We start from the raw sequence: 48,921 nt of genomic DNA, 5'->3' as shown, positions 1-48,921 counted from the left end.
CCGCTTCCGGTGCCGATGAGCGACTGAGCGCGAAGCGATCAGGCTGGGGCGCAGGGCGGGGGCGGGGGAGAGGGATGTGTCAGGCAGGTGCGCAGGTCTGAAAGGTCCGTGCTAGACGCTTCTATTCGGTTCTGCAACAGCTAACGCAGACATAGCCAATTCACTCGCCAAGCAGACCGCAGGTCTGCCCTGCGATGCTTCCATGGGGGCCGCTGCGCGGCCCTCAGCGACTGAAGTCGCCCCCACAGTCATCGCATCCGGTCACGCGTTGGCGTGGGTATCGACCACCAGCGTCAGCCGCGCGATGAAACCCTCGCCGTCCTCTATCAGCTCGGCCACCGACTGCTCGCCCTCCTGGCGGCGATAGAGGTAGTCCTGCTCCAGGGATGTCCATTCCTGGCCGGGATGCGAATAGGGCGGTCGGGCCATGGCAGGGCGGATGACGGCCTCGGGGAAGTACAGCTGGCCGGTGTGGATATCCTTCTCGCCCAGATGCACCTTGAGGTGCACGTGGTTGGTGCGGCCGGGGTAGCAACCCGGGAGGATGCTGCGGAATTCCGCGCGGCCCGCCGCATCGGTGATCTGCACGCCGCGCAGGAAGCGGCTCGCCTGGTTGGCGCCGACGCCTGAGTAGGCGCCCAGGGCGTCGCAGTGCCAGACCTCGAGGGCGGCATCATCCAGGGGCTGGCAGCCGTCCAGTTGCAACACCTGGAACTGCAGCCGGAGCGGGATGCCCGGCTTGCCATCGGTGATGTCCTGTCGCAGCAGTGCGTCCTCCAGGTAGAAGGGGCCGGCGGTCTGTTCCGGACTGAGGCGGCAGGTGCTGGCGGCGGCCTGGCCGAATCGCGGCCAGTGCAGCGCAACCAGGCTACCCACACAGAGCTGAATCATCTGGCGGCGGGTGGGATGCATGAAGGCGCTCCTCTGCTGAAAAGCCGTGAGGGCTTTCCATCCTACGCCTGGTGCGAGAGGACGGCTGCGCCCATCGGTCGCGGCCAATGCAGATGCTTTCACTTATCTTTCACAGTCCCCGGGTGTATCTTGTGCGCCCCGTAAGCCGGCCCGACAGAGGCCGGTTCGATTAGCCGATGGGACAGCCCGTTCTTCCCCAGAGGAGCCTGACCCCATGTCCTTCACTCGCAGACAGATTCTTGGCGGCCTGGTCGGCCTCGGTGTAGTCGGCCTCGGTGCCGGTGGCGCCCGCTATTGGCTGGCGCGTACCCGGGATGCCAGGACCCACGACTACGAACTGATCGCCGCGCCGCTCGACCTCGAACTGGTCGCCGGCCACACCACTCCGGCCTGGGCCTATGGCGGCCAGGCGCCGGGCGTGGAGCTGCGCTCGCGCCAGGGCGACTGGCTGCGGGTGCGCTTCATCAACAAGCTCGACGAGCCCACTACCATCCACTGGCACGGCATCCGCCTGCCCCTGGAAATGGACGGCGTGCCCTACGTGTCGCAGTTGCCGGTGCTGCCCGGCGAGTACTTCGACTACCGCTTCAAGACCGAGGATGCCGGCAGTTTCTGGTACCACCCGCACCTGTCCAGCGCCCACCAACTGGGACGCGGCTTGGTCGGCCCGCTGATAGTCGAGGAGCGCGAGCCCAGCGGCTTCGCCCATGAAAAGGTGCTCAGCCTGAAGACCTGGCACGTGGACCAGGACGGCGCCTTCACCGCCTTCAGCGTGCCCCGCGAGGCCGCCCGCGAAGGCACCCGCGGGCGTCTGACCACCATCAACGGCAAGCCCCTGCCGACCCTGGACCTGCCCGCCGGCCAGGTGGTTCGCCTGCGCCTGCTGAACCTGGACAACACTGTTACCTACCGGCTCAATCTGCCGGGGGCCGAGGTGCGCATCTACGCCCTCGACGGCCATCCCATCGAACCTCGCGAGCTGGGCAAGGAATACTGGCTCGGCCCGGGCATGCGCATAGAACTGGCCCTCAAGGTGCCGGCGGCCGGCGTCGAGCTGCCGCTGCGCAACGGCCCGCTGCGCCTTGCCACCCTGAAAAGCGTGGCAAGCCAGGAGCCGGCCGGCGACTGGCCTGCGCCCCTGCCGGCCAATCCGGTGCCCGAGCCGGATCTGGCCAAGGCCCAGGTGATGCGCTTCAACTTCGAGTGGGCGGCGACCCTGGCCAGTGCCGCCGGACGGCCGAGCAACTACTGGCAGATCAACGGCAAGGCCTGGGACATCAACGACAAGACCTGCGCCGACCGCCCGATCGCCAAGTTGAAGAAGGACGGCCATTACATCTTCGAGCTGCGCAACATGGCCCAGTACCTGCACCCCATCCACCTGCACGGCATGGCCTTCAAGGTGCTGGACTCGGACCGCAAGAACATTGTTCCCTACTTCACCGACACCTATCTGCTGGGCAAGAACGAGACCGCGCGCATCGCGCTGGTGGCGGATAACCCGGGGGTATGGATGTTCCACTGTCATGTCATCGACCATATGGAAACCGGCCTGATGGCCGCCATCGAAGTCGCCTGAGCCCGACCATGCGCCAACCCCAGATCATCGACCGCAGCCGCGACGAACATTTCATGCGTGAAGCCCTGGCCCTGGCCCAGCAGGGCGCGCTGCTGGGCGAGGTGCCGGTGGGTGCGGTGCTGGTGCAGGACGGCGAGATAGTCGGACGTGGCTTCAATTGCCCCATCTCCGGCCATGACCCCAGCGCCCATGCCGAGATGGTGGCGGTACGCGATGCCGCCAGCCGCCTGGAAAACTACCGCCTGGTAGGCAGCACCCTCTACGTCACCCTGGAGCCCTGCAGCATGTGCGCCGGGCTCATCGTCCACTCGCGGATCACCCGCGTCGTCTATGGCGCCACCGAGCCCAAGGCCGGCGTGGTGGTCAGCCGCGGCCAGTTCTTCAACCAGGACTTCCTCAACCACCGGGTGCTGGTCGAGGGCGGGGTGCTGGCGCAGGCGTGCAGCGAGCTGCTATCGGGCTTCTTCCAGGCCCGTCGTGCGGCCCGCAAGGACGCCTGAGGCGCTCGACATCCAACTGCCATGCGACCAAGGTCGCATGCCCTTCGCCTGGACCTTTGAGCTTGCTGTGTTAAGGTGCGCGGCCGCCCGAGAAGGGCGTTCCAGAGCGGTTCTTTTGAGGGGCGCCTGGGCCGGTCCCGAATCCGGGATCAATGCCAGGAGGCGCCCGTAGTCCCGTAGTCCCGCAGTGCCCGTTTCATCGTTTGACGGAAAGGCCATGGCAGCTCAGGTCCGGGCCTCTCCTGAAACATGAATGCGTTGTCGAGGGTGCTGTTATGAGTGAAACCGGGGTCCAGTCGTACCAGGATCAGGTTGGGGCGGAGTCCGTCGATTCGTCGGGGTTGGCAGTCCATCGGCTGAGCTTCCTCGAAGCCGTGGCCATGATCGTGGGCACCAATATCGGCGCCGGCGTGCTGTCCATGGCCTACGCCAGCCGCAAGGCCGGTTTCCTGCCATTGCTGATGTGGCTGGCGGTGGCGGGGGTATTCACCACCATCTCCATGCTCTACGTGTCGGAAACCGCGCTGCGCACCCGCACCCACAGCCAACTGAGTGGTCTCGCCCAACGCTACGTGGGTTCATTCGGCGCCTGGGCCATCTTCCTGTCGGTGGCGGTGAACAGCATCGGCGCGCTGATCGCCTACATGAGCGGCAGCGGCAAGATCCTCAGCGCCTTCCTCGGCATCAGCCCGGCGCTGGGCAGCCTGCTGTTCTTCCTTCCGGCCGCGCTGGTGCTCTACCTTGGCCTCGGCGCCATCGGCAAGGGCGAGAAGTTCATCAGCATCGGCATGGTGAGCATGATCGTCCTCCTGGTGATCGCCACCCTGGTGAACGAGAACACCGATGTCGCGCGGCTGCTGGAAGGCGACTGGATCTACATGGTGCCGGTGTTCAACATCGCGGTGTTCTGCTTCTCCGCGCAGTACATAGTCCCGGAAATGGCCCGTGGTTTCAGCCATGCTCCGGAGCAGCTGCCCAAGGCGGTGATCACCGGCATGCTGGTGACCTTCTGCTTGCTGGCCATAGTGCCGATGTCGGTGATCTCCCTCACCGGCCTGGAGAACCAGACGGAAGTTGCCACCCTGGCCTGGGGCCAGGCGCTGGGTCAGTGGGCCTTCTACACTGCCAACACCTTCGCTCTCTGCGCCATGCTGACCTCCTACTGGGGCCTCGGCGGCAGTTTCCTGACCAACATCTTCGACAAGTTCCACACGCTCGGCCCGGAAAGCCAGCCGAAGACCCGCCTGCTGGTGCTCGGCATCGTTTGCGTGCCGCCCTTCGTGCTGGCCTACAGCGGCATGGTCGGCTTCGTCAACGCGCTGTACTTCGCCGGCGCCTTCAGCGGCGTGATCCTGTCCATTATGCCGATCCTCATGCTGCGCTCCGCCCGTCGCCACGGCGACCTGCAGCCTGCCTGGCAGTGCGGCTGGATCGCCCATCCGGCCATTCAGGCGGTCATCGTGGTGATCTACCTGGCCAGTGCCGTCTACGCCATCTGCAGCGCGCTGAGCCTGCTGCCGTCAGGGTGGTGATGGCCTGAAGAAGAGGAAGCCCGCTTGATGCGGGCTTTTTTCTGGATTGCTGGGGGCAAATGGATGCGGGTCTTACCGGGTCGGATGAGTTGCCGGCGCGAGCCACGCCTTGATCTCTGGGGGAGGGGAAAGGGGCTGGGGCCTTCAGAGCTTCTCGTCCGGCTGCTCGGTCGGCCGGGTCTTGTTCACCCCGGGCAGGTGGGTGGCGTTCTCCGCCAGTTGGCTGCCCTCCATCTGCGGCTGGGTCACCCAGGTGAGGATGTCGTAGTAGCGGCGGATGTTCTGCACGAAGTGCACCGTCTCGCCGCCGCGGGCGTAGCCGTAGCGGGTCTTGCGGTACCACTGCTTCTGCGACAGGCGCGGCAGCATTTTTTTCACGTCCAGCCACTTGTTCGGGTTCAGGCCCTCGGCTTCGGCCAGTTTGCGCGCGTCGCCCAGGTGGGCGATGCCGATGTTGTAGGCGGCCAGGGCGAACCAGGTGCGGTCCGGCTCCTTGAGGTCCTGGGAGAGGCCGTCCTTGATCATGGTGAAGTATTTGGCGCCGCCGTGGATGCTCTGCTTGGCGTTCAGGCGGTTGGAAACGCCCATGGCCTTGGCGGTGCCCTCGGTGAGCATCATCAGGCCGCGCACGCCGGTCTTGGAAGTCGCGGTGGGTTGCCAGAGGGATTCCTGGTAGCCGATGGCGGCCAGCAGGCGCCAGTCCACCTCGTTCTTCTGCGAGGTCTGGCGGAAGTGCTGTTCGTACTTGGGCAGGCGTTGCTGCAAGTGCTTGGCGAAGGTGTAGGCGCCTACATAGCCGAGTACGTCGACATGGCCGTAGTAGCGGTCCTTCAGGCGTTGCAGGGTGCCGTCCTTGCGCGCCTTGTCGAGGAAGGCGTTGACCTCGTCGTACAGGCTGTCGTCCTCGCCCGGCGCCATGGCCCAGGCCAGGCTGGTGGCGTCGCCCAGGTCGAAGGCCACGCGCACGTTGGGGAAGTAGACCTGGTTCATCGCCAGTTCGTTGGAGTCCACCAGGGTCAGGTCGATCTGTCCTTCGTCGACCATGCGCAACAGGTCGACCACCTCCACTTCGTCGGATTCTTCGTATTTCAGGCCGGGCAGGGTGGCCTTCATGGCCGCCAACTGCTCGGCGTGACTGCTGCCTTTGAGCACCATGATGCGGCGGCCGACCAGGTCGTCGGGACGGGTGGGGCGGCGCTCGCCATTGCGGTAGATGACCTGGGGGGTGACGTCCAGGTAGGAATGGGAGAAGCGCACGTCGTTCTTGCGCGCTTCGCTGGCAACCAGGCCGGCGGCGGCCAGCACCGGGCCGTTGGCCTGGCCCAGACGGAAGTAGAGGTCATCGAGCTTGTCGGCGGTTTCGATCTTGAGCTCCACGCCCAGGTCGTCGGCGAAACGCTTGACCAGCTCGTACTCGAAGCCGGTTTCGCCGTTGCGGTCCTCGAAGTAGGTCGCCGGGCTGTTGCGGGTGATCACGCGTAGGACGCCCTCCTCCTGAACGCGCTCGAGCGTGGTGGGCTGCTTGCAGCCGCTGAGCATCAGGAGGATTCCGGTCGCCAGCAGCCAGAAGGTGCGGCGCTTGCGGAACGTAGGTTGTTTGAGCATTTCTGCAGTATACGCAAAGCCTGGCGGGTGCCATATCTCGACAGGTGGCATCATCTCTGCTAGCTGTCGGGCGACGCGAGGCACCTTCAGAGGTGCCGGAAAGCGGCGCTTTGCGTTAGAATGCACGGCCTCCCAGCACACCCCTTCCCCAGAGGCTGTCCCGAAGATGTTGATCCTGCGCGGTGCTCCCGCCCTTTCCGCTTTTCGCCACGGCAAACTGCTCGAGCAACTGACCCAGAAGGTCCCCGCTGTCAGCGGACTCTATGCCGAGTTCACCCACTTTGCCGAAGTGACTGGCGTGCTCGGAGGCGAGGAGGAGCAAGTCCTGGCCCGTCTGCTCAAGTACGGCCCCAGTGTGCCGGTGCAGGAGCCCAGCGGCCGGATGTTCCTGGTGGTGCCGCGCTTCGGCACCATCTCGCCCTGGTCGAGCAAGGCCACCGACATCGCCCGCAACTGCGGCCTGGCCAAGGTCGAGCGCCTCGAGCGCGGCATTGCCTACTACGTGGCCGGCGAGATCAGCGAGGCCGACGCCCAGCTGATCGCCAGCAGCCTGCACGACCGCATGACCCAGCTGGTGCTGGCCGGCATGGAAGAGGCCGCCGGCCTGTTCAGCCATGCCCAGCCCAAACCGCTGACCGTGGTCGACATCCTCGGCGGCGGCCGTGCCGCGCTGGAGAAGGCCAACGTCGAGCTGGGCCTGGCGCTGGCCGAAGACGAGATCGACTACCTGGTGAAGAGCTTCGTCGAGATGGGGCGCAATCCCCATGACGTCGAGCTGATGATGTTCGCCCAGGCAAACTCCGAACACTGCCGCCACAAGATCTTCAACGCCAGCTGGGACATCGACGGCCAGGCGCAGGAGAAGAGCCTGTTCGGCATGATCAAGAACACCTACGAGATGCACCGCGAAGGCGTGCTGTCGGCCTACAAGGACAACGCCTCGGTGATCGAGGGCTTCACCGCCGGCCGCTTCTTCCCGGACCCGGTGACCCGCCAGTACGGCGCCACCCAGGAGCCGGTGCACATCCTGATGAAGGTGGAGACCCACAACCACCCGACCGCCATCGCTCCCTTCCCCGGCGCCTCGACCGGTTCCGGCGGCGAGATCCGCGATGAAGGCGCTACCGGCCGCGGCGCCAAGCCCAAGGCCGGCCTGACCGGCTTCACCGTCTCCAACCTGCAGATCCCCGGTTTCGAGCAGCCCTGGGAGAAGCCCTACGGCAAGCCCGAGCGTATCGTCACCCCGCTGGACATCATGATCGAAGGCCCGCTGGGCGGCGCCGCGTTCAACAACGAGTTCGGCCGTCCGGCCCTGACCGGTTACTTCCGTACCTTCGAGCAGGCTATCGACACCCCACATGGTGAGGAAGTGCGCGGCTACCACAAGCCGATCATGCTTGCCGGCGGGATGGGCAACATCCGCGCCGAACACGTGCAGAAGGGTGAAATCTCCATCGGCGCCAAGCTGATCGTCCTCGGCGGCCCGGCCATGCTCATCGGCCTGGGCGGCGGCGCGGCCTCCTCCATGGCCACCGGCGCCAGCTCCGCCGACCTGGACTTCGCCTCGGTGCAGCGCGACAACCCGGAAATGGAACGCCGTTGCCAGGAAGTGATCGACCGCTGCTGGCAGCTGGGCGCGGAAAACCCCATCAAGTTCATCCACGACGTCGGTGCCGGCGGCATCTCCAACGCCCTGCCGGAACTGATCAACGACGGTGGCCGCGGCGGTCGCTTCGAGCTGCGCGCCGTGCCCAACGACGAGCCGGGCATGAGCCCGCTGGAAATCTGGTGCAACGAATCCCAGGAGCGCTACGTGCTCTCCGTGGACGCCGCCGACTTCGAGCGCTTCAAGGCCATCTGCGAACGCGAGCGCTGCCCCTTCGCCGTGGTCGGCGAGGCCATCGAAGAACGTCACTTGACCGTGGCCGACAGCCACTTCGGCAACAAGCCGGTGGACATGCCGCTCGAAGTGCTGCTCGGCAAGCCGCCGCGCATGCACCGTTCGGTCAGCCGCGAGGCCGAGCTGGGCGATGACTTCGCCGCCGCCGCGCTGGACATCGACGAAGCCGTCAGCCGCGTGCTGCGCCACCCGGCCGTGGCCAGCAAGAACTTCCTGATCACCATCGGCGACCGCACCATCACCGGCCTGGTGGCCCGCGACCAGATGGTCGGCCCCTGGCAGGTGCCGGTGGCCGACTGCGCCGTGACCGCCACCAGCTTCGACGTCTACACCGGCGAAGCCATGGCCATGGGCGAGCGCACTCCGCTGGCCCTGCTGAATGCTGCCGCCTCCGGGCGCATGGCCATCGGCGAGACCGTCACCAACCTGGCCGCGTCGAAGATCGAGAAGCTCTCCGACATCAAGCTCTCCGCCAACTGGATGGCCGCTGCCGGCCACCCGGGCGAGGACGCCCGCCTGTACGACACCGTCCGGGCCGTGGGCATGGAGCTGTGCCCGGCGCTGGGCATCACCATCCCGGTGGGCAAGGACTCCATGTCCATGAAGACCCGCTGGCAGGATGAGGGTGTGGACAAGTCCGTCACCTCGCCGCTGTCGCTGATCGTCACCGGCTTCGCGCCGGTCAGCGACATCCGCAAGACCCTGACCCCGCAGCTGCGCCTGGACAAGGGCGAGACCGACCTGATCCTGATCGACCTCGGACGTGGCCAGAACCGCCTGGGCGGCTCGATCCTCGCCCAGGTCTACAGCAAGCTCGGCCAGCAGGTGCCTGACGTCGACGACGCCGAAGACCTCAAGGCCTACTTCGCCGTGATCCAGGGCCTGAACGCCGATGGCCACCTGCTGGCCTACCACGACCGTTCCGACGGTGGCCTGCTGGCCAGCGTCCTGGAAATGGCCTTCGCCGGCCACTGTGGCGTGGACCTCTACCTCGACGCCCTGGCCGACAGCCGCGACGGCGTGGCCGCCGTGCTCTTCAACGAAGAACTGGGTGCGGTCATCCAGGTTCGCCAGGACGCCACCCCGGAAGTGCTGGCACAATTCAGCGCTGCCGGCCTCGGCGAGTGCGTGGCGGTGATCGGCCAGCCGGTCAACGGCGCCAATGTCGCCATCAGCTTCAATGGCGAGGCCGTGTTCGGCGGCGAGCGCCGCATGCTGCAGCGCCAGTGGTCGGAAACCAGCTACCAGATCCAGCGCCTGCGCGACAACGCCGACTGCGCCGATCAGGAATTCGATGGCCTGCTGGAAGAAGACAACCCCGGCCTGTCCGCCAAGCTGGCCTTCGACGTCGACCAGGATATCGCCGCGCCCTACATCAAGAAGGGTGTGCGTCCGCAGGTGGCGATCCTCCGCGAGCAGGGCGTCAACGGCCAGGTGGAAATGGCCGCCGCCTTCGACCGCGCCGGCTTCTCCGCCATCGACGTGCACATGAGCGACATCCTCGCCGGCCGCGTCAGCCTGGACGACTTCAAGGGCCTGGTGGCCTGCGGTGGCTTCTCCTATGGCGACGTGCTCGGCGCCGGTGAGGGCTGGGCCAAGTCGATCCTCTTCAACACCCGTGCCCGCGACGGCTTCCAGGCCTTCTTCGAGCGCAAGGACAGCTTCGCCCTCGGCGTGTGCAACGGTTGCCAGATGATGTCCAACCTGCACGAGCTGATCCCCGGCACCGAGTTCTGGCCGCACTTCGTACGTAACCGCTCGGAGCAATTCGAAGCCCGCGTCGCCATGGTCCAGGTGCAGGAGTCGGCCTCGATCTTCCTGCGCGGCATGGCCGGATCGCGCATGCCCATCGCCATCGCCCATGGTGAAGGCCATGCCGAGTTCGAAAGCGAGGAAGCCTTGCTCGAAGCCGACCTGTCCGGTTGCGTGGCCATGCGCTTCGTCGACACCCACGGCAAGGTCACCGAGCGCTACCCGGCCAACCCCAACGGTTCGCCCCGTGGCATCACCGGCCTCACCAGCCGCGATGGCCGCGTGACCATCATGATGCCGCACCCGGAGCGGGTATTCCGCGCCGTGCAGAACTCCTGGCGCCCGGACGAGTGGCAGGAAGACGGCGGCTGGATGCGCATGTTCCGCAACGCCCGCGTCTGGGTGAATTAAAAGCGGCCGAAGGCCATCTGATGACCCTCTCCCGCTTGCGGGGCTCATCGGCACGTTTTGGAAGCACTGCTTCCTGTGCCGATGAGCGCCTGAGCGCGAAGCGATCAGGCCGGGGCGCGGAGCGGGTTGCCCGAAGGGCGGGAGAGGGCGGTTTGAAACCGCTCGGAGCCTGACCAGATGGGCGGGAAAGGGCCATTTTTGGCCCGCTCAGATATCGACAGCAAAAGGCGGGAGAAGGCACTCTTCTCCCGCCTTTTCGTTTCCGAGCCCTGCCCATGCCGGACCCGATACTCCCCGAAGTCCGCCTGCTCCAGCCCGGCGACCGCTGCCTGCTCTGCCGCTGCGGCCGTTCCGCGCAATTGCCCGATTGCCCCGTCGGCTGCGCCGAAGGCGTGCACCTGACTGCCCGACGCGAGCAGCGCCTGTTGCTCTGCCGCTGTGGCCAGTCCGCTCGGCTGCCCTGGTGCGATGGCAGCCACAGCCCGCCTGCCAATGGCCTGGGCCAGCGCTGGCGGCGTTTCTGGAAAGGTGAGTAGGGCGTCGCACTTATCGCCACGTGCACTAGGGGAGCGCAGAACGCTTTTTCTCCGCGTGGGTCCAACTCGCGGTATGTGACCGGCGCCTCGGCAATGGCTGAAGTCAAAGTGCCACTATTCGTGGCATCGTTGCCGGGCATGATCCAGCCATCCGACTCATGCGGAGAACCTGATGTACAAGTTGTGTTTTTACGTTCCGGAAAGCCACCTGGAACCTGTGAAGAAGGCCATTTTCGGCGCGGGCGGCGGGCGCATCGGCGCCTATGACAGCTGCTGCTGGCAGGCCCTGGGCCAGGGCCAGTTCCGCCCGTTGGAGGGCAGCAAGCCCTACCTCGGCCAGGCCGGAGCGGTCGAGCAGGTGGCCGAGTGGAAGGTGGAGATGGTGGTGGCCGACGAGCTTATCCACGAAGCGGTCAAGGCCCTGAAAAAGGCCCATCCGTACGAAACGCCCGCCTTCGAAGTCTGGCGCCTGTCCGACTTGGTGTTCTGATCAGCGAAACGCCGCCCTGTAGGTGCCAGGCGTGCCACCCACGGCAGCGCGGAAGCGGTTGCTGAAGTGGCTGGCGCTGGCGAAGCCGCAGGCCAGGGCGATCTCCCCCAGCGGCAGCTCGGTATCGCGCAACAGCTTGCGTGCCCGAGCGAGGCGGCGCGCCAGCAAGTACTGATGTGGCGGCATGCCGAAGCTCTCGCGGAACATCCGCGCGAAGTGGTACTCCGACAGCGCCGCGAAGGTGGCCAGTTCACCCAGGCTGATGGGCTCGGCCAGGCGGTTCTCGATGTAATCCACCAGGCGCCTGCGCAAGGCCGGTGCCAAACCACCCTTCAGACGTAATCCCTCACGCAGCCCAACCTGGGTCAGCAGGCTGTGGTGGATCATGTCGAAGGCCAGGCTGGTGGCCTGCAGGCGCTCGCCGGGTTCGTCCCAGTCCAGGCGGACCAACTGGTGGAAGTTCTGTGCCTGCTGCGGATCATCGAGGAAGGTCCGCTCATGCAACTGCAACTCGCGGGGCTCGCGGTCCAGCAGGGTCACCGCGGCCTGGGCGAAGTGCTCGGCGCTGAAGTAGAGGTGGGCCAGGCGAATCTCACCGTTGATCACCCAGGAAGACTCATGCTCGGCCGGCAGGACGCAGAGTTTGTCCGGCGCGCCCTTGGTATCCGGGCGCTCGCGGCGGAAGGTGCCGGTGCCGCCCGCCAGGTAGCAGGACAGGGTGTGGATCTTCGGCCCCTGGTAGTCCCGCGCATCGTGGTGGTTGCTCCAGAGCGCCGCGCCCAGGCCGTCGCCCAGCTCGGCACTGTGCTCCAGGCGAGCGTTGGGCGAGCTGCTGAGGGACTGGAAGACCTGGTTCTGTTCGAGTAACGACATGGGCGTTGCCGGGCCGGGGTGTGAATGGGGTCCATGCTAGCGCGCGTGGGCGCAGGGGGGCAGCCGTCTGACGAGATAAGCGCAAGTTTGTGCAAGCGCTCGGGCAGGGGCGGGCGGAGACTGGCGCCATCGAAATCGGAGTCGCGGCAATGAACCTGTCCCTCTATCTGCTCACCGTCCTGATCTGGGGTACCACCTGGATCGCCATCAAGCTGCAGATGGGCAGCGTCGCGATTCCCGCTTCCATCGCCTACCGTTTCGCCCTGGCGGCTGCCGTGCTCTTCGCCGTGCTGCTGCTCAGCCGCCGCCTGCAGAAGCTCGACGGCCGCGCCCAGTTGCTCTGCCTGGCCCAGGGCCTATGCCTGTTCTGCGTCAACTTCATGTGCTTCTACACCGCCAGCCAGTGGATCCCCAGCGGCCTGATAGCCGTGGTCTTCTCCACCGCGACCTTGTGGAACGCCCTGAATGCGCGGATTTTTTTCGGCCAGCGCATCGCGCCCAACGTCCTCGCCGGTGGCGGCCTCGGCTTGCTGGGCCTGGCGCTGCTGTTCTGGCCGGAGCTGGCGGGCCATGCCGCCAGCCGCGAGACCTTGGTCGGCCTGGGCCTGGCCCTGGTGGGCACCCTCTGCTTCTCGGCCGGCAACATGCTCTCCAGCCTGCAGCAGAAGGCCGGCCTGAAACCACTCACCACCAACGCCTGGGGCATGCTCTACGGCGCCCTGTTGCTATCGGCCTGGTGCCTGGCCAGCGGCACGCCCTTCGGCATGGAGTGGAATACCCGCTACATCGGTTCCCTGCTGTACCTGGCCATCCCCGGCTCGGTGATCGGCTTCACCGCCTACCTGACCCTGGTAGGACGCATGGGCCCCGAACGCGCCGCCTACTGCACCGTGCTCTTCCCGGTGGTGGCGCTGAACATCTCGGCCTTCGTCGAGGGCTACCAGTGGACCCTGCCGGCCTTGTTCGGCCTGGCCCTGGTGATGGCTGGCAACGTCCTGGTGTTTCGCAAACCCAAGCCTGCCGCTCCGGTCGCTGCCGCGGCGGGCCGCGCATGAGCGCCGGTCGCGTGGTGCGCAGCCGCGACTTCACCGCAGACCGGGCCTGGGGCGCGCTGGACATCGCCAACCTCGACGGCACCACGGTACGCCTGCACTGGACCGACCAGCCCTATGTCTGGCACGTCAACGACGGCCGCGAGGTCTTCGTGGTGCTGGATGGCGACGTGGAGATGCGTTACCGCGAACAGGGTGAGGAGTTGCGGGTGCTCCTCGGCGCCGGCGACCTCTTCTACGCCGAGGTCGGCTGCGAGCACGTTGCCCATCCACGCGGTGCGGCGCGCATCCTGGTGGTGGAGCAGGAAGGCAGCGTCTAGCGCGCTGGCTCTCAGCGGAATCTCGCGAACACAGACTCGGACAGCAGTAGAGCGGCCAGTACCGGGTAGCACAGGTAATGAACCAGGAACAGCAGCACGCCCATGGGGCTGGGGGTGTCCTGCAGCGTCATCATCGCCAGCAGTCCGAGGTACATCACCCCGAGCAGGCCGCCATAGGCGAGGACGATGCGCCAGCGCTCGCCCGGCTGCGGCGCGCGGCGCTGGATCACGCGGAAGGCGAGGGCGAGCAGGGCGGCTGTGGCCGCGGCGATCAGCAGGGTGGCGAAGATCCCGCCGACCTTCACGAAGCTGCGCAGCAGGAGATTCAGGACAACGGCCAGGGCCACGCCGCCGACGGCGTAGCGCAAGGGAAGCGACATGGTCATTTCTCGTGGCTGAGGTGGAGAAACTGTAGCCCGGATGCAAGCCGGGAGCGGTGACCCGCGCAGTTTCCCGGATTTCACCCGGGCTACGGAAAAATTCTGCGTCCGGCTGTAACGCCAACAGGCGAGCGTTCTCTACCTCTATGTCCGGCCTGCAAGACCGGCTCACAACCACCTTCGAGGACGCACGAAAATGACCATCAAAACCTCCGCCACCATGACCGGCTTTGCCCTGGCACTGACCGCCGCCAGCCTGTTCGCCAGCCTGCCCACCCAGGTCATGGCCGAAGAGGGCATGGTGCACTGTTACGGCATCAACGCCTGCAAAGGCCAGAACGACTGCAAGACCGCCAATAACGCCTGCAAGGGCCAGGGCGCCTGCAAGGGCCAGGGCTTCAAGAGCACCACGCTGGCCGAGTGCAAGTCCTCTGGCGGCAAGGTCGGCGCCTGATGGGGCTGGGGGTGGCCCTCGGGCCACCCCGGTCCAGGGAGACCTGTCATGCATGAGCAACCCGCCAGCCTGGGTTTCGGCCTGGGGCTGAGAAGCCAGTACCACCAGGAGGTACTCGATCAGCTGCCTGCGGTGGACTGGTTCGAGGTGATCTCCGAGAACTACCTGGTAAGCGGCGGCAAGCCGCTCTACTACCTGGACGCCATCGCCGAACGCTACCCGCTGGTAATGCACGGCGTGTCCCTGTCCATCGGCGGTCCGCACCCACTGGATCGCGATCATCTGCGCCAGCTCAGGACCCTGGCCGAGCGCATCGGCCCGCGCTGGATCTCCGACCACCTCTGCTGGAGCCGCGGCAACGCCCACCAATTGCACGACCTGCTGCCGCTGCCCTTCACCGAGGAATGCCTGGCCCATGTGGCCGAACGGGTGCGGCAGGTGCAGGATGCCCTCGGCCGCCCGCTGGTGCTGGAGAATGTGTCCAGCTATCTGCGCTGCGCCGATAGCGAGATGAGCGAATGGGAGTTCCTCGCCGCCCTGGTGGAGCGCAGCGGCTGTGAGCTGCTGCTGGATGTGAACAACGTCTATGTCAACGCGCGCAACCAGGGTTTCGACCCTTGGGAGTTCATTCGCGCACTGCCGGCCGGGGCCATCCGCCAGCTGCACCTGGCTGGCCACAGCGACTACGGCCACTACCTGATCGACACTCACGACGCGCCGGTGTCGGACCCGGTCTGGCGGCTCTACCAGCGCACCCTGGAGCACCTGGGACCGGTCGCCACATTGCTGGAGCGCGACGACCATCTGCCGCCCCTGGATGAGTTGCTGGCCGAGCTGGACAAGGCGCGGGAGCTGGCTGCCGCCACCTTGGCGAAGGAGGTCGCATGGGCCTGAAAGAGTTCCAGCAGCGCTTCGAAACCTACCTACTGGACGACAGCGGCGCGCCGGCTGCGGAGCTGCTCGACGTCATCCGTGGCGGCCCAGCGCTGGGGGCGCTGGAGGGCCTGGGGATCTACCATCACGCCTACCGGGCGCGGCTGGTGGAGGCCCTGCGGGGAGACTATCCGACCGTGCACCACTGGCTGGGCGACGATGAGTTCGAGGCCCTGGCCCATGCCTACCTGCGCGCCCATCCTTCCGCTCATTTCAGCCTGCGCTGGCTTGGCGCGCGCCTGGCCGATTTCATCGAGTCCTGGCTGGTGCCTGAACAGGCCGCACCCCTGGCCGAGCTGGCGCGGCTGGAGTGGGCCTTCACCCTGGCCTTCGACGCTGCCGACGGCGAATCGCTGACCCTGGAGCGGATGGCGCGGTTGTCGGCCGGGGAGTGGCCGGAGCTGCGTCTGGCGCTGTTGCCCAGCGTGCAGCAGGTGCCGTGCCGGCATAACAGCCTGTCGCTGTGGCGCGCGGTGAAGGAGGGGCGTGAGTTCCCCGGCAGCCGGCAGCTGGAGGGGCCCGAACTCTGCCTGGTCTGGCGCCAGGGTCTGGTCGGGCAATACCGCAGCCTGGCCGAGGAAGAGGGCAGGGCGCTGCTGGGCATGGTGGAGCAGGGATGGAGTTTTGCCCGACTCTGCGAGGCGCTGGGCAAGCCGATGCAGGCGGCGCAGTGGTTGAAGCTGTGGATAAGTGAAGGGCTGGTGGGGCGGGGCTGATGGGTATCGCTACGCTCGCGGAACGCCGCCCGCCCCATCCTACAGCTCCACGCCGAGGCCGAAGCGTTTCTTCAGCACCCTGTCCAGCAGACTTCTCGGCACCCAGCGCGCCAGCATCGGCAAGGCCCGGCTGCCATTGCCGATGCGCACCAGTGCCGGGCGGGGCTTGCGTCGCACGGCGGCCAGCAAGGAGCGCGCGAACGCTTCGGCCGAGGTGGGGTTGTCCTGGGAAGCACGGGCGCGGGCGCGGATGCCCTCGCGCAGGGGCCACCAGGGCGAGCCTTCGGCGATCACGGCCTCGGCTTCGCGGCTGGCGTTCGCGCCGAAGCTGGAGGCGATGGCGCCGGGCTGCACTTCCATCAGCTCGATGCCGAAGGGCGCCAGTTCCAGGCGCAGGGCATCGCTCAGGGCGTGCACGGCGGCCTTGGAGGCGCAATAGGCGCCGGCGAAGGGGGTGACAAGCACGCCGGACACGCTGCCGATGTTCACCACCAGGCCACGGCGCTTGCGCAGCAGCGGGAAGCAGGCGCGGGTCAGGTCCACCAGGGCGAAGACATTGGTCTCGAACTGCCGGCGCAGCGCCTCGGCGCCACCGTCCAGCAGCGGACCCATGGCGCCGAAGCCGGCGTTGTTCACCAGCACGTCGAGGCCGCCGGCTTCGGCTTCCAGGCGATCGGCCAGCGCGGCGACGGCGGCCTGGTCATTGACGTCCAGGGCGACCGCGGTGAAGCCGGCGGCTTGCAGTTCGGCCAGGTCCTCAGGCTTGCGGGCGCTGGCCCAGACGCTGTAGCCGCTGGCCTTGAAGGCGTCGGCGAGGGCGCGGCCGATGCCGCTGGAGCAGCCGGTGATCAGGGCGGTGGGAGTGGGCATTTAGAGTCCTTTGCTGGGTTGGCGTCTGGCGGCCCTCTCCCCCGGCCCCTCTCCCTGAAGAGGAGAGGGGAGACAAGCGGCCCGTGCCGGATTCGATCACCGCGCGGACCGCTCCCTCTCCCTTCAGGGAGAGGGCTGGGGAGAGGGTGCTGTCAGTTCAGTCGACGAATTTGCCACGCAAACCGGCGGCGCGAAACTCCAGGGATTGCGGGCGATAACCCTGGCGAATGGGCGGCAGGGCCAGGCAATCCTGCCATTGGGCCCCGGGCTGGATTTCGGCGGGTCCCAGGTAACGCGGGCGATCGTAGCTGGCCTGGGCAAGGTTGATGGTGTCGCCGGGGCGGAAGGCCTGCACTTGCCAGGCGAAGTCGCGCAGGGTGGCGTCGCCGCCATTGCGTATCTGGATGGCCAGCGGGCGGTCGGCGGGGCAGCTTTGCGGGCTGTAGCTGAGCTGGATTGTCAGGCGGGCGAAGCGGCGTTCTTCGCTTTGCTCTTCCCAGAGCACCCAGAGTGCGATCAGGACTACGCCGAGCACGGCCGAGAGGGACAGCGACAGGGCCTTGGCCGGGTAGCGCACCAGTAGGACCAGCCAGGTCAGGAAGAGAATGGCGCCGATAAGCATTGGGAAACCTCCTTGAGGCTTCCCATGCTAGCAGAGCGTTCAGGGCCGCTGAGGGCAGTGCAGGAGCCAGCTTGCTGGCGAACGGGGCAACCTTTCGCGAGCAAGCTCGCTCCTACAGGAGCGTGCCAGCCCTAGCGGGCGATGCTGTGCACGGTCGCGCTCTGCGGGGCGCGGCCGTAGACGTCATCCAGACGCTCGATGTCGTCTTCGCCGAGGTAGCTCCCGGACTGCACTTCGATGATCTCCAGCGGGATCTTGCCGGGGTTGGCCAGGCGGTGCACCGAGGCGATCGGGATGTAGGTGGACTGGTTCTCGGTGAGCAGGAACACCTTGTCGTCGCAGGTCACCTGGGCGGTGCCGGAGACCACGATCCAGTGCTCGGCACGGTGGTGGTGCATCTGCAGCGAGAGCTGCGCGCCGGGCTTGACGGTGATGTGCTTGACCTGGAAGCGGCCGCCCATGTCCACGGAGTCGTAGGAGCCCCAGGGACGGTACACGGCGCAGTGGTTCTGGGTTTCGCTGCGGCCGTCGGCGTCCAGCGTGTTGACCAGTTTCTTCACGTCCTGCACGCGGTCCTTGTGGGCGATCATCATGGCGTCCTTGGTCTCGACGACCACTATGTCGTCCAGGCCGATCACCGACACCAGCTTGCCGTTGCCGTGCACCAGGCAGTTGTGGCTGTCCTGCACCACCACGTCGCCCTTGGTGACGTTGCCGTTCTTGTCCTTGTCGTGCACTTCCCAGATCGAGCTCCAGCTGCCCACGTCGTTCCAGCCGGCGGACAGCGGCACCACGCAGGCGCGTTCGGTCTTCTCCATCACCGCGTAGTCGATGGAGTTGTCCGGGCAGCAGGCGAAGGTGGCCGAGTCGATGGTCACCGCGATGCCGTCGCGCTTGCTGCGCTCCAGGGCCAGCAGGCAGGTGTCGTAGATATCCACTTCGTGCTGCTTGAGCTCTTCCAGGAAGCGGCTGGCGCGGAACAGGAACATGCCGCTGTTCCAGAAGTAGTCACCGGAGGCCACGTATTCGCGGGCCTTTTCCTCGTTGGGTTTCTCGACGAACTGGGCGACGCGGCTGATGCCGTCAGGCAGACCGGCGTCGGTCTTGCTGCGGATGTAGCCGTAGCCGGTTTCCGGGCGTTCGGCGGGAACGCCGAAGAGCACCATCTCGCCCTTCTCAGCGGCGCTGGCGGCCAGAGCCAGGGCCTGCTCGAAGGCGTTCTGGTCCTTCAGCACGTGGTCGGCCGGCAGCACCAGCATCAGCTCGTCACGGCCTTCGGCCACCAGTTGCATGGCGGCGATCGCCACTGCCGGCGCGGTGTTGCGGCCGAAGGGCTCCAGCAGCATGGTCTGGGCCTGCAGGCCGATGCCGTCCAGCTGCTCCTGGACGATGAAACGGTGATCCTGGTTGGCCACCAGTACGGCCGGCTGCATGCCCTCGAAGTTCAGGCGCTGCAAGGTCTGCTGGAACAGGGTCTGTTCACCGGTGAGGGCGAGGAACTGCTTGGGATACTGCTTGCGCGAAAGAGGCCAGAGGCGAGAGCCGCTACCGCCAGAGAGGATCACGGGAATCATGGTGTTTCTCCTAGAACTGTCATGGGTTTGGGGCGCTGCTTCCATCGATCACATTTCTTTCTTATTCCCGCCCTCTGCGTGGCAGGTGGGGCCGGCGCGGTTCAGCCCGCGCCGGCTAGTGCTTCGTTACCGCTGCTCAGGATTCGGCCGGGCGCTTGACCCAGACCGGGGAGAGCTTGCCGCCGCTGCCGGTGATGTAGAGGCAGACCACTTCGCCGCGCTGCAGGGAGACCGGCTTCAGGTCGCTGACCTTGCGATCGCCGTCGAACAGGGCGAGGCCGACTTTCACCGGGTTGATCTCGCGTTCGCCGCGGCCTTGCGGGGCCACGTCCGCGACGACCGGGGTCTTGCCATCGGCGGTCTTCAGGGTGAGCTTGGCGTCAGACAGGTTCTGCACCCGCAGCAGGGCCTTCTGCTTGTTCCTGAAGGCCGGTTCTTCCACCAGTTGCGGGTCCTTGCCGGCCTGGTTGACCAGGGTGTAGTAGCGGTCCGCTTCCAGCTTCACCGAGAGGTTGCCGCTGCCGACCTGGGCGCTGTAGTTACCGGCCGGGAGGAACTTGAAGTCACTGGAACCCTGCGGCGGCACGTCGGTCAGCGCGGTGTTGCCGACATTGACGCTGAGTTCGCTGCTGCCGGCGTTATAGGCGCGAACGAAGGCGGAGCCCTTGGGTGCCTTCGGGCCGTAAAGGCCACCTTCATCGGCATTGGCCTGCAGGGCGCCGAGGCCGAGCACCAGGGCGCACGCATACGACTTCCAGCGGCGGTTGTTCTGTCGGGTCATGAGGTGTACCTCCATCTTCTCTCTTGAACGGGCCGTATCCGGCCCTGTTTTCCCCTTTGCGAGGGGGATTCTTCAGTTGCCCGAGCGCAAGGCCAGGCGTTCGTCACCGGCCGCGCCCTTGCGCAGGCTGGCGACCCATTCGGGGTCGAAGTCGGACAGGTCGCTCTGCATCGGCAGGTAGCGTTCGGGGAATTCCCAGATCACCAGTTGCGGTGCGGCGTCCTTCAGCTCGTCGCTCTGCAGGTACTTGAGCATCGGCAGGATCGGGCCCTGGCCATCCTCGGCGTGGTTCACCAGGTCGCGTTGCAGCGCCTGGCGCAGGGCGCCGGCGAAGTTCCACTTGTCGTTGGCGCTGTAGCTGGTGCCGACCAGCACGACCGGCACTTCGTTCTCGGCGAACAGGGCGTCGTCACCGGCGGCATCTTCCTGGCTGCGGGTTGCGCGTTTCTGCAGCTGGTCCGGGGCCGGCATCAGGTTCTCGAACAGCGGGTCCAGGGGCAGGAAGCGGGTCAGGTCGCCCTTGTAGTCCTCGTTGCCCTGGGCTTCGGTGATGTACTGCTGCGGAGTGCCGCGCAGGTCGATGGTCTTGCCTACGACCTGGCCCAGGCGACCGGCCACCACTTCGGCGCCCAGCGGGCTCCAGTGGGTGTCGGTGCGCAGGAAGACCTGGCCCTGGTTCTTCGCGTCCTCGAGGGCGGCGAGCAGGTCCGGGGCGATGATCCCGGCCTTGCGCGCGACGCCGCGGAAGCGCTGGTAGAGGTCCTGGCGCAGGGCGGTGGGAGTGGCTTCACCGACATGCTCCGGATAGAGCCGCGACTTGGACGGGACTATCGCCAGCACCAGTTCCACGTTGCGCCGTGCCAGTTCGTCACGCACGCCCCCGATCAGCGCCAGGTTGTCGCGCACGTGGCGAGAGCCGTCGGCCACTGGGTCGAACTCCTCGTCCGAATAGAGCCAGCCGTCCTGGCCGATGACCACGCCCTGGCGGCCTTCGCCGAACAGTTTGTAGTCCAGCAAGGCCCAGAGGTTGGTGCCCAGTTGCTTGACCGGGAATTCCGCGTCGTAGCGCTTCTCGAAGGCCTGGGCCAGCTTGCCGTCCAGCACGCTGGTCTCCTTGGACACCGAGAAGCCCAGCACACCGCGCATGGACCAGAGGCTCAACGCCAGCAGAAGGCCGGAGAAGAGCAGGATGTAGAGCAGGTTCAAGGTTCTGTTCATGGTCGGCTCCCCTCAGAACTGGAAGTAGAGGAAGGGCGAGAAACTCTGCGCCGAGAGTTTCAGCACCGAGGCGGCGAACAGCAGGAGCACGGCGGCGTGGAAAGCCAACGCGCCGATCTGGATTCGGGCCCGGGGCAGCACTGCGGTGCCGTCGGCACTGGCGATGACGGTCTCGTCTTCCTCCTTCGCCTTGGCCTTGGGCGCTCCGGCAAGCGGCTGGGCATAGAACTGGCGGATGCCGAAGATGGCCAGCACCACGTAGGCCAGCACCAGGGTGGCGATCTGCAGGCTGGTGAGCTGGGCGCGGTTGAGCTCGGAGAGCTGCCAGTCACCGAAGCTGAACATGGCGGCGTACATGCGCCAGGCCACATCCAGGTTCTCGGCGCGGAAGATCACCCAGCCGATCACCACCAGCAGGAAGGTGAAGGCCCAGCGCAGTGGCTGGATCGCGCGCGGCGCGGCGTTCACGCCGAGGGCGCGCTCGATGGCCAGCCAGGCGCCGTGCCAGGCACCCCAGATGATGTAGGTGAAGTTGGCGCCGTGCCACAGCCCGCCCAGCAGCATGGTGAGGAACAGGTTGCGGTAGGTCTGGAAGGTGGTGCCGCGGTTACCGCCGAGGCTGATGTAGAGGTAGTCGCGCAGCCAGGTGGAGAGGCTGATGTGCCAGCGCCGCCAGAACTCGGTGATGGACTGGCTGATATAGGGCTGGTTGAAGTTCTCCATGAAGCGGAAGCCCATCATCAGGCCGAGGCCGATGGCCATGTCGCTGTAGCCGGAGAAGTCGAAGTACAGCTGCGCGGTGTAGGCCAGGGCGCCGAGCCAGGCATCGCCCGTGGTCGGGTCGGAGAGGGCGAAGCAGTGATCGGCGATGGGCGCGATGCTGTCGGCGATGAAGACCTTCTTGATGAAGCCCTGCATGAACCGGGTGCAGCCTTCGGCGAACTTGTCGACCGTGTGGGTGCGGTGGTTGAACTGGTCGACCAGGTCCTTGAAGCGCAACACCGGGCCGGCGATCAGGTGCGGGAAGATCGCCACGAAAGCGGCGAAATCCACCAGGTTACGGGTGGCCGGGGTGTCGCCGCGGTAGACGTCGATGATGTAGCTGATGGACTCGAAGACGTAGAAGGAAATCCCGATCGGCAGCAGGATGTGCGTGAGCACGAAAGGCTCCATGCCGAAGGAGGAGATGATGGCGTTGAGGCTGTCGACGCCGAAGTTGGCGTACTTGAAGTAGCCGAGGACGCAGAGGTCCACTGCCACGCCGAGGAGCAGCCATTTCTGCGCGGTCTTCGTGCGCACCCCGGCCGCGCCTATGCGCAGGCCGATCCAGTAGTTGAACACCGTGACCACGGCGAACAACGCCAGGAAGTCGATGCGCCACCAGGCGTAGAAGATGTAGCTGGCGACCAGCAGCAGCAGGTTTCGATAGCGTGTCCCGACCAGGTAGTACAAGCCGAGGAATATCGGCAAGAACAGGAACAGGAACACGTTTGAAGAAAAGACCATCCGAGTCTCTCCATTGAACGTTTGATTTCAGGCCCGCCACGTTGGGGCGGGGGCGCTTTTTTCTCCCCTCTCCCGCAAGCGGGAGAGGGGGCTGTCCGAGTGCGGCGTTAGCTCCCCCCTTCCTTCTTCGGGTGGAACACCTGGGTCACGTCCCCGCCGAGGCGGAAGGTCTTGTAGGGACCCATTTCGTCCTTCCACTCCACCGTTGAGGCGGAGCAGGAGTAGAGCGAGCACCAGGGCTCCAGCCAGGAGAACTTGTCGTGCTTCTTCAGCTCGCTCATGTCCTGGTCCTTGCCGGTCTTCCGGTCGAAGGCCTTCTGGTCATCCACGCCGGCGATCACCTTCTCGCCGAGGCGGCGCAGGGCGCCGTCGTTCTCCTCGCGCAGGTCCACGCCATTGGCCTGGGCGAAGCTGGCGACCATCGCCAGCGGCGGCAGGCTGTAGTTGTGGTAGGCGAGGGCGCGCTGGTTGCGCTTGAGTTCGTTGGGCAGGAAGCCGTCCCGGTCCACCTGGCCGGCGGCCACACGGAACTGCGCCACCGACCAGTCGAAGAGATCCTGGCGGTTGGTCGCCACGGCGGTGGCCATCACCGACCAGGCGGCCCAGTAGGAGTGGTTGTTGATCTTCTTCAGCGGCAGGTCGCTCCAGTCGTGCACCACCTGGTCGGCCAGGCGCGAGAACCAGGACTCGATCACCTGGGTCTGGGCGCGGTAGGGGGCCAGCGGTTGCGACTCGGAGAACTTCAGGCGCAGGTAGGCCGAGGCCATGCTGCCGAGAGCCCATTTGCGCATGGACATGCCGGTGTGGTTGTACTGGGTGCTGAGCAGGGCGTTGGCCTGGGCCCAGTTGCCCAGCCATTGCAAGGTGCATTCGAGCTGGGTGCGCTGGCCTTCGCGCATGTACTGCATGACCATCTTGCTGATGCCGCGCTCCATCTCGGTGATGTCGGCGGTCTTCTCGCGGAAGGCCTTTTCCGCCTTCGGATTGAGCGTGGCGCGGGCCTTGTCGGAGCCTTCGTACTTGCTGCGGAACTCCAGCTTGGCGGTGTAGGGCGCTGGCGGTGCCTTGCAGCTGCCGCCGGACTTGGCATCGACATCCACCGGGGCATAGTAGCCCCGGGGGGGAACCAGGTTTGCGGCGTGGCCCTGCCCGGCGAGCAGGATGCCCGCGAGCAGGGGTGCGATCAGCCAGGGTCTGGTGTTCATGGATACCTCCTTCCTCACTCGGCCTTCGCCGTGAGGTTGGCCCCGCCCTTGCCGGGACGTGCGCAGAGGCTCACCTCGACGCTGAGGTCCTGGGGCATCTGTTCGGGGCTGTGGATTTCCAGGGCAAGCATGTTCAGGTCGGCCCAATCCGGGTCGTTACGCAGTTCGAAGGCGTAGCGGCCACCGGTGTCGATGCGGTCGCTCTGTTCCAGCTTGAAGTTCTCGCGGCGGCCGTTGAGGTACCAGATGGTGGTCTTGAGCTCGTGGATCGATGGATCGCTGAGGCGCAGGTCCACCTGGTAGTCGCGGCCGCGCAGGTCGCGCAGCGGCGCGCCCTTGCCATTGACCAGCACCTCGTTGGCGCCGGGCTTGAGCTTGACCTTGTTCTTCAATAGCGCCGGGCGGCCTTCGCAACCATTGCCCACCATCGGCAGCGCCTGGCGATAGAAGCTCGCCTGGCCCATGTCGTAGTGAGTGGCGAATTCCCAGATCAGCACCTTGGGCGGGTTCTCGTGGAATTCCTTGCTGCTCATGTACTGCATCAGGGCGCTCTCGAAGCCGCCGCCGCTGACCGCCATGTTGAGTACTTCGGCGCCGCTGTGCTGTTGCAGGAAACCGGCGAAGTTGTAAGCCGGACCGCTGTTACTGGTGCCTACCAGGGTCACCTTCGGGTTGGACTCGTCGCCGAACAGGCTGTCGCCGCCGCCACCACCGCCTGCTGCCTCGGTCTCGAAGCGGTCGACGTACTGGGTGGCGTAGCCGCCGGTGCCACAGAGCTGGGCGGCGGTCTTGTGCAGGGTGCCGGCCTTGGGCAGCAGGCCGACCACCTTGCTCTCGTACTCCAACTTCGGAATGGCGTCGAAGCCGGGGATCTGCTTCAGGGTCTCGGCCACCAGCTTGGCGGTGCGATCGGCGCCGGCCGGGGTCCAGTGGTGGTCGGCCTTGAAGTAGTAGTCGGTGTCCACGCCCTTCTCGTCGAACAGCGGCGAGAGGTCAGTGACCCAGATGCCGGCCTTGCGGAACTGGGCAACAGCGGCCAGGTAGTTCTTCTTCGCCAGGTCGTAGTTGAAGTGGGCCTTCTCTTCCGGGGTGAGCTTCTCTCGGTTGATCAGGCCACGGGTCGGCTGGTAGACCACCATCAGCTCGACGCCCTTGGCCTTCAGCGCATCGTGCAGGCGGCGGAATTCGCTCCAGCCATAGGGCGTGGTGCCGAAGTCGGTGCGCAAGTCGTACTGGGTCCGGAACAGCCAGTCGCCCTGGCCCTGTACCAGGGTGGTGAAGAAGCTCAGGTACTTGGTGTTGTAGCTGGCCGGGTTCTGGGCGACCGCGCAGAGCGGGCCGGTGCGCTGCACGCTGTATTGCGGAGCGGCCTGGGCGCCACTGGCACATGCCAGCAGGGCGGCGGCCAGGGCGGAGGGGGTGAACCATTTGCGGGATAGTCTGTTCATGATCCTGTGCCTCAATCCTGGAGTTCGGCCTGGCTTTCGACGGGGTCGATCAGCACCGCCTGCTTGCGGCGCACCATCAAGTCGAGGATTTCTTCCTGCTTTTCGCCGAGCACGCCGGCGAAGCTGATGCCGGTGGATTTGCTCGGCGCGAGCAGCTCGACGCGATACAGCTCGACCGATAACGGCGAGTCGATGGAAAGGGGGCTGGAGCCGTTGCCGGCGAGCTTGCCGCCGACCAGGATCATCGAAACCTTGGCGTCGAAGGGGTCGAGCGCGATGTTCCGGTCGGTGTCGGAAAGATCCTTGATATGGCCAAGCACGCCGGTCAGGCCGTTGGCCGCGGAGAGGTTCTCGTACAGGCGGATGTTCACGCTGTTGCGCACACGGATGCCGTGGCGCTGGTTGTTGAGGACCTTGTTGCCCCAGAGCAGGTTGTTCGAGCTCTCGTAGATCGTGATGCCGTCGGCATGGTTCTGGTAGACCTCGTTCCAGGCCACCAGGTTGTTGATCGAGTTACGGTCGATGACGATGCCCGAGAGCTTGTTGTCGTAGCTCTTGTTGTGGACGATCCAGCTGTCATCCACCTCACGGGAAACGATGATTCCGTGCTTCTTCTTGGTACCAAAGACGGTGTTGTTGGCGATGATCAGGCCGCGGGAACGGTCGTGCGGGTCGATGCCGTAGACGATGTTGTCGCGGTAGGTATTGCCCTTGATCACCACGTTCTCCGCCTCGAAGCAGTAGAAGCCGTACCAGTGGTCGACGAACTCCGAATCCAGCAGCCAGCCGGTCGGCGCCGAGCGCTTCAGGCGCTTGGCCTGGCCCGGGGTGTACTGGGTGATGGAGACGCCGTAGGACTTGGAGTTGTCGTAGCCGAGGCTGGTGACGGTGCTGCCGACTATGTAGAGCTCGCTGCCGCCCCAGGACACCAGGAAGGGACGGAACTCATCGGGCTTGCGGAACGAGGCCGGGGCCTTGTCCTGCTCGCGCCAGGCGGTGAGCCTGGTGCCAGTGATGAACAGCTTGCCGTCGTTGACCAGGAAAGCGCCGCGCTCCTGGGAGAGGCGGAAATCCTTGGTGCTCTTGCCGATCTCCAGGCTCGCATCGTGGCCCACCACCAGCGGCAGGCGGGCCAGGTAGACGCCCGGCTCGGTCTCGCTGAACTGGCTGTCGGGCAGGGCCTTGGCCAGGTCTTCCGGGGTCACGTAGCCGCCTTCGATGAAGATCGCCTGGGGCATGGCCTGCTGGCGCTTGACCCATTCGCGCAGACGCTCGTCGCCGCCGATGAAGTCCTTCAGCGCATCCTGCTGGAGCATGCGCTTGACTACCACGCGGCCGCGGGTCTTGCGGTCGATCTTCGCTTCCACCGCCTGGGCGGTATAGCCGGACATGTCCGGCAGCTTGGGTGTTTCCAGGTGCAGCTGTTCGGCCGGCGCGGTGGATATCGTGTAGTTCTTGGTTTCCTTGAGCTCCTGGGTCGGCTCGGCGCCCTGGACCCAGGGCGCGGCGAACTGCAGGGCGCCAAGCATGACGCCGCTTGCCAGCAATGTGGTTCCCATGCTGCGTTTCATGGCTGTTCCTCCCGTGCGCCGGACGTCCATCAGAAGCGCCAGATGAAGTCGACGAAGGCGCGATGCATCAGCGAGTCGGTACCGCTGGCATAGGCATCGCCCGGCTTGAACACGCCGCCACGCAAGCGCACCAGGGCCGAACGCTCGTCCAGGTGCTCGGCCATGGAAGCCGGCAGCAGGCCTTGCTTGAAGTAGCGGGTGACCACCAGGTCGACCTCCTGGCCGATGTCCTTCTCGCCGTCTTCCAGCGGCGCGATGATCCCGCTCTGGCCCACGTCCTGGTTGTCGTCGACGCGCCAGAAACGGTGGTAGACCAGGCTCGCGTCGTAGTCCTCGCCCATCTGCCAGGAGGTGAAGGCACTGGCCACCTGCAGGTTGCTCAGCTCGCCGCGGAAGGCCTCGCCGAAGCGGTGCATGCGTGCCTCGGTGCCGGTGAAGTTGGAGCGGTTGCTCTCAAGTCCGGTCTGGCGGAACTGTTCGGAACTGTCGTCATCGCCGCCGCCGCTGCCACGGGCGTAGGCGCCGCCGACCTTCCATTGCTCGTCGATGGTCCAGCGCAGGCCGAGGTCCAGGGCCCAGGCGTCGACATCGACGTTGCGCGAGCCGCTGGCGACGCTCTGGTTGCCCAGGGTGGTCTGTTCCAGCTCGTCCACGTCGCCGGTCAGCCAGGTGGCCTGCGCCCAGTAGTTGAGCGGCAGGGTGGAACGGCGGTCGAAGAAGCCGCCGTCGGCTTCCAGGCCCAGCCAGGTGAGGTCGCCGGTGGTGCGCTTGGACAGTTCGTCGACTTCCTCGCCCACGTTCGGCAGGTCGCCGCTGTCGCGGCTGTGGTGGAGCTTGGCGCCGACCCAGTGGCCGGGTCGCCACTGGGTGGAGATGTCGCCGAAGAAGTGCTGGCGGTCCTCGTCTTCCGGCGCCAGTTCGTCGATATCGGTGCGATAGTCGCTGAAGCGCTCGGCGACGCCGGCGTGGGCGCGCAAGAGGGTGGTGTCGAAGGTCCAGCGCAGGGACTCGATATTGGTGTCCCACCAGGTGCCTTCCTCGCTGCGCACGCGCTGGCGACCGAAGCGCAGGTGCTCGCCGGGATAGGCGGTGAGGCCGCCGTAGTCGACCCAGAATTCACGCAGGGCCAGGTAGCTCTTGTCCGGCTCGCGGCCGTCGTTGCGCTGGCTGGAGTCGGACTCGATATCGCTGGACTCCAGGGTGTCGGTCTCGACGATGTCGGTGGCGGTGACCGCCTGGCCCATGGCGAAGGCGCTCCACTCGCCGCGCTCGCCGTAGGCCCAGGGGCGCAGGTCGAGACCGATGCCCTCGACGTCGCCACCGTTGCGGGTGCCGAGGTCGCGGTCGTCTTCGGACTGGGCGGTGATCTTCACGTCCAGGCCGAAGTTGCGGCCCTCCGGCTGGGCGGCGTGGGCGATGCCCGTGGCCAGCAGGGAAAGGCCGAGGCTGGCGTGAATCCAGGGATTCTTGTTCATGCGTTTCTCATCTCTCATGTTCCGCGGTCCGCGCTCTTTCGTAGGTTGTGGCTGAGCTACGCGAAGCCCAACGTTTGCCGTACGCCGCTGTCGGGCTTCGCTGCGCTCTGCCCAACCTACGGGGGGCTGCGGATGGGGATTCATAGGTTGCTCATCTGGGTGTCGGGCGCCGCGGTGCCGCGTGCGGCCCGTTCTTCGCGCAGGAGCTGTTCGGCGCGGGCGCGGTCGGCCGGCGACAGTTGCTGCTCCACCAGCCGCGCCAGCTCGAGGGCCTGCGGCGTGTTCTTGGGCAGTGCCAGCTGGCTGAATACGTAGGCGTTGACCGGATTGGGCCTTACGCCCTTGCCCTGGGAGTACATCTGGCCGAGGGCGAAGTCGGCGTTGATCTGGCCGCTGCGCGCGGCGGCGAGCAGGTGGTTCAGGGCCTTGTCCGGATCGATGTCGCCCAGGTAGCCACGCAGGTAGATCTGACCCAGCAGGTAATTGGCGCTGGGCTCGGTGGGGGCGGCCTTCAGCAGGTGCTGCTCGGCCTTCTTCGGGTCCAGCGGCACCAGCTTGCCTTCGTAGTTGAGGCGGCCGAGCAGCAGTTCGGCGCGGGGTAGGGAAGCGGCGCGGCCCTTTTCCAGGTAGCCCAGCATCTGCTCGGTATCGCCGAGCGCCGGGTATTCGTAGAGCAGCTTGGCCAGGCTGACCCAGGCGGCGGGGTAGGTCGGGGCCACTGCTTCCAGCAGCTCCTGCGCCTTGCCTTCATCGGGCTTGCCGAGGTCGGCGTCGGCCAGCACCAGGGCCACCGACTCCACCCGCTGGGCGGGGATGCGTCCGGCGTGGTAACCGGCCATCAGGCCATCCAGCAACTTCTGCTGGGCATCGCTGTTGCCCTGCTTCTGGTAAACGGTGGCCAGCTCGACATAGCAGACGTCGGCCAGGGCCAGGTTGCGGGTGCAGATCTGCTCGATCTCGCCCAGGTGCTGATCGTAGGTGCCCTGGGTGCGATAGAAGAGAATCTGTGCCAGCTCGGCCTGGATGTGGCCTTCGGCGCGCCATTGGGCGATGCGCGCCGGGACGGAGACCTCTGGGAAGTCCTGCGGGTACTGCAGGTAGAGCATGACCAGCGGCAGCAGGCTGCTTTCCTCGCCGGCCTGGAAGGATTCTTCCAGCAGCTGCGCGGTTTCGCGGCGTTCGGCCGGGCTCAGCTCGGCCTTGCGTGCCAGCAGCTTGCCCAGGCGCGCCTTGGCGCGGGGCGACTGGTCCATGGCCTGGCGGTAGGTCTGCTCGGCCTTTTGCAACTGCGCGGGGTCACCGCTGGCCACCTGCATGTCGGCCAGGCCGACCGCGGCGTCGGCGTAGCCGAGTTCCGCAAGCTGGCGGAAGTTCTGCTCGGCGGTGGCGCTGTCGCCGCGTTTCAGCGCCTCGGAAGCGAGGCGCTCGTCGGGCAGGCCGGCGCAGCCGGCCAGGGTCACCGCCGCGGCCAGCAGCAGAAGGGGGGAGGCGTGATGGGCCATGGTCGAGCCCTCCTTAGAAGCCTGCGGCCAGAGCGCGGTTGATCAGCCAGTCGAAGGACGGGCCACGTTCGACGCTGACTTCCACCGGCTGGCCGGCGAGGCTGCTGGGCAGCGGCTCGTCGGGCTGGATGGTGGCGCGGATGTCGGCGGACATGCTGCCGTCGTGCAGGTTGGTGCTGAGAATCTTGCCGTGGCGCACCACGTCTTCGCCGGCCACCTGGAAGCTCACGCGAGCGCCGGGTCTGGCCTGGGCGATGTTGCGGAAGGGGAAGCGCGCCTGCACGGTGGCCTGGGTGTCCTGGGGCACCAGTTCGAAGATCACGTCGCCCTTGCTGGCGAATTGGCCGTCGGCCACCAGCTGGCGGGAAATCTTGCAGTTGCAGGGGCTGGTGAGGGTGCCCTTCATCTGCTTGCCGAAGAGTTCCTCGACGTTGCCCGGCGAGAGCTGGTTGTCGGTCAGGTGGCCCTTGAGCATCTCCAGCATGGTGGCGGAGAAGGAGGCGATGGGCGCGCCCTTCTCGACCGTGGCATCGGGGCCTACCAGGCTCTGTACGGTGCCTTCGCGGGGCATGGTGACCTGCAAAGCGGGCACCGCGACCATGGCCGAGTCCGCGTGGGTGACGAAGTAGAGGCCGTAGAGGGACTTGCTGATGTAGCCGAAGGCGCCGAGTCCGACCACGAAGATGCCGAGGCTGAGGGAGACCGCCTTGAGGCGCCCGAGCGCGCTCATGCCACCACCGGCGCCGCCCTTGCGCGGCTTGGTGAAGTTCTCGCGCTGCAGGGTGTTGAGCAGGTCGCCGGCACTGACCAGCTCGCCCGAGAGGTGCGCGCTGATCAGGTAGCGCAGGGTCGCGATGTCGCGCGGCTGCAGGTTGTGGAACACGCAGCCGATGCGCTCGTGGCGGGCGTCCACGGCGCGCACCTGGAACTCGATGTCCAGGCCCAGGCTCAGGCCGTCGATCTGGAACATCAGGCGGCCCCTGTGGTGGTCACCGATCGCGGCGCCGGAGCGCCCGCCGGTGTAGGCGAAGCCGCCGGCGGAGACGTCCAGCAGCGACGCCTCGAAGCGTTCGCCACGGGCGATGTAGCGGATCTTGCCGGGGATCTTCACCCGCGCATGCTGGCGCTGGGCTTCGGATTCATGCACCACATTGAGATTGACGGCTGTATTCATGGCTTCGATTCCTGTCAGGTTCCTTGTGCTCACACGATCGCCATCAGCGTGGCGATGAATACGCTGGTTGCGGAAAAGGTCATGGCGCGTGAGGACCAGGTGTTGAACCAGCGCGAGAAGCTCGCGAGGTCACGGTTGAGCTTGGTGTTCTGGCGGGTCCAGGACTGCTGGTCCAGGCGGAAGAAGACGTAGATCTTCACCAGGGCCCCGACGATCTGGTTGTAATAGAGGATCAACGGATAGGCCGGCCCGATCCGGTGGCCGGAAATGCTCAGGAGCAAGGTCAGGACCAGCCGGGTGAGGCCGATCCACAGCAGGTACACCAGCAGGTAGGCGATGCTGTACTTCAGGCTGGCGATGATGGCCACGGCCAGGCCCAGCAGGCAGGTCCACATGGACAGGCGCTGGTCGTTGAGCACGATGGTGGTGAACAAGCCAAGGCGACTCGGGCCCAGCGCGAGGGCGCGGCTGTTCTGTCGCAGGTTGTTGCCGTACCAGCGGAACATCAGCTTGCGGCTGGCCTTGATGAAGCTCTTCTCCGGCGGGTGCTCGACCGTGTTGATCGCGGCGTCCGGCACGTAGAAGGTGTCGAAGCCCAGGCGCATCAGGCTGTACCAGCTGGACTTGTCGTCGCCGGTGAGGAACTGGAAGCGGCCGAGGCGCCAGTGGTTCAGGTGGTCGCTTTCGACGTCGGCGATGAAGTGCGGGTCGGTCACTACCCGGGCACGGAACACCGACATGCGCCCGGTCATGGTCAGCACGCGCTTGGAGAGTGCCATGGAGCACATGTTGAGGTGGCGCTGGGCGAAACGCAGCTTGTGCCACTCGCTCATGATGTAGCTGCCACGCACTTCGCAGAACTCGTTGGTGGTCAGGCCGCCGACATTGGGGAACAGCTTGAACCAGGGCACGGTCTTCCTCACCACGCCTTCGGCCAGCACCGTGTCGCCGTCGATCACCGCCACCACCGCGTCAGGCGCCGGCAGGTGCCGGGAGATGGCGCGGAAACCGTAGGCCAGGCCGTCGCGCTTGCCGGTACCGGGAATGCGCACGAAGTCCAGCTTGACCCGCGCCGGCGGCGCCAGCTTGGTCCAGAGGTTCTTCACCAGCAGCTCATCGGACAGCTCGACGATGGAGCAGACGACGGTGGTGGGATAGCCGCAGTCGATGGCTTCCTGGATGACCGAGCGGTAGACCATGGCGGTGGTCAGCGCCTCGATACGGAAGCTGGTCACCATCAGGTATACGTGGGACGGGTCCGCCGCGCTGCCGAGCTTGGCCAGGCGCCGCTTGTACCAGGGGTAGACGACGTAGAGGAACAGCGTGCCGCGCACGAAGTGCAGGGCGCCCATGGAATAGCGCCAGATGCCCACCACGCCGATCAGCAGCAGGAAGTGCTTGGAATCCGGGTCGAACACGGACTTGGGCAATGCCAGTGCCAGCAACATCAGCGCAAGGAGGTAGAACAGCCAGCCCGAGGCTTCGAGCAGGCCATGCTTGATTTTGTCCATAGGGGGAATCGTCCTGGTCGTGTTGGGCGTGCCCCCTCCCGCGAGGGGAGGGGGGCAGGGCGCTTACCAGCAGATACCCTCGGCGTTGCCGTGGGTGCCTTTGGGCATGAAGCCCACCAGGTCGATCACCTGCTTGCCGACCGGCGCCTGCTGGGCCAGCGGCGCGAACAGCTCGTCGCGGTTGCCCAGGACAATGATGTCGGCCTTGTCGACCACGGCATCGAAGTTGCTGTCGAGCAGCGAGGACACGTGCGGGATCTTCGACTCGATGTAGTCCTTGTTGGCGCCGTGGACGCGGGCGTACTCGACGTTGCGGTCGTAGATGCTGAGGTCATAGCCCTTGCCGATCAGCAGCTCGGCCAGTTCCACCAGCGGGCTCTCGCGCAGGTCGTCGGTGCCGGCCTTGAAGGACAGGCCGAGCAGGGCAACCTTGCGCTTGTCGTGGCCGGCGATGATCTCGAAGGCCTTCTGCACCTGGCAGGCGTTGCTGCGCATCAGCGAGCCGATCAGCGGCGACTCGACGTCCAGGGAGGTGGCGCGATAGTTCAGTGCGCGCACGTCCTTGGGCAGGCAGGAACCACCGAAGGCGAAGCCCGGGCGCATGTAGTACTTGGACAGGTTCAGCTTGTTGTCCTGGCAGACCACATCCATCACTTCGCGGCCATCGACGCCGACGGCCTTGGCGATGTTGCCGATCTCGTTGGCGAAGGTCACCTTGGCCGCGTGCCAGACGTTGCAGGTGTACTTGATCATCTCGGCCACTTCGATGGCCTTGCGGATGATCGGTGCGTCCAGTTCGCGATACAGGGTTTCCAGCAGGTCGCCGGAGGCCTTGTCCAACTCGCCGATGACAGTCATGGGCGGGTAGTCGTAGTCCTTGATCGCGGTACTTTCGCGGAGGAACTCGGGGTTTACCGCGACGCCGAAATCGACGCCCGCTTTCTTGCCGGAGCAGTCTTCGATAATCGGGATGACTACGTTATTCACGGTACCCGGCAGCACGGTGCTGCGCACCACGACAGTGTGGCGCTCGGACTTGTCGCGCAGGGCGAGGCCGATCTCGCGGCAGACGCCTTCGATGTAGTCCAGCTCAAGGTCGCCGTTCTTCTTGCTCGGCGTACCGACGCAGATGAAGGACACCTGGGTATCGCGCACGGCGCCGCCGACATCGGTGGTTCCACGCAGGCGGCCGGTCTTCACGCCTTGTTGCAGGAGTTCTTCCAGGCCGGGCTCGACAATGGGCGATTTGCCATTGTTGATCAGGTCGATCTTGGCCGGCGAAATATCTACGCCAACAACTTCATGACCACGAGCAGAGAGGCAGCCGGCGCATACTGCACCAACATAGCCCAAACCAAAGATGCTGATACGCATCGTATTCACCTCGTCCATTCAGCACGCTGTTTAATATGTGACGTTAATGTCACTTCCGTTTGCACTGTTATGTTGCATAGGGCAACTTTGCAGTGCACAGGCATGAGTAATACCGGACGCCAAAGTTAGGGCGCCTGAACTGGGCATTTAGTAACGCTTGCCCGGGTAGAGTCCTGAGCTGATCGCCGCAAGGGCTCTGGCTCGTTGGTTTTGTCCAGTAGGTCGAGTTTGTTGCGGTTCTCCTTAGTTAACTTGTTTGGCTTTCGCCAGATAAAGACCACCCCTCGGCTGTGCACCGATAGATATCAAGGCAGTTTGAAATCACACCGGAAAAATGGTGTGAGGAATTAGGTCACGGGGGGTATGAGTGTCTCTCTTTTCGGATAGTTCCTACCGTTCGTCCCCGATTTGCTTTATTGCAGAATTTTGACTATGAGGGTCCAGATTCCGCGTTGATGGCAACCTAAGAGCGGAGGCTTTGCAGAAAAGTTCCGGGCAGTGCAAATTGCAATTTATCGGTGATTGCATTTTGCAACTTGGCCACTATCTGGATTCAAATTGGCCAGTATCAAAAGCGTAGTTGTGCCAGCTATTTGATCTTGAAGTGATATTGGAATTAACAGTGGCCATTAAGTGGCACGGAACGAACGTGCAGGAACATGGCCCGGTGCCGGCATGGGCAGTGAATTCAGATGTAGGGTGGATATCGCTCTTCATATCCACCGTGGCCTTCGAACCAGGCCGTCATGGTGGACCGGTAAAGCGTGGTCCACCCTACGCACTGCAGTTTTGTAGGGGGGGCTTTAGCCCACGCGGACTTCCGATGGTGGGCTGAAGCCCACTCTACGGCTTTTGCGCTGGGCTCCATGCTTTACGAAGACATGGCAAAAGAAAACCCCGCCATCAGGCGGGGTCTTTGTGAACTCACTCCTGCGGCTCGTCCCGCAGGAATACCAGGCTGTCGGGCCTCGAGTGCTCCGCCGAGTAGCGATAGCCCTGGTAGTCGAAGTCCTTCAGCCCTTCCGGGTCCTGCAGGCGTTCCTTGATCACGTAGCGGGCCATCATGCCGCGGGCTTTCTTGGCGTAGAAGCTGATGATCTTGTACTGGCCGTTCTTCAGGTCCTTGAACTCGGTGTCGATCACCCGCGCATTCAGCGCCTTGCGCTTCACCGAGCTGAAGTATTCGTTGGAGGCGAGGTTGAGCAGGATATCGTCACCCTGGGCCGCCAGGGCTTCGTTCAGCCAGCCGCTGATGCGCTCGCCCCAGAAGGCATAGAGGTCCTTGCCGCGGGCGTTGGCCAGCTTGGTGCCCATTTCCAGGCGGTAGGGCTGCATCAGGTCCAGCGGGCGCAGCAGACCGTAGAGGCCGGAGAGCATGCGCAGGTGCTGCTGGGCGAAGTCGAAATCGGCTTCGCTGAAATCTTCGGCGTTCAGGCCGGTGTAGACGTCGCCTTTGAAGGCCAGCAGGGCCTGCTTGGCATTGGCTGGGGTGAAGTCCGGGTGCCAGCTGCCGTAGCGCGCTGCGTTGAGGCCGGCGAGCTTGTCGGAGAGGTGCATCAGCTCGGCGATCTGCGCCGGGCTCAGTTCACGCAATTGCTGGATCAGCTCCTGGGCGTGGTCCAGGAACTCCGGCTGGGTGTGGCGCGGGGTGACCGGCGGGGTCTCGTAGTCCAGGGTCTTGGCGGGGGAAATCACCAACAGCATCGAATCGTCTCCTTCGGGAATGCGGGGATTCTAGGGATTTGCCGCATTCGGCTCCAGCTATCCCGCCGATAGGTAAGGCTCAGCCCAGGCGTTGCTCCAGTGGCACCTCCTCCAGATAGCGGCGCAGCTCTTCGAGAAAGGCGGCCTCGGGCCAGGTCGTCGCGGACGATGTGCTGGGGCAGGCAGCCACCATATGGCCGGAAAAGCCCTGCCTGGCGGTACGGGAGGGGGGTATCACCTGGAAAGCCTGGAGGATAACGCACGGCGCTTCGTCAACGGCCTGCTGGGCCGCTGAGGAAAAGGCTGAACTTCGGGAGAGGGGACTTTCGACTTTAACGGGAGCTTTTTCATGCGCCAAGGTCTTTTTATCGTCATGTGAAAAAAGACCCAGACCACGAAAAAAGTCTTTTTTCTGTCATCCCGAATGGAGTATTAACAAGGAAGACCGCCGAACCCTGCAGACAGGTGGCGACCATCGGCCCTCACCTTGTTGGCACCTTCTCCCGCCCGGCATAACCCGGAAGGGGGAGGTCGGCGGCCCCCCGCGGCGGAGCGCCAGTCTGGCATTCCGTCGCCTGGCCCGATAAGAAGGTGACCGCGTATGGACGACCACGGACGCTCCAGCCCTACCGCTCCAACCTTGTACGCCCTAGATACCAACGTCCTGATCCATGACCCCAATGCGCTGTTGAACTTCCAGGAACACCACGTGGCCATCCCGATGACCGTGCTGGAAGAACTGGACAAGCTGAAGACCGGCAAACAGGGCGTCGCCGCAGAATGCAGGCAGGCCATCCGCCTCATCGACAAGATCCTTGGTGGTGCGACCCCCGAGGAAGTGGAACACGGTGTACCCATCCAGCGAGAGAAAAGCGGTCCCTGCGGGTTCCTCTCGATCCTCATGAGCAAGCGCGCAGCCCCCATCACCTGGCTGCCGGAAGACCTCAACGACAACAAGATCATCAACCAACTGGTGGAGCTGAAGAGCCGCAAGCCGGGCATGGCCGTGGTGCTGGTCACCAAGGACATCAACATGCGCCTGAAGGCGCGCGCCTGTGGCATCGACTCGGAGGACTACCACACCGACCAACTGGTCGACGACGTATCCCTGCTGTCCCGCGGCTACCACGATATGCCGGGCTCCTTCTGGGACCGTGTGAGCAAGGTGGAGACCCGCCAGGACCACGGACGTACCTGGCACCGGGTGCAACTCACCGACAACCTGCCGGCGGTGCACGTCAACGAGTTCATCGTCGACGAGCAGGGCTTCGTTGGCTGGATCAAGGGCATCAAGGCTGATGAGCTGCTGATCCTCGACCTGCACCAGGAGCCCCTGCTGCACCAGGAAGCCTGGGGCCTGCGCCCGCGCGATGTGTACCAGGCGCTGGCGCTCTACGCGCTGCTCGACCCGGACATCCACCTGGTCAACATGACTGGCGCGGCGGGCTCGGGCAAGACCATCCTGGCGCTGGCCGCGGCCATCGAGCAGACCATGGTCAGCAAGCGCTACCGGCGCATCATCGCCACCCGCAGCGTGCAGGGCCTGGACCAGGAGATCGGCTTCCTGCCCGGCACCGAGGCGGAAAAGATGGAGCCCTGGCTGGGGGCGATCACTGACAACCTGGAAGCCCTGCACATGGAGGACGAGAACACCCACGGCAGCGTGGACTACATCCTCAGCAAGGTGCCACTGCAGTTCAAATCCCTGAACTACATCCGCGGGCGCAGCTTCCAGCAGAGCCTGATCATCATCGACGAGTGCCAGAACCTGACGCCGCACCAGATGAAAACCATCATCACCCGTGCTGGCACCGGGTCCAAGGTGATCTGCCTGGGCAACCTGGCGCAGATCGATACGCCCTACCTCTCCGCGCCCAGCTCGGGCCTGACCTACCTGACCGAACGCTTCAAGGACTTCCCCCACGGCGTGCACATCACCCTGCAGGGTGTGCCGCGTTCCGTGCTGGCCGAGTTCGCCGAAGCCCATATGTGACCCATTCCCGCCGGGCGGCAGCTGCCGCCCGGTACGGGTTTCTGTATACAATCTGTCTCCTGCGGGCCCTGAACGGCCCGCCCGAGGAGACTTGCAGTGCTTACCCATCTCGATTCCCAGGGTCGTGCCAACATGGTCGACGTCACCGACAAGGCGGTGACCTCCCGTGAGGCGACGGCTGAAGCCCGTGTGCGCATGCGCCCTGAAACCCTTGCCATGATCCAGGCCGGCGGCCACCCGAAGGGCGACGTGTTCGCCGTGGCGCGCATCGCCGGCATCCAGGCGGCGAAGAAGACCTCCGACCTCATACCCCTCTGCCATCCGCTGATGCTCACCAGCGTCAAGGTGGAGCTGAACGCGGAAGGCGACGATTGCGTGCACATAGTCGCCCGCTGCAAGCTGGCCGGGCAGACCGGGGTGGAAATGGAGGCCCTGACCGCCGCCAGCGTCGCCGCCCTGACGATCTACGACATGTGCAAGGCGGTGGACCGCGGCATGACCATCGAAAGCGTGCGCCTGCTGGAGAAGCTGGGCGGCAAGAGCGGCCATTACCAGGCCGGGGAGCAATGATGATTCGCGTGCAGTATTTCGCCCGTTACCGTGAAGCGCTCGGCATCGAAGGCGAGCAGCTCAGCTGGGATTCGACATTCGCGAAACTGGATGACCTGCGCCAGCACCTGCTGGCCCGTGGCGGCGTCTGGGAAGTGCTCGCCGAGCAGAACCTGATGTGCGCCCGCAACCAGGAGCTGTGCAGCCTGGACGAAGCCCTGGCCGACGGCGACGAGGTCGCTTTCTTTCCGACAGTGACCGGAGGCTGAGATGGCCATTCGGGTGCAGGAAACCGCCTTCGATCCCGGCCTCGAACTCAATGCGCTGCACGCGGCCAACGTGGGCATAGGCGCGGTGGTCGGCTTCGTCGGCTACGTGCGCGACTTCAATGAAGGCCAGGACGTGGCTGGAATGTTCCTCGAGCACTACCCGGGGATGACCGAGAAGGCCCTGGAGAAGATCGCCGAGGAGGCCCGGCAGCGCTGGCCCTTGCTCAACGTGGATGTTCTCCACCGTATCGGCCGGCTGGAGCCGGGCGAACCCATCGTCTTCGTCGGTACCGCCAGCGCCCACCGCCAGGCTGCGTTCGACGCCTGCAATTTCATCATGGACTACCTCAAGACCCGTGCGCCCTTCTGGAAGAAGGAAGACACCGCCGAAGGCCCGCGCTGGGTGGAAGGCCGCTGCAGTGACAAGGCGGCAGCCGAGCGCTGGGAATGAAGGCTACGCGGACTGCTTTTCTGTGGGGTCCTTCACCATCCTGGAACAGCCCGGACTCTCCGGGCTTTTTTCTGCCTGCTCGGGGCCATTGACGATCTGTACATTTGAGTCCAGTATGGACTCACAAGTACAAGATAGTGGCGTCCATGATGATCCACAGCCTGTTGTCCTCGCGTCCGTTCCCATGCCGGCCAGCCCTGGCGGCGTCTTCTTCTGCCTCGCAATCCATTCCGAACCTGCTCGCCAGCCAGCCGCGGCGGGCATCCATCCGTACTGCGGGAGTCGCACCATGAAGAAACTCGTTCTGCTGGGCAGCCTTGCCCTGAGCCTGCTGGCCTCCAGCGTTTTCGCCGCCGACAAGCCCCTGCGCATTGGCATCGAAGCCGCCTATCCCCCCTTCGCCTACAAGACCCCGGCCGGCGAGATCGCCGGGTTCGACTACGACATCGGCAATGCCATGTGCGAGGAGATGAAGGTCAAGTGCCAGTGGATCGAGCAGGAATTCGATGGCCTGATCCCCTCGCTAAAGGTGAAGAAGGTGGACGCCGTCCTTTCCTCCATGACCATCACCGATGAGCGCAAGAAGTCCGTGGACTTCACTGGCAAGTACTACTACAGCCCGGCGCGCCTGGTGATGAAGAAGGGCACCACGGTCGACCCCGAGTTCAAGAGCCTGGTGGGCAAGACCATCGGCACCCAGCGCTCCACCACCACTGACCGCTTCGCCACCGAGGTACTCGAGCCCAAGGGCGTGAAGATCGTGCGCTACAGCACCCAGAACGAGATCTACCTGGATGTGCTTTCCGGTCGCCTGGACGGCGTGCTGGCCGACGCCTTCCCGCTCAACGAGGGCTTCCTTAAGACCGAGAACGGCAAGGACTACGAGTTCGTCGGGCCGGTCCTGCAGGACCCGCACTACTTCGGCGAGGGCGCCGGCATCGCCGTGCGCAAGGGCGATAACGCGCTGCGCGAGAAATTCAACAACGCCATCAAGGCCCTGCGCAGCAATGGCAAGTACCAGGCGATCCAGGCCAAGTACTTCGATTTCGATATCTACGGCGACTGAGGGCGGAGCCCTCTGAAAGAGCCGCGCGATGCGCGGCTTTTTCGTTCGAGGTGGGCAGCCCTGCGGGCTGCTTGGCGAATGAATTCGCCCCTACAGGAGCATTCCACGCGCCAATGGACAAGGGAGCCCGAAGGGTCCCTTCCTCGTTCAGAGCTGTAGGTTGGGCCGAGCTCGGCGAAGCCCAACGGTGGTGGGGCGAAGATGTTGGGCTTCGCTTCGCTCAGCGCCAACCTACGAAAGGCGCCAACGCAAGTTGCCCAAAAGAAAAGGGAGCCCGGAGGCTCCCTTTTTCGTACAGCGGCCAATCCTCAGTGCAGGATCTGGCCGAGGAACGCCTTGGTCCGTTCGTTCTGCGGATTGTCGAAGAAGGCGTGGGGCTCGTTCTGTTCCACGATCTCACCCTTGTCCATGAAGATCACCCGGTCGGCCACGGTACGGGCGAAGCCCATCTCGTGGGTCACGCAGAGCATGGTCATACCGTCCTGGGCCAGGCCGACCATGGTGTCGAGCACTTCCTTCACCATCTCCGGGTCGAGCGCCGAGGTGGGTTCGTCGAACAGCATGATCTTCGGCTTCATGCACAGCGCGCGGGCGATGGCCACACGCTGCTGCTGGCCGCCGGAGAGCTGCCCCGGGAACTTGTTGGCCTGCTCGGGGATGCGTACGCGCTCGAGGAAGTGCATGGCGACTTCCTCGGCCTTGCGCTTGGGCATCTTGCGCACCCACATGGGCGCCAGGGTGCAGTTCTGCAGCACGGTGAGGTGCGGGAACAGGTTGAAGTGCTGGAACACCATGCCCACTTCGCTGCGGATCGCCTCGATGTGCTTGAGGTCGCTGGTCAGCTCGGTGCCATCGACGATGATGCGGCCCTGCTGGTGCTCCTCCAGGCGATTGATGCAGCGGATGGTGGTCGACTTGCCCGAGCCAGAAGGCCCGCAGAGGACGATACGCTCGCCCTGCTTGACGTCCAGGTTGATGTCTTTCAGCACGTGGAACTGGCCGTACCACTTGTTCACGCCCTGCAGGCGGATGATCGGATCGCCGGCGGTTTTCTTGCTTGCTTCAGTCATGGGTGACTCCTAACGCTTGTGGCCAGTGTCCAGCTTGCGCTCCAGGCTCATGGAGTAGCGGGACATGCCGAAACAGAAGATCCAGAACACCAGGGCGGCGAACACGTAGCCCTCGGTGGCCATGCCCAGCCAGGCCGGATCGGTGGTGGCCTGCTTGATGCTGTTGAGCAGGTCGAACAGGCCGATGATGATGACCAGGCTGGTGTCCTTGAACAGTGCGATGAAGGTGTTGACGATGCCGGGAATCACCAGCTTCAGGGCTTGCGGCAGGATCACCAGGCCCATCATCCGCCAGTAGCCCAGGCCCATGGCCGCGGCGGCTTCGTACTGGCCCTTGGGGATGGCCTGCAGGCCGCCCCGCACCACTTCGGCGATGTAGGCCGACTGGAACAGGATCACCCCGATCAGCGCCCTCATCAACTTGTCGAAGGAGAGCCCCTCGGGGAGGAACAGCGGCAGCATCACCGAGGACATGAACAGCACGGTGATCAACGGCACGCCGCGCCAGAACTCGATGAAGGTCACGCAGATGACCTTGATCGCCGGCATGTCCGAGCGTCGTCCCAGGGCCAGCATGATGCCCAGCGGCAAGGCACCGACTATGCCCACCGCCGCGATCACCAGGGTCAGCATCAGGCCGCCCCACTGGCTGGTGGACACCGTTTCCAGGCCGAAGAAACCGCCATGCAGCAGCCAGTAGGCCAGCAGCGGATAGACCACCAGGAAGCTCAGCCCGTAGATCGCCTTGTGCGGCACCTTGGGAATGAACAGCGGCGCGATGCCGAAGATCGCCAGCCAGACCGCCAGGTCCACACGCCAGCGCAGGGCCTCCGGATAGAAGCCATACATGAACTGGCTGAAGCGCACCTTGATGAACACCCAGCAGGCGCCGTCGCTGGTGCAGTCGGCGCGGGTGGTGCCGGTCCAGTCGGCCTGGAGAAAGGCCCACTTCATCAGCGGCGGCAGGATCAGCCAGACCAGGTAGATGGCGAACAGGGTCAGCAGCGTGTTGAACCAGTTGGAGAACAGGTTGGCACGCAGCCAGCCGACCACGCCGACGCTCAGGCGCGGTGGCGGCATGTCGGGTCGGAAGGTATGTACGGTCATGCGCTTCTCCTTACCGCTCGATCAGCGCAATGCGCTTGTTGTACCAGTTCATCAGTATGGAAATGCTGATGCTGATGGCCAGGTAAACGCTCATGGTGATGGCAATCACCTCGATCGCCTGTCCGGTCTGGTTCAGCACCGTTCCGGCGAACAGCGAGACCATGTCCGGGTAGCCGATGCCGGCTGCCAGGGACGAGTTCTTGGCCAGGTTCAGGTACTGGCTGGTGAGCGGCGGAATGATCACGCGCAGGGCCTGCGGAATGATCACCAGGCGCAGGATCTTCGGCGCCGGCAGGCCCAGCGAGCGCGCGGCTTCGGTCTGCCCGTGGCTCACCGCCTGGATGCCCGAGCGCACGATTTCGGCGATGAAGGCCGCGGTGTAGACGGTCAGCGCCAGGGTCAGGGCGATCAGTTCGGGAATCACCACCCAGCCGCCACGGAAGTTGAAGCCCTGCAGTTGCGGCACGCTCCAGTGGAAGGGCGCACCGAACGCCAGTTCGGTCAGGGTAGGGACTACCACCAGCAGCGCCAGGGTCGAGAGCAATACCGGGAAGCGCTGGCCGGTCGCTTCTTGCCGCGCCTTGGCCCAGCGGGCCAGGACGACGATACCCACCAATATCAGCACCAGGCCGATGAGGAAGGGCCAGAAGCCATCCGCCATGGTCGGTGCCGGCATGTACAGGCCGCGATTGTTGAGGAAGAAGTTCTCGCCCAGGCTCAGGCTCTGTCGCGGCCCGGGCATGGGCAGCATCACGGCGAAGTACCAGAAGAAGATCTGCAGCAACGGCGGGATGTTGCGGAAGGTCTCGATGTAGATGGTTGCCAGTTTGCGTACCAACCAGTTCGGCGAGAGCCGCGCCACCCCGAGGATGAAGCCAAGGATGGTGGCGAAGAAAATGCCGATGACCGAGACCAGCAGGGTGTTCAGCAGACCGATGACGAAGACGCGGCTGTAGGAGTCGCTCTCGTTGTAGTCGATCAGGTGCTGGGAGATCCCGAAACCGGCGCTCTGCTCGAGGAAGTCGAAGCCGGAGAGAATTCCGCGTTTTTCCAGGTTTGTCTGGGTGTTCTGGAACAGGTACCAGCCCAGTGCGATGACCGCGATGACCGCGATGATCTGAAAGACCCACGCACGCGCCTTGGGGTCGGTCCAGATCGAACCGCCGCGGCGCGGGGGATTGACAGTGTTTTGCATGACAGCCCTCTAGGAACCCCGGCGACCTGCACAAAGGCAAGGCCGCGGGGGCTCTTGTAGTTGGAACACTGGCCCGGCAACCGCATCATGCGGCCGCCGGGCGACGGTCAGCGCACCGGCGGTGCGTACTGCAGACCGCCCTTGTTCCACAGGGCGTTGAGACCGCGCTCGATCTTCAGGTCGCTACCGGCACCGATATTGCGATCGAAGATTTCACTGTAGTTGCCGACCTGCTTGACGATTTGCACCGCCCAGTCCTTCGGCAGCTTCAGGTCCTTGCCGAACTCGCCTTCAGTGCCCAGCAGACGGGCAATGTCGGGGTTCTTGGTGGTTTTGGCCTGTTCTTCGACGTTCTTCGAGTTCAGGCCCAGTTCCTCTGCGTTGACCATGGCGAACAGGGACCAGCGCACGATGTCGAACCACTCCTCGTCACCCTGACGCACGGCCGGGCCGAGGGGCTCTTTGGAGATCACTTCCGGCAGCACCACGTACTCGTCCGGCGCGGCCAGCTTGATGCGCTGGGCATAGAGCTGGGACTGGTCGGAGGTCAGTACGTCGCAACGACCGGATTCCAGCGATTTGGCGCTCTCGTCGGAGGTGTCGTAGGTGATGGGGGTGTACTTGAGGTTGTTGGCGCGGAAGTAGTCGGACAGGTTCAGTTCGGTGGTGGTGCCGGCCTGGATGCAGACGGTGGCGCCATCAAGTTCCTTGGCGCTGGAAACGCCGAGTTTCTTGTTCACCAGGAAGCCTTGACCGTCGTAGTAGGTCACGCCGGTGAAGTTCAGGCCCATGGCGGCGTCGCGCGAGCTGGTCCAGGTGCTGTTGCGCGAGAGGACATCCACTTCGCCGGACTGCAGCGCGGTGAAACGTTCCTTGGCGGTCAGCGGGCTGTACTTGACCTTGCTGGCATCGCCGAACACGGCGGCGGCAACGGCACGGCAGACATCGACGTCGATGCCCTTGTAGTTGCCCTTGCCGTCGGCGTAAGAGAAGCCCGGGAGGCCGTCACTGATGCCGCATTGCACGTAGCCTTTCTTCTTCACCGCGTCCAGGGTGGCGCCCGCCTGTGCGAAACCGCTGACACCGAGAACGGTTGCCGCGGTCAGCACGGCCAGGGTGGATTTCACCATCTTCATTAAAACCTCCAGTTGCTTTTATTGGTGTTGGAGTCTCGATCCCACCGCCGTACCCTCGTGAGGCAGGTTCAACCTTTCATGCACTTGAAAAGGTCAACCGGGGTGTCGGACCTAAGGAAGGAGTCTAGTTGGCGCTGCTCCGCTCGCCACCGGACCTTTCCTCGCCCATTGGTCAAATGGGCTGGAGACGGATTGCGCCCACCCCCGCATCATGAATGGCGCCGGGGGGCCGCCTGCAAGGTAGCGGTCGGAACCGCTACCCAACCCGTTGCACGCCAGGACAAGTGTTACCGAGCCCCAGCCGTGAGTCAGTCAGCTGCTGAATAGCAAAGGCCGTACCAGCCAGGTGCCAGTAGGCCTATTCCGATAGGTCAATAGGTAAAGTTTTAGCGGTGCGACATATTTTTTTGTTATCAAACCACCCTTCCTGATGCCATCGCCCCACCACTGTGCAGATGCACCACAACGGAGCCACCATGAGCGACACACTTATTCTCGAACCCCCACACCGGTCCGACGCCTGCATCATCTGGCTCCATGGTCTGGGCGCGGACCGCTATGACTTCCTGCCCGTGGCCGAGGCCCTGCAGGAGGTCCTGGGCACCACTCGCTTCGTGCTGCCCCAGGCACCGACCCGGGCGGTGACCATCAATGGTGGCTGGGCCATGCCGTCCTGGTACGACATCCTCGCCATGAGCCCCGAGCGCGCCATCGATGAAGCGCAGCTGGAGGAGTCCGCGCAACATGTGATGGACCTGGTGCAGGCACAGATCGACGCCGGCATCGACCCGAAGCGCATTGTCCTGGCCGGCTTCTCCCAGGGTGGCGCCGTGGTGCTGCACGCCGCCTTCCTGCGCTGGCCGGGAGAACTGGGCGGCGTGCTGGCATTGTCCACTTATGCGCCGACCTTCACTGACGACATGCAACTGTCGGATACAAAACGACAACTGCCGGTACTCTGCTTGCATGGCACCTTCGACGACGTGGTGCTGCCCGCGATGGGACGCGCCGCCCACGACCGCCTGGCCGCAGCCGGGGTGCCGGTGGGCTGGCGCGACTATCCGATGGCCCATGAGGTGCTGCCGCAGCAGATCCGTGACATCGGCGCCTGGCTGGTGGAGCGGCTGCACAGCTGACCCCAACCCCCAGAACAAGAACCGACCATGGCCCAGACTTCCGTTCCGCCCATCGCCACCCTGCGTGACATCGAAGCAATCGAACGCCTATCGCTGGAAGAGCGCGGCATGCCGGACAGCACCTTTGATCTGATCCGCCAAAGCGCCGAACGCCATCCGCACAAGCGCGCGATGACCTTCCTGCTCCAGGGCGACGCCGAGGAAACGCCCTTCGAGCTGACCTACGCGCAACTGCTGGCTCGGGTCACCCAGGCCGCCAACGCCTTCCACCACCTGGGCGTGCGCCCGGGCAAGGCGGTGTCCTTCCTGCTGCCGAACCTGCCGCAGACCCACTTCACCCTCTGGGGTGGCGAGGCGGCGGGTATCGTCAACGCCATCAACCCCTTGCTGGAGCCCGAGCACATCGCCGAACTGGTCCATGCGGCGGACTCGAAAGTGCTGGTGACCCTGGCGCCGTTCCCCGGCACCGACCTCTGGGACAAGGTGGCCGGCCTGCGCGACCACTTGCCGGAGCTGGAAGCCATAGTCGCGGTGGACCTCGCCAACCTGCTGCCCGAGCCCCAGCGCAGCGCCATCAAGGCCCAACGGGGCGCGCTGCCGGAAGGCGTGCTGGACTTCGACGAACTCCTCGACCGCTTCCCCGCCGACCACCTGGAAAGCGGCCGGGTGATCGACCCGGATGACGTCGCCTCCTACTTCCATACCGGCGGCACCACCGGCACGCCCAAACTGGCGCCCCACAGCCACCGCAACGAAGTGGCCATGGCGATGATCCTCGCCTACGGGCTCAACCTGGAGGAGGGCGACAACACCCTCTGTGGCTTGCCGCTGTTCCACGTCAACGGCGTGATGGTCACCGGACTCGCGCCCTTCTTCGCCGGCGCCGAGATTCTCATCGCCACGCCCCAGGGCTACCGCAACAGTCGCCTTATCCAGAACTTCTGGAAGGTCATCGAGCGCTACCGGGTGAGCTTCTTCAGCGGCGTGCCGACCATCTACGCGGGCCTCCTGCAGGTACCCAGCGAGGGTCACGACCTCTCCAGCCTGCGCTACGCCCTGTGCGGCGCGGCGCCGATGCCGGTGGAGCTGATCAAGCAGTTCGAGGCCAAGACCGGCTTGCGGCTGATCGAAGGCTACGGCCTCACTGAAGGCACCTGTGGCAGCTGCGGCAACCCTGCCCATGGCGAGCGCCGGCCCGGCTCCATCGGCATGCGCATGCCCTACTGCCAGGTGAAGGTCGCCGTGCTTGACGAGTCGGGGCACTACCTGCGCGATGCCGCCGTCGACGAGATCGGCAACCTCTGCGTGCGCGGCGTGACCGTGTTCAAGGGGTACCTGCAGGCGGACAAGAACAAGGGCATCTGGGTCGACGGCGACTGGTTCAATACCGGCGACCTCGGTCGTATCGACGCCGACGGTTATATCTGGCTCACCGGCCGCAGCAAGGACCTGATCATCCGCGGCGGCCACAATATCGATCCGCAGATGATCGAGGAAGCCCTGCACAAGCATCCGGCCGTGGCCATGGCCGCCGCCGTCGGCAAGCCCGATGACAAGGTCGGCGAACTGCCGGTGGCCTACGTGCAACTGAAACCCGGCGCCAGCGTCAGCGAAGCGGAGTTGCTGGAGCATGCGGCGCGGCATATCCCTGAACGCGCTGCGGTGCCCAAGGACGTCTGGATCATCGACGCCATCCCGGTCACCGCAGTGGGCAAGACCTTCAAACCGACCCTGCGCTTCGACGCCATCCGCCGCGTACTGGAGGAGGTCCTGGGCAGCATCGCCCCGGGCGTCAGCGTGACGGTGGTGAACGACGAGCGCCATGGCCAGGTCGCCGAAATCCGCGTGCCGGGCCTGGATTCGCAGCTCCAGGAGCGACTGGAGGGGCGCATGGCGGGTTATGCGATGAAATTCCGCTTGCTGGCCTGAGGCCATCTATACTGACCGACAGCGGGCCGCCCCAAGGGCGGCCTTTTGGTCTCTGCGTCATCTGGAATCGAATCCGACTGCGTGAGCGACAGGCTCACAGCGTTTTCGTGTGCGCAGAATTTTGTTGCCAAATTGTGGCAAATATCAGTAATCGTCGCGCTCCTTACCAAGATCATGCCGTCTGTCGGCCCAGCTTTGGACGGGCATTGCCAGACAAAAAGTGCGGGAATACTGTCACTTCGGGTTAACACCTTGGACAGGGATCGTTAGCGGTGCCGTCCGCTTCGACTGGCATTCGGGTTCGTTGCAGCTATGAAGCATGTTCACTGGCAAAAAGACTTGCACCTGCTGAGCCGACTGCGCCTGTTCCGGAACGTCGCCGCGAGCAACCTCGAGCAATTGCTGAAGGAGTTTCGCGCCTGCGACCTGGATACTGGCGAGATCGTGCTGTCGCCCTTCAATCGCAACCAGTATCTCTACCTGGTGCTGGCAGGGCGGCTGATGGTCTACCTCGGCTCGCTGGAAAACAGCCCGGTGAGCACGGTGGAGGTGGGTGAGTGCGCTGGCGAGATCAGCTTCATCGACAATGACCACCCCTCGGCCTATGTAGTGGCCAGCGAGCCCACCAGCGTGCTGCGCCTGCATCGTCAGGCCCTGGTGGGGCTGTTCCAGCAGGCACCGCAGGTGATGCAGAACCTCCTGGAGCTGCTCTGCGACCGGGTTCGCCAGGGCAACCGGATCATTCTCGATACCGAGCAGAACGCCAAGATCGACACCCTCACCGGGCTCTTCAACCGCCGCTGGCTGGAGCACATCTACCAGCGCGAAAGCACCCGCTGCGCCTTCAACGGCCAGCCGCTGTCGATGCTCATGCTGGATGTCGATCACTTCAAGGGCTACAACGACCGCCACGGCCACCTGGCCGGTGACTACGCCCTCTGCCTGGTGGCCCACACCTTGCGCAACCAGTTGCGGCCCAAGGACAGCATGGCCCGCTATGGCGGCGAGGAGTTCGTCATCCTCCTGCCGGAAATGAATTGCCGCGAGGCCCGCGCCATCGGCGAGCGCCTGCGCAGCAGCCTGGAGCAGATCCCTTCCTTCTATTCGCCCCTGGGCGTGCTGCCCGGCGTGACCGTTTCCATCGGGCTGGCCGAAATGTGCAAGCCGGACAGCCTGCAAGGCCTGATCGCCCGGGCGGACAGCGCGCTGTACCAGGCCAAGCAGGACGGGCGTAACCGCTTGAACGGCTAGCCGCAGTCATAGGGCGGGACTGTTCTTGTAGGGGCGCTATGTCTGCGTTAGCTGTTGCAGCACCGAATAGAAGCGTCTAATACGGGCCTTTCAGACCTCCGCGCTTGCCTGATACATCCCTCACCCCCGCCCCTCTCCCAGGGGTAGAGGGGTGACTCGCGCCTGACAGGGCGCAGCAATCCTGATGCCTGGTCAGTGCCTGAACCTGTGCAGCAGAGGTGGGGCGGCGACTCTGCCCCGTCAGCAGGCCGAGCGGAAGCGTTGCGCAGGGGGACGAGCGGCATGGATG

Annotated in this window: 43 protein-coding genes; 19 read left to right on the top strand and 24 right to left on the bottom strand. The window is 65.0% G+C overall.

Going from position 1 to position 48,921, the window contains the following annotated elements:
- Positions 1-261: 261 nt before the first annotated feature.
- Positions 262-912, bottom strand: coding sequence for an intradiol ring-cleavage dioxygenase (locus E8F11_RS22575; RefSeq protein WP_280291117.1), 651 nt, complete (start codon positions 910-912; stop codon positions 262-264).
- Between the two features lie 214 nt (positions 913-1,126).
- Here E8F11_RS22575 and E8F11_RS22570 point away from each other — a divergent pair, with 214 nt between their 5' ends.
- From E8F11_RS22570 to E8F11_RS22560, 3 genes are all read left to right on the top strand, one after another.
- Entirely contained in the window at positions 1,127-2,491 is a 1,365-nt protein-coding gene (locus tag E8F11_RS22570) for a multicopper oxidase family protein (RefSeq protein ID WP_280291116.1), read from the top strand.
- 8 nt (positions 2,492-2,499) lie between these two features.
- Entirely contained in the window at positions 2,500-2,991 is a 492-nt protein-coding gene (tadA, locus tag E8F11_RS22565; RefSeq protein WP_280291115.1) for a tRNA adenosine(34) deaminase TadA, read from the top strand.
- Positions 2,992-3,266: 275 nt separating this feature from the next.
- On the top strand, positions 3,267-4,523 hold the full coding sequence (locus E8F11_RS22560; protein ID WP_280291114.1) for an amino acid permease: 1,257 nt from the start codon (positions 3,267-3,269) through the stop codon (positions 4,521-4,523).
- A gap of 144 nt (positions 4,524-4,667) precedes the next feature.
- On the opposite strand, the gene mltF is transcribed toward E8F11_RS22560, so the two are convergent.
- On the bottom strand, positions 4,668-6,128 hold the full coding sequence (gene mltF / locus E8F11_RS22555) for a membrane-bound lytic murein transglycosylase MltF (protein ID WP_280291113.1): 1,461 nt from the start codon (positions 6,126-6,128) through the stop codon (positions 4,668-4,670).
- A 166-nt stretch (positions 6,129-6,294) separates the two neighbouring features.
- On the opposite strand from mltF, the gene purL reads away from it, so the two are divergent.
- From purL to E8F11_RS22540, 3 genes are all read left to right on the top strand, one after another.
- On the top strand, positions 6,295-10,191 hold the full coding sequence (gene purL / locus E8F11_RS22550) for a phosphoribosylformylglycinamidine synthase (RefSeq protein WP_280291112.1): 3,897 nt from the start codon (positions 6,295-6,297) through the stop codon (positions 10,189-10,191).
- Between the two features lie 275 nt (positions 10,192-10,466).
- Positions 10,467-10,727, top strand: a complete 261-nt coding sequence (locus E8F11_RS22545) for a CDGSH iron-sulfur domain-containing protein (RefSeq protein ID WP_280291111.1) — start codon at positions 10,467-10,469, stop codon at positions 10,725-10,727.
- Positions 10,728-10,899: 172 nt separating this feature from the next.
- Complete coding sequence (locus E8F11_RS22540) at positions 10,900-11,217, top strand: YqfO family protein (RefSeq protein WP_280291110.1); 318 nt, start codon at positions 10,900-10,902, stop codon at positions 11,215-11,217.
- On the opposite strand, the gene E8F11_RS22535 is transcribed toward E8F11_RS22540, so the two are convergent.
- Positions 11,218-12,090 (bottom strand): AraC family transcriptional regulator, encoded by an 873-nt coding sequence (locus E8F11_RS22535; protein ID WP_280291109.1) that lies wholly within the window; start codon positions 12,088-12,090, stop codon positions 11,218-11,220.
- A gap of 149 nt (positions 12,091-12,239) precedes the next feature.
- Between E8F11_RS22535 and E8F11_RS22530 the strand changes: the two genes are divergently transcribed.
- Both E8F11_RS22530 and E8F11_RS22525 read left to right on the top strand, forming a co-directional pair.
- A complete protein-coding gene (locus E8F11_RS22530) occupies positions 12,240-13,145 on the top strand; it encodes a DMT family transporter (RefSeq protein ID WP_280291108.1) in 906 nt (301 codons plus the stop codon).
- Complete coding sequence (locus tag E8F11_RS22525) at positions 13,142-13,462, top strand: cupin domain-containing protein (RefSeq protein ID WP_280291107.1); 321 nt, start codon at positions 13,142-13,144, stop codon at positions 13,460-13,462. The genes E8F11_RS22530 and E8F11_RS22525 overlap by 4 nt, the downstream gene beginning before the upstream one ends.
- 11 nt (positions 13,463-13,473) lie before the next feature.
- Here the strand turns inward: E8F11_RS22525 and E8F11_RS22520 are convergent, their stop codons facing one another.
- Complete coding sequence (locus E8F11_RS22520) at positions 13,474-13,848, bottom strand: hypothetical protein (RefSeq protein ID WP_280291106.1); 375 nt, start codon at positions 13,846-13,848, stop codon at positions 13,474-13,476.
- A 190-nt stretch (positions 13,849-14,038) separates the two neighbouring features.
- Here E8F11_RS22520 and E8F11_RS22515 point away from each other — a divergent pair, with 190 nt between their 5' ends.
- From E8F11_RS22515 to E8F11_RS22505, 3 genes are read left to right on the top strand one after another with little or no spacing between them, the layout of a single operon-like run.
- Positions 14,039-14,296, top strand: a complete 258-nt coding sequence (locus E8F11_RS22515; RefSeq protein WP_280291105.1) for a hypothetical protein — start codon at positions 14,039-14,041, stop codon at positions 14,294-14,296.
- Between the two features lie 48 nt (positions 14,297-14,344).
- Positions 14,345-15,190 carry a DUF692 domain-containing protein gene (locus tag E8F11_RS22510; RefSeq protein WP_280291104.1) on the top strand — a complete coding sequence of 282 codons (846 nt, stop codon included), beginning with the start codon at positions 14,345-14,347 and terminating at the stop codon, positions 15,188-15,190.
- A complete protein-coding gene (locus E8F11_RS22505) occupies positions 15,181-15,945 on the top strand; it encodes a DNA-binding domain-containing protein (RefSeq protein ID WP_280291103.1) in 765 nt (254 codons plus the stop codon). Before E8F11_RS22510 ends, E8F11_RS22505 begins: the two co-directional genes overlap by 10 nt.
- Positions 15,946-15,984: 39 nt before the next feature.
- Here the strand turns inward: E8F11_RS22505 and E8F11_RS22500 are convergent, their stop codons facing one another.
- The 16 genes from E8F11_RS22500 to E8F11_RS22425 all read right to left on the bottom strand — a co-directional run bounded on the left by E8F11_RS22500 (position 15,985) and on the right by E8F11_RS22425 (position 35,718).
- The gene (locus E8F11_RS22500; protein ID WP_280291102.1) at positions 15,985-16,815 is read right to left on the bottom strand and encodes an SDR family oxidoreductase; all 831 of its coding nucleotides are present in this window, start codon (positions 16,813-16,815) and stop codon (positions 15,985-15,987) included.
- A 157-nt stretch (positions 16,816-16,972) separates the two neighbouring features.
- Positions 16,973-17,437 carry a multidrug transporter gene (locus E8F11_RS22495; RefSeq protein WP_280291101.1) on the bottom strand — a complete coding sequence of 155 codons (465 nt, stop codon included), beginning with the start codon at positions 17,435-17,437 and terminating at the stop codon, positions 16,973-16,975.
- A gap of 131 nt (positions 17,438-17,568) precedes the next feature.
- Positions 17,569-19,011, bottom strand: a complete 1,443-nt coding sequence (locus E8F11_RS22490) for a mannose-1-phosphate guanylyltransferase/mannose-6-phosphate isomerase (protein ID WP_280291100.1) — start codon at positions 19,009-19,011, stop codon at positions 17,569-17,571.
- 136 nt (positions 19,012-19,147) lie between these two features.
- Positions 19,148-19,792 carry an alginate O-acetyltransferase AlgF gene (locus E8F11_RS22485; RefSeq protein ID WP_280291099.1) on the bottom strand — a complete coding sequence of 215 codons (645 nt, stop codon included), beginning with the start codon at positions 19,790-19,792 and terminating at the stop codon, positions 19,148-19,150.
- A gap of 72 nt (positions 19,793-19,864) precedes the next feature.
- A complete protein-coding gene (locus E8F11_RS22480; protein ID WP_280291098.1) occupies positions 19,865-21,010 on the bottom strand; it encodes an alginate O-acetyltransferase in 1,146 nt (381 codons plus the stop codon).
- 12 nt (positions 21,011-21,022) lie between these two features.
- The gene (locus tag E8F11_RS22475; protein ID WP_280291097.1) at positions 21,023-22,516 is read right to left on the bottom strand and encodes an MBOAT family protein; all 1,494 of its coding nucleotides are present in this window, start codon (positions 22,514-22,516) and stop codon (positions 21,023-21,025) included.
- A 107-nt stretch (positions 22,517-22,623) separates the two neighbouring features.
- Entirely contained in the window at positions 22,624-23,721 is a 1,098-nt protein-coding gene (locus tag E8F11_RS22470) for a mannuronate-specific alginate lyase (RefSeq protein WP_280291096.1), read from the bottom strand.
- A 14-nt stretch (positions 23,722-23,735) separates the two neighbouring features.
- On the bottom strand, positions 23,736-25,169 hold the full coding sequence (locus tag E8F11_RS22465) for an alginate biosynthesis protein AlgX (RefSeq protein ID WP_280291095.1): 1,434 nt from the start codon (positions 25,167-25,169) through the stop codon (positions 23,736-23,738).
- 11 nt (positions 25,170-25,180) lie between these two features.
- Positions 25,181-26,740, bottom strand: a complete 1,560-nt coding sequence (gene algG, locus E8F11_RS22460) for a mannuronan 5-epimerase AlgG (RefSeq protein ID WP_280291094.1) — start codon at positions 26,738-26,740, stop codon at positions 25,181-25,183.
- A gap of 29 nt (positions 26,741-26,769) precedes the next feature.
- Positions 26,770-28,215 (bottom strand): alginate export family protein, encoded by a 1,446-nt coding sequence (locus E8F11_RS22455; protein ID WP_280291093.1) that lies wholly within the window; start codon positions 28,213-28,215, stop codon positions 26,770-26,772.
- Positions 28,216-28,355: 140 nt separating this feature from the next.
- Entirely contained in the window at positions 28,356-29,717 is a 1,362-nt protein-coding gene (gene algK, locus E8F11_RS22450; RefSeq protein WP_280291092.1) for an alginate biosynthesis TPR repeat lipoprotein AlgK, read from the bottom strand.
- Between the two features lie 13 nt (positions 29,718-29,730).
- Positions 29,731-30,891 carry an alginate biosynthesis protein Alg44 gene (locus E8F11_RS22445; RefSeq protein ID WP_280291091.1) on the bottom strand — a complete coding sequence of 387 codons (1,161 nt, stop codon included), beginning with the start codon at positions 30,889-30,891 and terminating at the stop codon, positions 29,731-29,733.
- 29 nt (positions 30,892-30,920) lie between these two features.
- Positions 30,921-32,402: a mannuronan synthase gene (gene alg8 / locus E8F11_RS22440; RefSeq protein WP_280291090.1), complete on the bottom strand. Its 1,482-nt coding sequence runs from the start codon at positions 32,400-32,402 to the stop codon at positions 30,921-30,923.
- A 63-nt stretch (positions 32,403-32,465) separates the two neighbouring features.
- On the bottom strand, positions 32,466-33,776 hold the full coding sequence (gene algD / locus E8F11_RS22435; protein ID WP_280291089.1) for a GDP-mannose 6-dehydrogenase: 1,311 nt from the start codon (positions 33,774-33,776) through the stop codon (positions 32,466-32,468).
- Between the two features lie 924 nt (positions 33,777-34,700).
- On the bottom strand, positions 34,701-35,480 hold the full coding sequence (yaaA, locus tag E8F11_RS22430) for a peroxide stress protein YaaA (protein ID WP_280291087.1): 780 nt from the start codon (positions 35,478-35,480) through the stop codon (positions 34,701-34,703).
- Between the two features lie 79 nt (positions 35,481-35,559).
- On the bottom strand, positions 35,560-35,718 hold the full coding sequence (locus E8F11_RS22425) for a hypothetical protein (RefSeq protein WP_280291086.1): 159 nt from the start codon (positions 35,716-35,718) through the stop codon (positions 35,560-35,562).
- 363 nt (positions 35,719-36,081) lie between these two features.
- Here E8F11_RS22425 and E8F11_RS22420 point away from each other — a divergent pair, with 363 nt between their 5' ends.
- The 5 genes from E8F11_RS22420 (at position 36,082) to E8F11_RS22400 (ending at position 39,808) form a co-directional block, all read left to right on the top strand.
- On the top strand, positions 36,082-37,473 hold the full coding sequence (locus E8F11_RS22420) for a PhoH family protein (RefSeq protein ID WP_280291085.1): 1,392 nt from the start codon (positions 36,082-36,084) through the stop codon (positions 37,471-37,473).
- A 96-nt stretch (positions 37,474-37,569) separates the two neighbouring features.
- Positions 37,570-38,043 carry a cyclic pyranopterin monophosphate synthase MoaC gene (moaC, locus tag E8F11_RS22415; protein ID WP_280291084.1) on the top strand — a complete coding sequence of 158 codons (474 nt, stop codon included), beginning with the start codon at positions 37,570-37,572 and terminating at the stop codon, positions 38,041-38,043.
- Positions 38,043-38,291 carry a MoaD/ThiS family protein gene (locus tag E8F11_RS22410; RefSeq protein WP_280291083.1) on the top strand — a complete coding sequence of 83 codons (249 nt, stop codon included), beginning with the start codon at positions 38,043-38,045 and terminating at the stop codon, positions 38,289-38,291. Before moaC ends, E8F11_RS22410 begins: the two co-directional genes overlap by 1 nt.
- Position 38,292: 1 nt before the next feature.
- Entirely contained in the window at positions 38,293-38,742 is a 450-nt protein-coding gene (gene moaE, locus E8F11_RS22405; protein ID WP_280291082.1) for a molybdopterin synthase catalytic subunit MoaE, read from the top strand.
- A gap of 289 nt (positions 38,743-39,031) precedes the next feature.
- Entirely contained in the window at positions 39,032-39,808 is a 777-nt protein-coding gene (locus E8F11_RS22400) for an ABC transporter substrate-binding protein (RefSeq protein ID WP_280291081.1), read from the top strand.
- Positions 39,809-40,116: 308 nt separating this feature from the next.
- Here the strand turns inward: E8F11_RS22400 and E8F11_RS22395 are convergent, their stop codons facing one another.
- The 4 genes from E8F11_RS22395 to E8F11_RS22380 all read right to left on the bottom strand — a co-directional run bounded on the left by E8F11_RS22395 (position 40,117) and on the right by E8F11_RS22380 (position 44,316).
- Positions 40,117-40,878 (bottom strand): amino acid ABC transporter ATP-binding protein, encoded by a 762-nt coding sequence (locus E8F11_RS22395; RefSeq protein ID WP_280291080.1) that lies wholly within the window; start codon positions 40,876-40,878, stop codon positions 40,117-40,119.
- 9 nt (positions 40,879-40,887) lie between these two features.
- The gene (locus E8F11_RS22390; protein WP_280291079.1) at positions 40,888-41,985 is read right to left on the bottom strand and encodes an amino acid ABC transporter permease; all 1,098 of its coding nucleotides are present in this window, start codon (positions 41,983-41,985) and stop codon (positions 40,888-40,890) included.
- Positions 41,986-41,995: 10 nt separating this feature from the next.
- Entirely contained in the window at positions 41,996-43,180 is a 1,185-nt protein-coding gene (locus E8F11_RS22385) for an amino acid ABC transporter permease (protein WP_280291077.1), read from the bottom strand.
- Between the two features lie 107 nt (positions 43,181-43,287).
- Positions 43,288-44,316 carry an amino acid ABC transporter substrate-binding protein gene (locus tag E8F11_RS22380; protein WP_280291076.1) on the bottom strand — a complete coding sequence of 343 codons (1,029 nt, stop codon included), beginning with the start codon at positions 44,314-44,316 and terminating at the stop codon, positions 43,288-43,290.
- 476 nt (positions 44,317-44,792) lie between these two features.
- Between E8F11_RS22380 and E8F11_RS22375 the strand changes: the two genes are divergently transcribed.
- The 3 genes from E8F11_RS22375 to E8F11_RS22365 all read left to right on the top strand — a co-directional run bounded on the left by E8F11_RS22375 (position 44,793) and on the right by E8F11_RS22365 (position 48,632).
- Positions 44,793-45,452: an alpha/beta fold hydrolase gene (locus tag E8F11_RS22375; protein WP_280291075.1), complete on the top strand. Its 660-nt coding sequence runs from the start codon at positions 44,793-44,795 to the stop codon at positions 45,450-45,452.
- A 27-nt stretch (positions 45,453-45,479) separates the two neighbouring features.
- The gene (locus tag E8F11_RS22370; RefSeq protein WP_280291074.1) at positions 45,480-47,381 is read left to right on the top strand and encodes an acyl-CoA synthetase; all 1,902 of its coding nucleotides are present in this window, start codon (positions 45,480-45,482) and stop codon (positions 47,379-47,381) included.
- 312 nt (positions 47,382-47,693) lie between these two features.
- Positions 47,694-48,632 carry a GGDEF domain-containing protein gene (locus E8F11_RS22365; protein WP_280291073.1) on the top strand — a complete coding sequence of 313 codons (939 nt, stop codon included), beginning with the start codon at positions 47,694-47,696 and terminating at the stop codon, positions 48,630-48,632.
- The last annotated feature ends 289 nt before the right edge of the window (positions 48,633-48,921 follow it).

This window comes from Pseudomonas sp. BN417, from assembly GCF_029871205.1.
GTDB lineage: Bacteria > Pseudomonadota > Gammaproteobacteria > Pseudomonadales > Pseudomonadaceae > Metapseudomonas.
This window is presented reverse-complemented; position numbering and strand designations above follow the sequence as displayed.

What these genes read in the sequence shown, in the direction of transcription:
- E8F11_RS22575 (WP_280291117.1), bottom strand. Translation starts at nt 912, where the DNA reads ATGCATCCCACCCGCCGCCAGATGATTCAGCTCTGTGTGGGTAGCCTG.
- E8F11_RS22570 (WP_280291116.1), top strand. Translation starts at nt 1,127, where the DNA reads ATGTCCTTCACTCGCAGACAGATTCTTGGCGGCCTGGTCGGCCTCGGT.
- tadA (WP_280291115.1), top strand. Translation starts at nt 2,500, where the DNA reads ATGCGCCAACCCCAGATCATCGACCGCAGCCGCGACGAACATTTCATG.
- E8F11_RS22560 (WP_280291114.1), top strand. Translation starts at nt 3,267, where the DNA reads ATGAGTGAAACCGGGGTCCAGTCGTACCAGGATCAGGTTGGGGCGGAG.
- mltF (WP_280291113.1), bottom strand. Translation starts at nt 6,128, where the DNA reads ATGCTCAAACAACCTACGTTCCGCAAGCGCCGCACCTTCTGGCTGCTG.
- purL (WP_280291112.1), top strand. Translation starts at nt 6,295, where the DNA reads ATGTTGATCCTGCGCGGTGCTCCCGCCCTTTCCGCTTTTCGCCACGGC.
- E8F11_RS22545 (WP_280291111.1), top strand. Translation starts at nt 10,467, where the DNA reads ATGCCGGACCCGATACTCCCCGAAGTCCGCCTGCTCCAGCCCGGCGAC.
- E8F11_RS22540 (WP_280291110.1), top strand. Translation starts at nt 10,900, where the DNA reads ATGTACAAGTTGTGTTTTTACGTTCCGGAAAGCCACCTGGAACCTGTG.
- E8F11_RS22535 (WP_280291109.1), bottom strand. Translation starts at nt 12,090, where the DNA reads ATGTCGTTACTCGAACAGAACCAGGTCTTCCAGTCCCTCAGCAGCTCG.
- E8F11_RS22530 (WP_280291108.1), top strand. Translation starts at nt 12,240, where the DNA reads ATGAACCTGTCCCTCTATCTGCTCACCGTCCTGATCTGGGGTACCACC.
- E8F11_RS22525 (WP_280291107.1), top strand. Translation starts at nt 13,142, where the DNA reads ATGAGCGCCGGTCGCGTGGTGCGCAGCCGCGACTTCACCGCAGACCGG.
- E8F11_RS22520 (WP_280291106.1), bottom strand. Translation starts at nt 13,848, where the DNA reads ATGACCATGTCGCTTCCCTTGCGCTACGCCGTCGGCGGCGTGGCCCTG.
- E8F11_RS22515 (WP_280291105.1), top strand. Translation starts at nt 14,039, where the DNA reads ATGACCATCAAAACCTCCGCCACCATGACCGGCTTTGCCCTGGCACTG.
- E8F11_RS22510 (WP_280291104.1), top strand. Translation starts at nt 14,345, where the DNA reads ATGCATGAGCAACCCGCCAGCCTGGGTTTCGGCCTGGGGCTGAGAAGC.
- E8F11_RS22505 (WP_280291103.1), top strand. Translation starts at nt 15,181, where the DNA reads ATGGGCCTGAAAGAGTTCCAGCAGCGCTTCGAAACCTACCTACTGGAC.
- E8F11_RS22500 (WP_280291102.1), bottom strand. Translation starts at nt 16,815, where the DNA reads ATGCCCACTCCCACCGCCCTGATCACCGGCTGCTCCAGCGGCATCGGC.
- E8F11_RS22495 (WP_280291101.1), bottom strand. Translation starts at nt 17,437, where the DNA reads ATGCTTATCGGCGCCATTCTCTTCCTGACCTGGCTGGTCCTACTGGTG.
- E8F11_RS22490 (WP_280291100.1), bottom strand. Translation starts at nt 19,011, where the DNA reads ATGATTCCCGTGATCCTCTCTGGCGGTAGCGGCTCTCGCCTCTGGCCT.
- E8F11_RS22485 (WP_280291099.1), bottom strand. Translation starts at nt 19,792, where the DNA reads ATGACCCGACAGAACAACCGCCGCTGGAAGTCGTATGCGTGCGCCCTG.
- E8F11_RS22480 (WP_280291098.1), bottom strand. Translation starts at nt 21,010, where the DNA reads ATGAACAGAACCTTGAACCTGCTCTACATCCTGCTCTTCTCCGGCCTT.
- E8F11_RS22475 (WP_280291097.1), bottom strand. Translation starts at nt 22,516, where the DNA reads ATGGTCTTTTCTTCAAACGTGTTCCTGTTCCTGTTCTTGCCGATATTC.
- E8F11_RS22470 (WP_280291096.1), bottom strand. Translation starts at nt 23,721, where the DNA reads ATGAACACCAGACCCTGGCTGATCGCACCCCTGCTCGCGGGCATCCTG.
- E8F11_RS22465 (WP_280291095.1), bottom strand. Translation starts at nt 25,169, where the DNA reads ATGAACAGACTATCCCGCAAATGGTTCACCCCCTCCGCCCTGGCCGCC.
- algG (WP_280291094.1), bottom strand. Translation starts at nt 26,740, where the DNA reads ATGAAACGCAGCATGGGAACCACATTGCTGGCAAGCGGCGTCATGCTT.
- E8F11_RS22455 (WP_280291093.1), bottom strand. Translation starts at nt 28,215, where the DNA reads ATGAACAAGAATCCCTGGATTCACGCCAGCCTCGGCCTTTCCCTGCTG.
- algK (WP_280291092.1), bottom strand. Translation starts at nt 29,717, where the DNA reads ATGGCCCATCACGCCTCCCCCCTTCTGCTGCTGGCCGCGGCGGTGACC.
- E8F11_RS22445 (WP_280291091.1), bottom strand. Translation starts at nt 30,891, where the DNA reads ATGAATACAGCCGTCAATCTCAATGTGGTGCATGAATCCGAAGCCCAG.
- alg8 (WP_280291090.1), bottom strand. Translation starts at nt 32,402, where the DNA reads ATGGACAAAATCAAGCATGGCCTGCTCGAAGCCTCGGGCTGGCTGTTC.
- algD (WP_280291089.1), bottom strand. Translation starts at nt 33,776, where the DNA reads ATGCGTATCAGCATCTTTGGTTTGGGCTATGTTGGTGCAGTATGCGCC.
- yaaA (WP_280291087.1), bottom strand. Translation starts at nt 35,480, where the DNA reads ATGCTGTTGGTGATTTCCCCCGCCAAGACCCTGGACTACGAGACCCCG.
- E8F11_RS22420 (WP_280291085.1), top strand. Translation starts at nt 36,082, where the DNA reads ATGGACGACCACGGACGCTCCAGCCCTACCGCTCCAACCTTGTACGCC.
- E8F11_RS22410 (WP_280291083.1), top strand. Translation starts at nt 38,043, where the DNA reads ATGATTCGCGTGCAGTATTTCGCCCGTTACCGTGAAGCGCTCGGCATC.
- moaE (WP_280291082.1), top strand. Translation starts at nt 38,293, where the DNA reads ATGGCCATTCGGGTGCAGGAAACCGCCTTCGATCCCGGCCTCGAACTC.
- E8F11_RS22400 (WP_280291081.1), top strand. Translation starts at nt 39,032, where the DNA reads ATGAAGAAACTCGTTCTGCTGGGCAGCCTTGCCCTGAGCCTGCTGGCC.
- E8F11_RS22395 (WP_280291080.1), bottom strand. Translation starts at nt 40,878, where the DNA reads ATGACTGAAGCAAGCAAGAAAACCGCCGGCGATCCGATCATCCGCCTG.
- E8F11_RS22390 (WP_280291079.1), bottom strand. Translation starts at nt 41,985, where the DNA reads ATGACCGTACATACCTTCCGACCCGACATGCCGCCACCGCGCCTGAGC.
- E8F11_RS22385 (WP_280291077.1), bottom strand. Translation starts at nt 43,180, where the DNA reads ATGCAAAACACTGTCAATCCCCCGCGCCGCGGCGGTTCGATCTGGACC.
- E8F11_RS22380 (WP_280291076.1), bottom strand. Translation starts at nt 44,316, where the DNA reads ATGAAGATGGTGAAATCCACCCTGGCCGTGCTGACCGCGGCAACCGTT.
- E8F11_RS22375 (WP_280291075.1), top strand. Translation starts at nt 44,793, where the DNA reads ATGAGCGACACACTTATTCTCGAACCCCCACACCGGTCCGACGCCTGC.
- E8F11_RS22370 (WP_280291074.1), top strand. Translation starts at nt 45,480, where the DNA reads ATGGCCCAGACTTCCGTTCCGCCCATCGCCACCCTGCGTGACATCGAA.
- E8F11_RS22365 (WP_280291073.1), top strand. Translation starts at nt 47,694, where the DNA reads ATGAAGCATGTTCACTGGCAAAAAGACTTGCACCTGCTGAGCCGACTG.